Origin of the sequence: Streptococcus sp. 1453 (assembly GCF_013276955.1) — a bacterium.
Classification (GTDB): domain Bacteria; phylum Bacillota; class Bacilli; order Lactobacillales; family Streptococcaceae; genus Streptococcus.
The window spans coordinates 115344-173014 of sequence record NZ_VMLZ01000001.1 but is presented as its reverse complement, the minus strand read 5'-3'; the positions used below and the strand labels follow the sequence as shown (position 1 = coordinate 173014).

Sequence of the window (57671 nt, the reverse complement as noted above, 5' to 3'; positions counted from 1 at the left end):
TTGGATGAAATTGAAAAAGTGAAATTCCACTCAGAATGGGGTAAAGTTCGTCTTTACAATATGATTCGTGACCGTGGCGATTGGGTTATCTCTCGTCAACGTGCTTGGGGTGTTCCGCTTCCTATCTTCTATGCTGAAGACGGTACAGCTATCATGACTGCTGAAACGATTGAACATGTGGCTCAACTCTTTGAAGTACATGGTTCAAGCATTTGGTGGGAACGTGATGCTAAGGACCTCTTGCCAGAAGGATTTAGCCACCCAGGCTCACCAAATGGCGAGTTCAAGAAAGAAACAGATATCATGGACGTTTGGTTTGACTCAGGTTCATCATGGAATGGAGTCGTAGTAAATCGTCCTGAGTTGACTTACCCAGCAGACCTTTACATAGAAGGCTCTGACCAATACCGTGGTTGGTTCAACTCTTCACTCATCACATCTGTTGCCAACCATGGTGTAGCACCTTACAAACAAATTCTGTCACAAGGATTTGCCCTTGACGGTAAAGGTGAGAAGATGTCTAAATCTCTTGGAAATACCATTGCTCCAAGCGATGTTGAAAAACAATTCGGTGCTGAAATCTTGCGTCTTTGGGTAACAAGTGTTGACTCAAGCAACGACGTGCGTATCTCTATGGATATCTTGAGCCAAGTCTCTGAAACTTACCGTAAGATTCGTAACACCCTTCGTTTCTTGATTGCCAATACATCTGACTTTTACCCAAGTCAAGATTCAGTAGCTTACGATGAGCTTCGCTCAGTTGATAAGTACATGACTATTCGCTTTAACCAGCTTGTCAAGACCATTCGTGATGCTTATGCAAACTTTGAATTCTTGACAATCTACAAGGCCTTGGTGAACTTTATCAACGTTGATTTGTCAGCCTTCTACCTTGATTTTGCTAAAGATGTTGTCTACATCGAAGGTACTAAATCATTGGAACGCCGTCAGATGCAGACTGTTTTCTATGACATTCTTGTGAAAATCACCAAACTCTTGACTCCAATCCTTCCTCACACAGCAGAGGAAATCTGGTCATACCTTGAGTTTGAAGCAGAAGATTTTGTTCAATTGTCAGAATTGCCAGAAGCAGAGACATTTGCTAATCAAGAAGAAATCTTGGACACATGGGCTGCCTTCATGGACTTCCGTGGACAAGCTCAAAAAGCTTTGGAAGAAGCTCGTAATGCAAAAGTTATCGGGAAATCGCTTGAAGCACACTTGACAGTTTATCCAAACGAAGTTGTGAAAACTCTACTCGAAGCAGTAAACAGCAATGTAGCTCAACTTTTGATCGTGTCAGACTTGACCATCGCAGAAGGACCAGCTCCAGAAACTGCCGTTAGCTTCGAAGATGTAGCCTTCACTGTTGAACGAGCTGCAGGCCAAGTATGTGACCGTTGCCGTCGTATTGCCCCAACAACAGCAGAACGCAGCTACCACGCAGTTATCTGTGACCACTGTGCAAGCATCGTAGAAGAAAACTTCGCGGACGCAGTCGCAGAAGGATTTGAAGAGAAATAAGATTGAAAAGTCTCTATGCGTCTAGTATATAAAAATCAGTTATTCCAAGTTTATAATCTCTCTTGTGAGATGCTAAAGTTTAATGAGAATTGGTTTTGCTAATACTAGGAGAAAGTAAGTATGCTAAAATCGCAAGATTGTTTTTCTTGCGATTTCTTAAACTAGTGAGGAAAAATAAACATTATGAGACAAACAAATGTTAGAGGAAGCTTGTCCCTCCGTGGCTTTAGAAAATTGAGAACTGGTGCAATTGTTGCGACAGGTGTCATTTTGCTAGGTCTGGGCTTTTTAGCTCCAACTGTGTCAGCCAGTGAACAAGATGGTGTCTGGGTAGCCAGAACAGTTGAGGAAGTGAAAGCTGACCTTCAAAAAGAAGGTGATTTATTTAAGTATGTCATTAAGTGGGGAGATACATTAAGTGTTATCAGCGAAGCAAGCAATATCCCGGTAGATGTACTCCAAGAAATGAATCAAGCTTCAGGTAAGAATTTATTCTTACCACACAATGAATTGTACTTTACTGAAGCTGAAACGGTTTCAGATACAGTCACAAAACACAAGATTGTCATCAAAGAAAGTGGTGCAAGTGGCGAAGTTCGCACTTACGAAGTCTTGCTCAAGAAAGATCAGGAAACAAAAGCTGTTACCTTTGAATTAACAGATGTCACTGAGAAAGTTGAAAAAATGACTGTGAACTATAGCCTAGTTTATCAGCCTGTATCAGCACCAGTAGTGGAAAGAGCGGAAGAATCGGGTGAAGAACCTGCTTCAGAAGCACCAGCAGAGACAAGCCCAGAAGTTAAAGAAGAAACAGAAGCTCCAGTAGCACCAAAAGCAGAAGAGCCAACTGTAACAACGCCAAAAGCAGAAAAACCAGTGTCTCCAGCACCAACAGAATCAGCGCCAGAGGTAGAAAAACCAGCTGAGCCTAAAGAAGCAGAATCAACACCTGAAGGAACATTTACAGGAACAGCAGAATCAGCACCAGATTCAACAGAATTAGTGGCAAATGGAGCTTCAGGAAGAACAGAAGGGGCTTCAGAAGTAACTCCAGGAGTAACAGGAAAAGAAACTGAAGAATCAGGAACAGAAGCACCTACAACTCCAAAAGAAGATACACCTGAAGGAACAGTTTCAGAAGGAGAAACAGGAACAGAGTCAGCAGAATTGGCTGAACCAAAAACAGAAGCACCTACAACTCCAGAAAATAAAGAAGAACAACCAGGTGCAACAGAAGCACCGGAACCAAAAGTAACAGAGTCCGAGGCAGCGAAACCAGCTCCAAAAGAAGCAGGAACAACAGCAGGAAATGAAGTAAAAGAAACTGAAGAAGCAGGAACAGGTTCAGAAGTAGCTACAACAGGTGCACCAGCAGCGGAAGGAAGTTCAGAAGCGACTCTAGGTTCAACAGAAGAAGCTTCAGGAACAACACCAAAAGCAGAAGTTTCAGAAGCACCAGTGGTAGAGGCTACAACTTCAGGAGAACAAAGCCAACCAGCAGAAGAAACTCCAGCACCATCAAAACCAGAAACCCCAGCTTCAACAGAAGCAGCTACAGAGGCTACAACTTCAAGTGAAGTAGGCAATGCAGAAGAAACCTCTGTTGAGGAGACAGGAAAACAAGATAGCGCAACAAATACACCGTCAGCTGAGTCTAAAGAAGAAGCGGTAACAACACCAGAAGCAACAGAAAAAGAAGCAAAAGCAGAAGAGTCAGCAGAACCAGGAACATCTGCAGCTGTGGAATCAACACCAGCAGGAGAAGAAGGTAAAGCCGAAGCAACGGAAGAAGCTGAAGAACCAGGAATAATAGCAGAAGCAACCCCAGCACCAAAAGAATCAGGAGAAGAAGGTAAAGCGGAGGATTCAGTTTCTTCAACTGAATCTTCATCAACTGCTTCTGAAGGGGAGTCAACAGCTACGCAGCCAGCTGTAGAAGAAGAAACAGATTCAACATCGGAAGCTGAAGAACTTGCAACTACGGAAACAGCAACAGCACCAAAAGCGGAAGAGCCAGAGGCGGCAACCCCAGCTTCAGAAGTACCATCAGAATCAGAGTCGAAAGAAGAAGATTCATCTGCAGGGGATACAACAGTTACAGAAGAACAGCCGGCTTCAGAAACTGTCTCTGAAGGTGGGTTACCAGCTACACAACCAGCTGGAGAAGAAAATAAATCCGAACCAACGTCAGAAACTTCAACTATTCCATCTGTAGATGCTACAAATGATTCAGGTAATTCAGAGTCATCACCTTCAGTAACAGAAGGCAATAAAGAAGAAACAAATTCACAAAATACTGAAGCTTCGACTGTGAACGAAAACTCAGAATCATCTAATTCAGATTCAGAAAAACCACAGGGTGATGAACCAGCTGTACAAGTAGGATCAGACCCAACAGCGTCAACAGAAGGAACATTTACAGGAAAAGAAGAATCAGCACCAAAAGCAGAAGAAAAACAAGTCGACAAGAAACTAGAGCTTAGGAATATTTCAAATGTGGAATTATTTACAGTAGAAAATAATAAATATCGTCATGTAACTTCACTTGCTACCTTACCAAGTAATCCAGATACTTACTTTATGAAAGTCAAATCAGAGAACTTTAAAGATGTGATGTTACCTGTTTCAAGTATTACAAGTGTTACAAGAGATAGTCAAGAAGTATACAAAATTGTAGGACAAGCTAATGATTTAATTCAACATGAAAATGATAGTACTGTAGAAAATTATACTTATTATTTACCAAAAACTATTAATAGTGAAAACGAAGTTTATACATCATTTAAAAATCTAGTAGAAGCAATGAATAGAAATTTACATGGTACGTTTCGTTTAGGAGCAACTATGGATGCTCGTGAAGTAGAACTTTCGGATGGTCAAGAAAGTTATATAAATCAAGAATTTAGTGGTACATTAATAGGTACAAACAATGATAAGAACTATGCTATATATAACTTGAAAAAACCGTTATTTAAAGTTTTAAATCATGCTGCTATTCAAGATCTTTCAATAAAAGAAGCTAATGTTTCTTTGAAAGAAGATGCTACTACAATAGCGAAAGAGGCGAATAATGGTACTACAATTACAAATGTTCATTCATCAGGTGTAATTGCTGGTGAGCGTAGCATTGGTGGTTTGGTTTCAAAAGTAACTGACTCTACAATTTCTAATAGTAGTTTTACAGGTAGAATAACAAATACTTATAATACAAATGCTACTTATCAAATAGGTGGTTTAGTTGGCAAACTTTCAGGTGTTGGTGCTTTAATAGAAAACTCAATTTCATCTATCGATATGGCGACAAACGCTAATCAAGGGGACCAAACAGTTGGTGGTATAGCTGGGGTTGTTGATAGAAGTGCTAGAATTAGTAATAGTTACGTTGAAGGAAATCTTAACAATGTGAAGCCTTTTGGTAAAGTAGGAGGAGTTGTAGGTAATCTTTGGGATAATTCAGGTGAAGTTGAAAATTCAGGTCGACTATCTGATGTATTAAGCGATGTCAATGTTACTAACGGTAATGCTATTGCTGGTTATGATTTTAATGGTATAAAAGCAACTAACACTTATAGTAATAAAAATAATAAGGTGGTAAAAGTAGTTCAAGTAGATGACGAAGTACTTAGTAAAGATTCTGAAGAGCAAAGAGGAACTGTGCTAGAAGCGGATGAGATTAATGTGAAAAAATCTCAACTTGTTCCTAAAAATAATATTAAAACTGAGGACTTTAATTTCTCTTCTAAATATGGAACGGATTATAGTAAATTAAAAGATGTTGATGTTTCTAGGTTAAGGGTGTATAAAAATATAGAAAAATTACTGCCATTTTATAACAGAGAGACTATTGTTAAGTATGGTAATTTAGTGGATACTAATAATGCTTTATATACTAAGGATCTTGTGTCTGTAGTTTCAATGCATGACAAAGAAGTAATTTCTGATATTAATAAACATAAAGCTAGTATTAATAAGTTGTTACTACATTATTCAGATAATACTTCTCAAACATTAGATATAAAATATCTACAAGATTTCTCTAAAGTAGCAGAATACGAAATAACTAATACAAAATTAATATACACACCTAATACGTTATTACATAATTACAATAATATTGTAAAATCTGTTTTAAATGATCTGAAATCTGTTCAATATAATTCAGCTGATGTTAGAAAAGTATTAGATATTTCTAATGATATAAAATTAACAGAATTATATCTAGATGAACAGTTCGATAAAACAAAAGCAAATATTGAAGATACTTTATCAAAACTTCTTTCTGCAGATGCGGCAATAGCTGAAAATAATAATTCGATAATAGATAATTATGTAGTAGAAAAAATTAAGAATAATAAAGAGGCGTTGCTTTTAGGTTTAACATATCTTGAACGTTGGTATAATTTTAAATATGATAATGCAAGTACAAAAGATTTAGTATTATATCATTTAGATTTCTTTGGTAAATCTAATAGTTCTGCATTAGATAATGTTATTGAGCTAGGTAAATCAGGATTTAACAATTTATTAGCTAAAAATAATGTAATTACTTATAATGTATTATTATCAAAAAATTATGGAACTAAGAGTTTATTTGAGGCATTGGAAAAATATAGAAAAGTTTTAGTGCCGAATAAAACAAATAACGAATGGTTTAAAGAACAATCTAAAGCTTATATAGTAGAAGAAAAATCTACAATTCCTGAAGTAAGCGAAAAACAATCTAAGGAAGGGACGAAGTATTCTATTGGAGTATATGATAGATTAACTAGCCCTTCTTGGAAATATCAAAGTATGGTGTTACCGTTATTAACACTACCTGAAAAATCAGTGTTTATGATAGCGAATATTTCAACTATAGGATTTGGAGCCTATGACAGATATAGAAGTTCAGAATATCCTAAGGGAGAAAAGTTAAACAAATTTGTAGAAGATAATGCACAAGAAGCGGCTAAACGATTTAGAGATCATTATGATTATTGGTACAAAATACTAGATACGAAAGAAAAAGATAAATTGTTTAGAAGTATTTTGGTATATGATTCTTTTAGATTTGGTAATGATAAAGATAAAAATACTAGTCAAGCAGATTTTGAAACTGATCATCCAGCAATAAAACATTTCTTCGGTCCTGCGGGGAATAATGTTGTTCATAATGGACACGGAGCATATGCTACGGGAGATGCGTTCTACTATATGGCTTATCGTATGCTTGATAAGGCTGGCGCAGTAACATATACTCATGAAATGACACACAACTCAGATAGAGAAATTTATCTTGGAGGATATGGAAGAAGAAATGGGCTTGGACCAGAGTTTTATGCAAAAGGATTATTACAAGCTCCCGATCATCCAGATGATGCAACAATCACGATAAACTCTGTATTGAAATATGATGAAGCGGAAAATGCTAATAGACTACAAGTGAAAAATCCAACTCAACGATTTAATAATGCAGAAGACTTGCGTAAATATATGCATAACTTATTCGATTTAGTTTATACACTTGAAAAATTAGAAGGAGAAGCAGTAGTTAACTTAGGTGCCAATGAGAAAGGTGAGCTATTAAGGAAAATAGAGAATGAGTATAAACCTGATCCTGATGGAAATGATGTTTATGCAACGAATGTAGTCCGTAGATTAAAACCTGATGAGCTTAATAAGTTAACCTCTTTCAATAGTTTAATAGAAAACGATATAATCACAAGAAGAGGGTATATTGATGAAGGTGAGTATAAACGAAATGGATACTACACAATCAATCTTTTCTCGCCAATATATTCTGCCTTAAGTAGTGATAAAGGGACTCCGGGTGATTTAATGGCTCGTCGTATGGCATTTGAACTATTAGCTGCAAAAGGATATAAAGAAGGTATGGTACCATATATTTCTAACCAATATGAAAATGAAGCGAAAGCTAATGGAAGTAAAATTAATTCATACGGTAAAGAAGTAGGATTGGTAACTGATAAATTAGTGCTTAATAAGATATTTAATAACCAGTATTCATCTTGGGCTGATTTTAAAAAAGCTATGTATAAAGAACGAGAAAATAAATTTAATAACTTAACAAATATTAGCTTTATAAATCCTAATAATTGGGGACGTCAAGAGACGATAACTATTGATAGTATTGCTAAGTTAAGAAATATAATTAAAGAAGCGGTTCAGGCGGATGCTACTAATTATGCTTCAATATTATATCCAAAAGAAAGTAGTAAAGTTTACAAACTTAAAAAAGCTATTTTCAAAGCTTATCTAGATAAAACTGATGATTTTAGAAGTTCAATTTTTGATGAGGAAAATAAATTTACTAATTAGGGTAGCACATGAAGATAGGTTTCGTTTCTTCATGTGTGAAACTCTTTCCTTTTTGGTTTTGACTAGCTTTTTTGTGAAAAATTGTGTAAAATAGAATAGATAAACGAGGGGAAACCTCGGAAAATTTAAAGGAGAATCCATCTAATGGTAAAATTGGTTTTTGCTCGCCACGGTGAGTCTGAATGGAACAAAGCTAACCTTTTCACTGGTTGGGCTGATGTTGATTTGTCTGAAAAAGGTACACAACAAGCGATTGACGCTGGTAAATTGATCAAAGAAGCTGGTATCGAATTTGACCAAGCTTACACTTCAGTATTGAAACGTGCTATCAAAACAACGAACTTGGCTCTTGAAGCTTCTGACCAATTGTGGGTTCCAGTTGAAAAATCATGGCGCTTGAACGAACGTCACTACGGTGGTTTGACTGGTAAAAACAAAGCTGAAGCTGCTGAACAATTTGGTGATGAGCAAGTTCACATCTGGCGTCGTTCATACGATGTATTGCCTCCAAACATGGACCGTGATGATGAGCACTCAGCTCACACAGACCGTCGTTACGCTTCACTTGACGACTCAGTTATCCCAGATGCTGAAAACTTGAAAGTGACTTTGGAACGCGCCCTTCCATTCTGGGAAGATAAAATCGCTCCAGCTCTTAAAGATGGTAAAAACGTATTCGTAGGAGCTCACGGTAACTCAATCCGTGCCCTTGTAAAACACATCAAAGGTTTGTCAGATGACGAAATCATGGACGTGGAAATTCCTAACTTCCCACCATTGGTATTCGAATTTGACGAAAAATTGAACGTCGTTTCTGAATACTACCTTGGAAAATAAAAAATTGTAAGCCTAGGATTGATTTCTAGGCTTTTTATGTTAGTATGGTAGTATGATAAGGAATAAAAAACAAGATTATGTATTGGCCTACAAGCAACCAGCGTCGACAACATATAAGGGTTGGGAAGAAGAGGCCTTACCGATAGGTAATGGTTCTCTAGGGGCTAAAGTCTTTGGGCTTGTAGGGGCTGAACGGATTCAATTCAATGAAAAAAGTCTCTGGTCTGGAGGTCCACTTCCTGATAGTTCAGATTATCAAGGTGGAAATCTTCAGGACCAGTATGGTTTTTTAGCTGAGATTCGGCAGGCTTTGGAGAAGAGAGACTGCAATACTGCTAAGGAACTGGCTGAACATCATCTGGTCGGGCCAAAAACGAGTCAATATGGGACCTATCTGTCCTTTGGGGATATTCACATTGAGTTTAGTAATCAAGGCAAGACTTTGTCTCAGGTGACGGATTACCAGAGACAGCTGAATATCAGTAAGGCACTTGCGACGACTTCTTATGCCTATAAGGGAACGCGATTTGAACGTGAAGCTTTTGTGAGTTTTCCAGATAATCTCTTGGTTCAGCGTTTTATTAAGGAAGGGGCGGAAACTCTAGATTTTACTATAGAACTATCCTTGACCTGTGATTTGGCTTCTGATGGAAAGTATGAGCAGGAAAAATCTGATTACAAGGAGTGCCAGCTGGATATTACTGATTCTCATATCTTGATGAAGGGAAGAGTTAAGGATAATGATCAGCGGTTTGCTAGCTGTTTAGCTTGGGAAACGGATGGAGACATTAGAGTTTGGTCAGATAAGGTTCAGATATCAGGAGCCAGTTATGCCAATCTTTTCTTGGCAGCTAAGACGGATTTTGCCCAAAATCCTGCTAGCAATTATCGCAAGAAACTAGATTTAGAGCAACAGGTGATAGACTTGGTGGACACAGCTAAAGAAAAGGGCTATGCCCAATTGAAATCAAGGCATATTGAGGACTACCAAGCCTTATTCCAACGTGTTCAATTGGATTTGGGGTCTGATGTTGACGCATCCACTACAGATGAGTTGTTAAAAAATTATAAGCCACAAGAGGGGCAGGCTTTGGAGGAGCTGTTCTTCCAGTATGGACGGTATTTATTGATTAGTTCTTCCAGAGATTGTCCAGATGCTCTACCAGCTAACCTACAAGGGGTCTGGAATGCGGTCGATAATCCTCCTTGGAATTCGGACTATCACTTAAATGTCAATCTGCAGATGAATTATTGGCCAGCCTATGTTACCAATCTCCTAGAGACGGCCTTTCCGGTCATCAACTATGTAGATGATTTGCGTGTCTATGGTCGCATAGCGGCTGCAAGGTATGCAGGAATCGTCTCTCAGGAAGGGGAGGAAAATGGTTGGTTGGTTCATACTCAAGCGACTCCCTTTGGTTGGACAGCACCTGGTTGGGATTACTATTGGGGTTGGTCACCAGCTGCCAATGCGTGGATGATGCAAACCGTTTATGAAGCCTATTCATTTTACAGGGACCAAGACTATCTCAGGGAGAAAATTTATCCCATGTTGAGGGAAACGGTTCGTTTTTGGAATGATTTTTTACATGAGGATAGGCAGGCGCAGCGTTGGGTGTCTTCTCCGTCTTATTCCCCAGAACATGGGCCGATTTCGATTGGCAATACCTATGACCAATCTCTGATTTGGCAGTTATTTCATGATTTTATTCAGGCTGCTCAGGAATTGGAGCTGGATGAGGACTTGTTGATTGAAATTAAAGAAAAATTTGATTTACTAAATCCTCTTCAAATTACTCAATCTGGTCGAATCAGGGAGTGGTATGAGGAGGAAGAGCAGCATTTTCAAAATGAGAAAGTGGAGGCCCAGCATCGGCACGCTTCCCATCTGGTGGGACTCTATCCTGGCAATCTCTTTAGCTACAAGGGGCAGGAGTATCTTGAAGCGGCGAGTGCTAGTCTCAATGATCGTGGAGATGGCGGCACAGGCTGGTCCAAGGCTAATAAGATCAATCTTTGGGCGCGTCTAGGAGATGGCAATCGAGCCCATAAATTATTAGCAGAGCAGTTAAAGACATCTACCTTGCCCAACCTTTGGTGTAGCCATCCGCCTTTTCAGATAGATGGTAATTTTGGTGCTAGCAGTGGCATGGCGGAAATGTTGCTCCAGTCTCATACAGCTTATCTGGTACCTCTAGCTGCTCTACCCGATGCTTGGTCAACAGGTTCTGTTTCAGGCTTAATGGCACGTGGACACTTTGAAATTAGCATGATGTGGGCGGATAAAAAACTTTTACAGTTGACCATTTTATCAAGGAGTGGAGGAGATTTGCGAGTCTCTTATCCAGATATTGAGAAGAGTGCGGTTGAAGTGAATCAAGAAAAATCAAAAGTGAAATGCATAGAGAAAGATTGTATTTCGGTAGCAACAGTAGAAGGTGATCTTGTTCAATTTTATTTTTAAGAAGATGTTAGAAGGCAGTAATTTGAAACTACCTTTTAATAAGGATTTGAGAATGTAAGCAGTTTCCAACTAGTTGAAAAAGCGTTATAATGGTAATATGAAGTAATACTCAATGAAAATCAAAGAGCAAACTAGAAAGCTAACCGCAGGTTGCTCAAAACAGTGTTTTGAGGTTGCAGATGGAAGATGACGTGATTTGAAGAGATTTTCGAGGAGTATAATTTGTTTGAGAGAGGGTGGGTCTGATGGCTTATATTGAGATGAAACACTGTTACAAGCGTTATCAGGTTGGGGACACGGAGATTGTGGCCAATCGTGATGTGAATTTTGAGATTGAAAAGGGTGAATTGGTTATTATTCTAGGTGCATCTGGTGCAGGCAAGTCAACAGTTCTTAACCTTCTTGGGGGAATGGATACCAATGATGAAGGGGAAATCTGGATTGATGGTGCCAATATTGCAGATTATAGTTCCCACCAGAGGACTAATTACCGCCGCAATGATGTCGGTTTTGTTTTTCAGTTTTATAATCTAGTGTCCAATCTGACAGCTAAGGAAAATGTGGAATTGGCTTCGGAAATCGTGACAGATGCCTTGAATCCTGAGCAAGTCTTGACAGATGTAGGTCTGGTTCATCGTCTCAATAACTTTCCAGCCCAGCTGTCTGGAGGGGAGCAACAGCGAGTCTCCATTGCACGCGCGGTAGCCAAAAATCCTAAAATTCTCCTTTGTGACGAACCGACTGGAGCCTTGGATTATCAGACGGGCAAGCAGGTTTTGAAAATCCTCCAAGATATGTCTCGTCAAAAGGGAGCGACTGTTATCATCGTGACTCATAATGGAGCTTTGGCGCCCATTGCTGATCGCGTGATTCATATGCACGATGCCAGTGTCAAGGATGTGGTGATCAACCAGCATCCTCAGGATATCGACAGTTTGGAGTACTAGTATGATCAAGCGAAAAACCTATTGGAAGGACTTAATTCAGTCCTTCACAGGCTCCAAGGGGCGTTTTTTATCCATCTTGACCTTGATGATGTTAGGGTCTCTAGCCCTAGTAGGCCTCAAAGTGACTAGCCCAAACATGGAGGCGACAGCTAATGCTTATTTAACAACTGCTCAAACCCTGGATTTGGCAGTCATGTCTAACTATGGCTTGGATCAAGCAGATCAAGAAGAACTAGAACAGACGGAGGGCGCAGAGGTTGAGTTTGGCTATTTGACAGATGTGACTATGGAAAATGGGCAGGATGCCATTCGGCTGTACTCCAAACCAGAGCGAATTTCAACCTTTCAGCTAAGAGAGGGACGACTTCCTCAGTCAGACAAGGAAATCGCTTTGGCCAGTCATCTGCAGAGTCAATATAGCGTGGGACAGGAGATTAGCTTTAAAGAAAAAGAAGGCGGTCATTCCCCTTTAAAAGACCATACTTATACCATTACTGGTTTTGTGGATTCGGCTGAAATCCTCTCCCAGCGAGATATGGGCTACGCAGGAAGTGGAAGTGGGACTCTGACAGCTTATGGGGTGATTTTACCTAGTCAGTTTGATCAGAAAGTCTACAATATAGCTCGTTTGAAATATCAAGATTTAGCAGGCTTAAATGCTTTTTCATCAGCTTATGAAGAAAAATCCAAGCAACATCAGGAAAATCTAGAACAAGCTTTGACAGATAATGGCGAGGCACGTCTGCAACTCTTGAAAAAAGAAGGACAAGAGTCTTTAGACAAGGGCCAAGAGGCCCTTGACAAGGCTGAGACTAATTTGCAGGAAGGCAAGCGTCGTTTAGCAGCTGCTCAAGCTCGTATACTGGCTCAAGAAAGTCAACTAGCCTTGCTTCCTCAAGCCCAGAGAGAGCAGGCTAGTGCCCAACTTACTCAAGCCAAGCAGGAATTGAGCAAGGAAGAAGACAAACTAAAGCAGGCTGAACAAAATTTAGCCCAAGAAAAGGAAAAATTAGAAAAACATCAGCAAGTCTTGGATGATTTGGCGGAGCCCAAGTATCAAGTCTATAATCGTCAGACCATGCCTGGCGGTCAAGGCTACCTCATGTATAGTAATGCTTCATCCAGTATTCGGGCAGTGGGCAATATCTTTCCTGTGGTGCTTTATGCTGTAGCAGCTATGGTGACCTTTACAACCATGACTCGTTTTGTGGATGAAGAGCGAACACATGCAGGGATTTTTAAGGCCTTGGGCTATCGCAGTAAGGATATTATCGCCAAGTTTCTCCTTTATGGTCTAGTAGCTGGGACTGTCGGAACGGCTCTAGGTAGTATACTTGGCCATTATTTGCTAGCCAGTGTGATTTCAAGTGTCATTACAAAAGGCATGGTGGTGGGAGAAACCCAGATTCAGTTCTATTGGACCTATAGCTTACTGGCTCTTGTCTTGAGCTGGTTGGCTAGTGTTCTACCAGCCTACTTGGTAGCTCGTAGGGAACTTCATGATGAAGCAGCCCAGCTTTTACTGCCTAAACCGCCTGTCAAAGGAGCTAAAATCTTACTAGAGCGTATCGGTTTTATCTGGCGCCGTCTCAGTTTTACCTATAAGGTAACAGCCCGCAATATCTTTCGTTATAAGCAACGGATGTTGATGACGATTTTTGGTGTGGCAGGTTCAGTAGCTCTGCTCTTTGCAGGTTTAGGAATCCAATCCTCTGTAGCAGGAGTTCCGTCCAGACAGTTTCAACAAATCCAACAGTATCAGATGATTGTCTCTGAAAATCCTAGTGCGACCAATCAGGACAAGAAAGAGCTAGAAGGAGTGTTGAAAGGGCAGGATATCCAAGCCTATCAGAAAATCTATTCTAAAACGCTAGACAAGGATTTCAAAGGTAAGGCTGGTCTTCAAACCATTACGCTTATGATGACAGAGAAGGAGGATTTGACTCCCTTTATTCATCTGCAAGACCATCAGCAAGAGTTGACATTAAAAGATGGAGTTGTCATCACAGCTAAACTCGCCCAGTTGGCAGGTGTCAAGCTTGGACAAACTTTGGAAATTGAAGGTAAGGAACTAAAGGTCGCTGCTATTGCTGAGAATTACGTTGGTCACTTTATTTATATGAGTCAGGCTAGCTATGAGCAAATTTACGGACAGCTACCCCAAGCCAACACTTATCTGGTCTCGCTAAGGGATACCAGTGCTACTAGTATCGAAAGACAGGCTGGCTTACTTATGAATCAATCTGCGGTATCCAGCGTTGTCCAGAATGCTTCAGCCATTCGACTCTTTGACTCTGTTGCTAGCTCACTCAATCAGACCATGACTATCTTAGTTATCGTGTCGGTTCTATTGGCTATTGTTATCCTCTACAATTTGACCAATATCAACGTGGCTGAGAGAATCCGTGAACTCTCCACTATCAAGGTTCTCGGTTTTCATAATAATGAAGTTACTCTCTACATTTACCGTGAGACGATTGTGCTGTCCCTTGTGGGAATCGTACTTGGTCTGGTATCTGGTTTCTATTTACATCAATTTTTGATTCAAATGATTTCGCCTGCGACCATTCTCTTTTATCCGCAGGTAGGTTGGGAAGTCTATGTAATCCCAGTGGCAGCAGTAAGCATCATTTTGACCTTGCTTGGTTTCTTTGTCAATCGTCATCTGAGAAAGGTTGATATGCTTGAAGCCCTGAAATCTGTAGAGTAAGGTAGTTGGTTTTAGCTGATTGATCTTGTATTTACTCGTAAGCAAAAATCCTCCGTTTCAAAGAGCAGGGAACTCTTTGTGACAGAGGATTTTTTCTATAGGGCTTTAGCAGCTGCAATTGCGGCTTCGAAGTTTGGCTCAGAATTGATATTATCCACGTATTCAACGTAGCGAATCGTATTGTCAGTATCGAGGACAAAGACTGCGCGTGCTAATAGGTGCCATTCGTTGATCAAGAGGGCATAATCGTGCCCGAAAGAATGGTCAAAGTAGTCTGAAAGCATAATGGCATTGTCAAGGCCTTCAGCACCGCACCAACGTTTTTGAGCAAAAGGTAGGTCCATTGAAACAGTCAATACGACCGTGTTGTCCAGTCCAGCCAATTCTTCATTAAAACGACGTGTTTGAGTTGAGCAGATGCCTGTATCGATAGAAGGAACGACACTCAAGACTTTTTTCTTGCCATCAAAATCAGCCAGAGATTTTTTAGAAAGATCTGTTGTAGTAAGAGAAAAATCAAGCGCCTTGTCGCCGACTTGTAGTTGTTTACCTGTAAAGCTCACAGGATTTCCGAGAAAAGTTACCATAGGATACTCCAATCTTTTTTCTTCCATTGTAGCTGAAACAGTCGAAATTTTCCAATGATTTGACCGGAAATGTGGGCATAGAAAAAACGCCAGCTCATATGAGAATGACGTTTTTCAGAGGCTTATTTTGCCAATCCTTCAGCAATCTTGTCAAGGTTGTATTTCATCATGCTGTAGTAGCTGTCGCCTTCCTTACCTTGTTCTGCGATAGAGTCCGTAAAGATTTGAGCGTAGATTGGGATGTTTGTGTCTTGAGAAACAGTTTTCATTGGACGGTCATCCACACTTGATTCTACAAAGAGTGATGGAACTTTTGTTTGGCGAAGTTTTTCAACCAAGGTCTTGATTTGTTCAGGTGTTCCTTCTTCTTCAGTATTGATTTCCCAGATGTAAGCACTTGGGACACCATAGGCTTTAGAGAAGTATTTGAATGCTCCTTCGCTAGTTACAATGAGTTTCTTTTCAGCAGGGATGTTATTAAATTTATCCTTACTTTCTTTATCAAGTTTGTCTAACTTATCAGTATATTCTTTGAGATTTTTTTCATAGAATTCTTTGTTGTTAGGGTCTTTGGCGCTCAATTGTTTAGCGATATTTTTAGCAAAGATAATCCCATTTTCAAGATTGAGCCAAGCGTGTGGGTCTTCTTTACCTTTTTCATTTTTTCCTTCAAGGTAGATAACTTCAACCCCTTCGCTGACTGCAAAGTAGTCTTTGTTTTCAGTTTTCTTAGCATTTTCTACCAATTTGGTAAACCAAGCATTGCCACCTGTTTCAAGGTTGATACCGTTATAGAAAATGAGGTCTGCCTCAGAAGTTTTCTTAACATCTTCAGGAAGTGGTTCGTATTCGTGTGGGTCTTGCCCAATCGGAACGATACTATGAAGATCAATCTTGTCACCAGCAATATTTTTAGTAATATCAGCGATGATTGAGTTTGTAGCAACAACTTTTAGTTTTTGACCAGAAGCTGCATCTTTTTTTCCGCTAGCACATGCTACAAGAGCAATGACGGAAAGAAAGAGAACGAGTAATGTACCTAATTTTTTCATTAGATCCTCCAATTTATTAGGGCTTTGCCCCTTATTTTAACAAATGTTTATTTTTTAGTTTCAAATATCGTTGTTTTGGAGCGATAAAGAAGCTAATGAGAAAGAAACTAGCGGCTGTAAGCACGATACTAGAACCTGCCGCAACGTTAAAGCTATAGCCGATAAAGAGCCCCAAAACTGAAGCAGTAGCTCCAAAGGTTGAGGAAAGGAAAATCATGCTTTTCAGGCTATTAGCATACAGATAAGCAGTTGCAGCTGGGGTAATCAGCATGGCTACAATCAGGATAGTTCCGACACTTTGCATGGCTGTCACAGACACGAGAGTCAAGAGTACCATGAGAAGGTAGTGATAGAAATTGACAGGCATTCCCATGGCTTTAGCCAAGAGTTCATCAAAGGAAGTTATCAAGAGTTGCTTGAAGAAAATCCAGATTAACAAGAGAATGACTGCCCCCACACCCATAGTAATAAACATATCCGTATCTTGGACGGCTAGGATATTACCAAAAAGGATATGGAAAAGGTCAGTTGAACTTTTAGCGACACTAATCAAGATGATACCGAGGGCTAAGAAAGAAGAAAAGGTAATGCCGATGGCGGTATCGCTTTTGATAATCGAGTTTCCCTTGATGTAGGTAATGATGATGGCAGCTAGCAGTCCAAAGACAATGGCTCCGATAAAGAAGTCAAGGCCCAAGATGAAGGAGAGGGCTACACCTGGTAAGACAGCATGTGAAATGGCATCTCCCATGAGTGACATCCCGCGTAGAATGATGAAACATCCCACAGCTCCAGCTACGACCCCGACGACAATAGCTGTTATCAAGGCATTTTGTAAGAAATGGAATTTTTGCAATCCATCGATAAATTCTGCAATCATAGGTCACCTCCATTGAAAAAGAGTCGATTACCGTAAGCTTCTTTGAGATTGGCTTCGGTAAAGGTTTCTTTGGTTGGACCAAAGGCAATCACTTCTCGATTGACAAGCAAGACTTGATCAAAGTAGTGGGGAACCTTGCTGAGGTCGTGGTGGACGATGAGAACCGTCTTCCCAGCTTTTTTCAGATCTCTCAGCGTATTCATGATGATTTCCTCACTGACAGAGTCAATCCCAACAAAGGGTTCATCCAAGAGGATATAGTCGGCTTCCTGAACCAAACATCTGGCAATCAAGACCCGCTGGAATTGACCTCCAGACAGTTGACTGATTTGCCGTTCTGCGTAGTCAGCTAGGCCGACGATTTCAAGGGCTTCCTCTACTTTTTTCCAATGTTTAGCCTTTAAACTGCGAAAGAGAGGAATAGAGGGAAAGAGTCCTAACGAGACACATTCCTTGACCTTGATGGGAAAGTTGTAGTCGATATTGATTTTTTGTTCGACATAGGCGATTCGGTGTAAGGATTTTTTAACTTCCTTGTCATCGAGAAATGCCTGACCTTGATGTGGGATAATTCCCAGCATCCCTTTTAATAATGTTGATTTTCCAGCACCGTTAGGACCAATGATTCCGGTAATTGTTGGTCCTTGGAGCACTAGTGAAATATCCTTAAGTGCCAACGTTTCTTTGTAGGAGACACTGAGGTTTTCGATACGTATCATAAACTTGTATTCCTCCTAACTCTTAATATACCTTAAAAAAAAAATTAAGTCAAGTTAATTTTTAAAAAAATTAAAATAATAACTGAAAAATGATAGAAAAGGAAAGTTCATTTTTAATTGCATTCCTAGGTAATTTTTGTTAAGCTAAAAGCAAGTACAAATGAAAGCGAGAACAAGATGACACGTTATCAAGATGATTTTTATGATGCAATCAATGGAGAATGGCAACAGACAGCTGAAATTCCAGCAGATAAGTCTCAAACGGGAGGTTTTGTTGATTTAGACCAGGAAATTGAAGACCTGATGCTGGCGACAACAGACAAGTGGTTGGCAGGAGAAGAGGTACCTGAGGATGCTATCTTGGCAAACTTTGTCAAATACCACCGCCTAGTTCGTGATTTTGACAAGAGAGAAGCCGACGGTATCACACCTGTCTTACCACTCCTTAAAGAATTCCAAGAATTGGAGACTTTTGCGGATTTTACAGCTAAACTAGCAGAGTTTGAGCTTGCTGGTAAACCAAACTTCCTTCCTTTTGGTGTATCGCCAGACTTTATGGATGCTAGAATCAATGTTCTATGGGCTAGCGCTCCAAGCACGATCCTGCCAGATACGACCTACTATGCAGAAGACCATCCTCAGCGCGAAGAGCTCTTGACTCTTTGGAAAGAAAGCAGCGCAAATCTTCTCAAGGCTTATGATTTCTCTGATGAAGAAATTGAAGACTTGCTAGAGAAAAGACTAGAATTGGACCGTCGAGTTGCGGCAGTGGTGCTTTCTAATGAAGAAAGTTCAGAATATGCTAAACTCTATCATCCATATTCTTATGAAGATTTCAAAAAATTCGCGCCTGCCCTACCTTTGGATGACTTCTTCCAAGCCGTTCTTGGACAAGTGCCAGACAAGGTTATCGTAGACGAAGAACGTTTCTGGCAAGCAGCAGATCAATTCTATAGTGAAGAGGCATGGCCTCTCCTCAAGGCAACCTTAATTTTAAGTGTTGTCAATCTTTCAACAAGTTATTTAACAGAAGAAATCCGTGTCTTGTCAGGTGCTTACAGTCGTGCGCTTTCTGGAGTTCCAGAAGCCAAAGACAAGGTCAAGGCAGCCTACCAGCTAGCACAAGGTCCTTTCAAACAAGCCTTAGGTCTTTGGTATGCCCATGAAAAATTCTCTCCAGAAGCTAAGGCGGACGTGGAGAAAAAAGTGGCAACTATGATTGATGTCTATAAGGAACGCTTGGCTAAGAATGACTGGCTGACTCCTGAAACTCGTGACAAGGCCATCGTCAAACTCAATGTCATCAAGCCTTATATCGGTTATCCAGAAGAATTGCCAGCACGCTACAAGGACAAGGTAGTGGATGAAAATGCTAGTCTTTTTGACAATGCTCAAGCCTTTGCGCGTGTAGAAATCAAGCACAGTTGGAGCAAGTGGAACCAGCCTGTGGACTATAAGGAGTGGGGCATGCCTGCTCATATGGTCAATGCTTATTACAATCCACAGAAGAACCTGATTGTCTTCCCGGCGGCTATTTTACAGGCTCCTTTCTATGACTTGCATCAGTCATCTTCTGCTAACTACGGTGGTATTGGGGCAGTGATTGCCCATGAAATTTCTCACGCCTTTGATACCAACGGAGCGTCCTTTGATGAAAATGGTAGCCTCAAGGATTGGTGGACAGAGAGCGACTATGCTGCCTTCAAGGAGAAAACACAAAAAGTTATTGACCAGTTTGATGGACAGGATTCTTATGGTGCAACCATCAACGGTAAATTGACTGTATCAGAAAACGTGGCTGACTTGGGAGGAATCGCTGCGGCGCTTGAAGCAGCTAAGAGAGAACCAGACTTCTCGGCAGAAGAATTCTTCTACAACTTCGGTCGTATCTGGCGCATGAAAGGTCGTCCAGAATTTATGAAACTCTTGGCTAGCGTCGATGTGCACGCGCCAGCCAAACTCCGTGTCAATGTACAAGTACCAAACTTCGATGATTTCTTTACAACCTATGATGTCAAAGAAGGAGATGGTATGTGGCGTTCGCCAGAGGAGCGCGTGATTATTTGGTAATGCAAAAAATCTAGTCATCAGAAAAAAGGCATTCAATCAGGTGTGAAAACCTTGATAGGATGCCTTTTATAGTGGAAAGACTTGCTGGATAGTGTACTTAAAATGCGATAGATATTGTCATCATTTTACTAGAAAAAAGGATTGAAGGTCTTTTCGTGAGCGATAGTAGTAGCTGGACCATGTCCTGGATAGACATCGTAGTTTGGTAGGGTGAAGAGTTGAGTCTGGATACTATGGAGGAGTTGTTCCATGCTACCAGTTGGAAGATCCGTCCGTCCGATTGTTTCACGGAACAGAGCATCACCTGTCAAGACCAAATGAGCTTGCGGAAAGACGATAGAAACACCACCGATAGAATGCCCTGGTGTTGGCAAGACAGTGAAACGAAATTCCTCTAGTTGGTATTCTTCGTGAAAGACAAAGGTGTGTTCAGCTGGTTTTGCGACCACATCTGCCATATCATCGTGGCGAGGTAGTCCAGAGAGATTATCGACAGGAGTATAGAGCCAGCTGGCTTCGCTATCTGCGATATAGACAGGAGGATTGCCAAAAGTTTCACGAACCAAGTCCAAGCTCATGATATGGTCATAATGGGCATGGGTCAATAGAATGGCACAGATCGGTTTGTTGATCTTCTCGATTGTCTGACGAATGGCTTCCCAATGGCTGCCAGGATCGACGACGATGAGATGTTTTTCACCTTCCAGGTAATAGGTGTTTTCATAGGCAACAGGATTCACAGTTTTATGGATTTTCATATTAGCTCCAATTTCAAAGAATGTACTAAATTAAGTATAGCACAGTTAGGGAGAATAGGTAAGAATTTAGAATGAACTTAAAAACCAGCATGACTAGATGAAGACAGGCTGGTTATCAATTTATCAATATTGGAGAGGTGTCAATTGCCCTTCATAGGTTGCATAAACTCCGTCATTAGCTTGTTTGATAGATGTGATGTTTAGAGTGCCACCGTAGTTGGCTTCTCGTTTATCGCTATATTCACTATAAGTTATCCTATTGGGCAGGTTCTGGTCGTTAGCATAGTACTGAACGACTGTTTTTTTATAGCTTTGCTGGCTGAATAGAAACAGGCAGCTAACTCCTAACACTAGGAGAGCAAAGATAGAAATAGCAGTTTTTTTCATAGGCGTTCTCCTTCTAAACTAAAGGATAAAAGAAAGCATCTTGAGGATTTTAATTCCAAAATCCAGTCAAGGTACCAGTGTATGTGACACGAGTTCCACCGTTTATCTTTCGTATATTCAATGGAATTGGGGAAGTCAGAAAGTCTTTCGGTTACAATATGGTTTCCGTTCTTCTATCTCTCCTTCTATCACCTAAATAGAAAATCTAACTGTACAATGTATTATAAAAAAATATTTCAGAATTGTCAAGCAATTCTGAAATATTTTTTTCCTATTCTGTTCCAATCTAGTTTTCATATTCTTAAAAAAGTGATAAAATGGTAGGAAGAATTGGAGAGTAGAGATGCCAAAAGAAGTGAATTTAACAGGCGAAGAAGTTGTCGCTTTAACCAAAGAATATTTAACAGAAGAGGATGTCCATTTTGTCCATAAGGCCTTGGTCTATGCGGTGGAATGCCATAGTGGTCAATACCGCAAATCTGGCGAACCTTATATTATTCACCCTATCCAAGTGGCAGGTATTTTAGCCAAGCTCAAGCTGGATGCCGTAACGGTAGCTTGCGGTTTCTTGCATGATGTGGTGGAGGATACAGATGCGACCTTGGACGATTTGGAAAGAGAGTTTGGTCCTGATGTGCGGGTAATCGTAGATGGGGTTACCAAACTTGGGAAGGTCGAGTACAAATCTATCGAGGAGCAATTAGCGGAAAATCATCGCAAGATGCTCATGGCCATGTCTGAGGACATCCGTGTTATCTTGGTCAAACTGTCTGACCGCTTGCACAATATGCGGACCCTGAAACACCTTAGAAAAGACAAGCAGGAGCGTATTTCCAAAGAAACCATGGAAATCTATGCCCCACTTGCCCACCGTCTGGGGATTTCCAGTGTCAAATGGGAATTGGAAGACCTGTCTTTCCGTTACCTCAATCCAACGGAGTTTTACAAGATTACCCATATGATGAAGGAAAAGCGTAGGGAGCGTGAAGCCTTGGTGGATGAGGTAGTCACAAAATTAGAGGAATATACGACAGATCGTCACCTAAAAGGGAAGATTTACGGTCGCCCCAAGCATATTTACTCGATTTTCCGCAAAATGCAGGATAAGAGAAAACGGTTTGAGGAAATCTATGACCTGATTGCCATTCGCTGTATTTTGGATACCCAAAGTGATGTTTATGCTATGCTTGGTTACGTGCATGAACTTTGGAAACCAATGCCTGGTCGCTTTAAAGACTATATCGCTAATCGCAAGGCCAATGGTTACCAGTCTATCCATACGACTGTTTATGGGCCAAAAGGACCGATTGAATTCCAGATTCGAACTAAAGCCATGCACGAGGTGGCTGAGTACGGGGTTGCGGCTCACTGGGCTTATAAGAAAGGCGTTAAGGGGCAGGTCAACAGCAAGGAATCAGCTATTGGGATGAACTGGATTAAGGAGATGATGGAGCTCCAAGATCAGGCTGATGATGCCAAGGAATTTGTGGATTCAGTTAAGGAAAACTATCTGGCTGAGGAGATTTACGTCTTTACCCCAGATGGAGCTGTCCGCTCCCTTCCAAAAGATTCAGGACCGATTGACTTTGCCTATGAAATCCATACCAAAGTCGGTGAAAAAGCGACGGGTGCCAAGGTCAATGGCCGTATGGTTCCACTGACAACCAAGCTCAAGACAGGGGATCAGGTTGAAATTGTCACCAACCCGAACTCCTTTGGGCCGAGCCGTGACTGGCTCAATATGGTCAAGACCAGCAAGGCCCGCAACAAGATTCGTCAGTTCTTTAAAAATCAAGACAAGGAATTATCCGTTAATAAGGGTCGTGAAATGCTGATGGCTCAGTTCCAAGAAAATGGCTATGTGGCCAATAAATTCATGGACAAGCGCCACATGGACCAAGTTCTACAAAAGACCAGCTACAAGACAGAAGAATCCCTCTTTGCGGCCATTGGTTTTGGAGAAATTGGAGCTATTACCGTCTTTAACCGTCTGACTGAAAAGGAACGTCGTGAAGAAGAACGTGCCAAGGCCAAGGCTGAAGCAGAAGAGCTTGTCAAAGGTGGCGAAATCAAGGTTGAAAATAAAGAAACCATCAAGGTCAAGCATGAGGGTGGTGTAGTCATTGAAGGTGCTTCTGGACTCCTCGTGCGGATTGCCAAGTGTTGTAATCCAGTGCCTGGTGACGATATTGTCGGCTACATTACCAAGGGGCGTGGTGTGGCTATTCACCGTGTGGACTGTATGAACCTGCGTGCCCAAGAAAACTACGAGCAACGTCTCCTTGATGTGGAGTGGGAAGACCAGTACTCTAGCTCAAATAAGGAGTATATGGCCCATATCGATATTTACGGCCTCAACCGTACAGGACTGTTGAACGATGTACTGCAAGTTCTTTCAAACACAACCAAGAATATCTCAACAGTCAACGCTCAGCCAACCAAGGATATGAAATTTGCTAATATCCATGTATCCTTTGGTATTGCTAACCTCTCGACGTTAACCACGGTTGTGGACAAGATTAAGAGTGTGCCAGAAGTCTATTCTGTCAAACGGACCAATGGCTAATTGGCCTAGCTCTTACTAGAAAGGCTATTATGAAAATCATTATCCAACGGGTTAAAAAAGCCCAAGTGAGTATCGAAGGTCAGGTTCAGGGAAAAATCAATCAGGGACTCTTATTGCTGGTTGGAGTTGGACCAGAGGACCAAGAGGAAGATTTGGACTATGCCGTGAGAAAACTGGTCAACATGCGGATTTTTTCAGATGCAGAAGGCAAGATGAACCTGTCTGTCAAAGATATTGAAGGAGAAATCCTCTCTATTTCTCAGTTTACCCTCTTTGCGGATACCAAGAAAGGCAATCGTCCAGCCTTTACAGGGGCAGCCAAGCCTGATATTGCATCAGACTTCTATGATGCATTCAATCAAAAATTAGCGCAAGAAGTGCCCGTTCAGACAGGTATTTTTGGAGCGGATATGCAGGTTGAGCTGGTCAATGATGGGCCAGTTACCATTATCCTAGATACTAAAAATAGATAAGAAAGACCAAGCCCAGCCGGCTTGGTCTTTCTCATCTATCATAAAATACCCCAAAATGAAATCGGTTCCTGATAGGCTTTTGGGAAGTCTCTTTTCAGGCTTTGGCTTATGTGATAGGAAAGTATGAGATGTCCTAGGATGAGGAGAGTTCCCTGAAGGAAAAGTGGGATGCTACTTAAACATATCAAGGAGAGAATCATCAGGCTATCCCAGAGGAGGATTTGTAAGGCAAATCGCCAGAATCTCGGTCTAATCTGAGAATAGAGTTGACTAAAGTGGTCACAAAGCTGGTTGGAAAGATAGGTCAATAGCACAGGATGAAAGAAAATGAGCCAACCGCTATAAATCAAAATCCAATCCCAAGTAAGTCCCTCTTTAAATGTCAAAAATGCCAGCATGATTCCATCAATGACAAGAAGTTGAGTGCTTTTGATGAAGATGATTTTTTTCATGCTAAAACCTCCTTCTCCTTAGAGACACTCCCATAAAGAGATGTGTTTGCTGTAAAAGTCAGGATAGTTTTCTCTTAGGTAGTCCGCCGTCCTATAATATAAAGTAGAATGACAAGCAGTGACAATTGGCATAAGAGAGGGAAAACGCTGAGAACTAACGAAGGTTAAAAGGACAAAAAATAGAAAATCAATGGAGAGAACCCCTAAATAGTAGAAGCGAATCTTTTTATTGATTTGAGGATAAATCTCAGTGAAATGATGTTTGAGTCGGACAACCAAGCGAAATAGCAGGAGTCCTTGAACAAGGAGGAAAATAAAACCAGAGAGTAGGAGCCAGTCCAAAGATGTCTCATGTCTTTTGATAAAAAATGCGAATAGTAGCAAATCGATGACTGCAATTGCTGTAAAATGGATTCTAAAGAGTTTTTTCATAAGATGACCTCCCTCTTTTATCTATCTTCATTCTACTCCAAAAGAATGGAAGTTACAAGTAAAATAATAAAAAATTTTAGTAAGGAGATTCTATTAGATTTCTTTATTTGAGTTTCCTCCTATTGTTCCACTTCTTCATCATTCCAGACAAACAAAGCTCCGATTGCATTGAGGATATAAAAGATGTATTTTCCGATATTGGCAAAGTTTCCTTGAATGCCAGCCTTTGTCAGCTGGACGAAATTGTAAATCAACCAAAAGCCCCACTGAGTTGTTAATTTCAATGCGTTCAATGCATTGGCAATGAGGGACAGTGCAAAGGCAATAGTTGTTACGTAGGCAAGGAGATTCATCTTTCCTCCATAGCCGATATAGTTGGTCACAAAGGTAAAGAGGAAGGCGATGATGGAAATGATGATGGCCGCCAATTTTACCTGTTTTTGGCTCATTTGGTTGGGTCTGCCTTCTTGCGAAGCTTCCCATTTCTTAATAGCAAAGCTATAAATGAGGAAGGTGACAGGATAGGTGATAATGGCCGCCTTATTTCCAAGGATATAATCAATGGTACCAGATAAAATCGTATTGACAATACCAAAGTAATTTCCCCATTTGTTTAATTTCCCCGTGAAACGAGTGGACAACATGGAAATCCCAACATTGGTTACGGAAATCAATTCAAAAGGAACAAGAGCAGTCCATGGTCCCCAGTCTACAAATTTGTCGAGACGTGAGTTGAGGTAACCAGATGCAATCGCAATCCCAACGACCAAAGCAACCCCGAAGAGGTCAAACCATTTGGATGTCGCAAAAATTTTTAGTGATTTTTTCATAGGTTAAACTATCTTTCTTGTTTTTTACAAACATTCCACAACTAAATGAAAGTAAAATCAAATGATAGAAATAAAACCCTGAAAATCAAACTTTCAGGGTTAGTTGGGATACTTGAGAAATTAGCTGATTTTTTCGACATAGAGTTGTTTGGCAATGTCCATACTTACTTGTAAATCCTCGTCTTTACTAAGGATAGTGAAGGTATTGCTGAAGCCATCAAACTGCTGGACTTGGAGCGGATCACCGATGTGAAGTGAGTGCTTGTCCAGATAACTGAGAATGTCAAAACTATCGTGCACCCGAGTCAGGCGGTAGGCGCCAGCCTCCTTGATGTCAGCTAGTGGCAGGTTATTGATTTCAACTAGGAGTTCTCCCTTAGCAGGAATAGTTCCTCCGTGGGGGCAGGTTTTAGGGAAACCTAGCAATTTATCCAGTCTTTCCACGAATAAATCAGATACAGTATGTTCCAAGACTTCAGCTTCCTCGTGAATCTGGTCACTCGTATAGTCTAAATGATGGACTAGAAAAACTTCAATCAAGCGATGTTTACGATAGAGCTCAGAGACCAATTTGAGGCCGAGGTCAGTCAGTAGATAGCCACATTCCTTGTCCTTGAGGATGAGATTTTCACTTTTCATCCGTTTAATCATTTCAGTTACGGCAGGGGGAGAGACTTGCATGCGAGCCGCAATTTCCTTGTTGGTGATTTTATGCAGGTCTGTGCCAATTTCATAAATACATTTTAGATAATCTTCTTTATTTGGGGTCATTCGTTTCCTCTTGTCTAATATCTTTATCTAGTATATCAAAAAAAGCTAGATTTCTCTAGCTGTGACTTTTTATGTTATACTTATTGCAAGAGAAAAAACGAGGAGATGGATATGACGAAAATAGCTCTTCTTTCAGATATTCATGGAAATACCACTGCTTTAGAGGCTGTTCTGGCAGATGCTCGGCAGCTAGGAGTGGATGAATACTGGCTTTTGGGAGACATTCTCATGCCAGGGACAGGGCGTAGAAGGATTTTGGATCTGTTGGCTCAACTACCGATTACGGCTAGAGTTTTGGGAAACTGGGAAGACAGTCTGTGGCATGGTGTCCGCAAGGAATTGGATAGTACTCGTCCCAGCCAACGCTATCTCTTGCGCCAGTGCCAGTATGTTTTAGGGGAAATATCCCTAGAAGAAATCGAATTGCTCCACAATCAACCTCTCCAGCTTCATCGTCAGTTTGGGGCTTTGACGGTGGGAATTAGCCATCATCTGCCTGATAAGAACTGGGGGCGAGAGTTGATTCATACTGGAGTGCAAGAGGATTTTGACCGCTTGGTGACCAATCCCCCTTGTGATATTGCTGTTTATGGTCATATTCACCAGCAGTTGCTTCGTTACGGGACTGGTGGGCAATTGATTGTCAATCCAGGTTCGATTGGGCAGCCTTTCTTTCTAGATGCCCAGTTGCGGAAGGACTTGCGAGCTCAGTATATGATTTTAGAATTTGATGACAAAGGCTTGGTAGATATGGACTTCCGACGGGTAGACTACGATGTGGCAGCTGAATTGCAGTTGGCTAAAGACCTCAAACTACCCTATTTTGAGGTTTACTATGAAAGTCTGGTCAATGGGATCCACCATACTCATCATCAGGAATTTCTGAGAGAATTAGCCCAGAAAGAAGGCTATGATAGGGAATTAGATGCCTGGTTAAAAGGTGGTAACGATTGACATTACAACTAAAAAGGGTATAATAAAAGAAAAAGAAGAGTAGAGGCAGGATAGCCTTGTAAAAAGGAGAAGAGGATGCAAATTCCAAGTAGATTTACCATTGCGACTCATATGATGATTATTATCGCTCTCGAGGGGAAGGAAAGCAAGGTGACCAGTGATTTTCTGGCTGCTAGTGTCGGGGTCAATCCTGTCATTATCAGAAAAACCTTGTCCCAGTTGAAGAAGGCAGAGCTGATTTCAGTCGCGCGCGGAACAGGGGGAACAGAGATTGTTAAGGATCTCAAAGACATTAGTCTTTTAGATGTTTATCAGGCGGTAGAGTGTCTTGGTAAGACAGGTCAGCTCTTTAGTTTCCATGACAATCCAAATCCAAATTGCCCAGTTGGAGCTCATATTCATGATGTTTTGGATCAAAAATTGGAGAGAATCCAGCTGGCTATGGAGGCTGAACTTGGTCAGACTAGCTTAGAACAAGTCGTGGCTGATGCAGAGAGTCAGATGAAGGAGTAATTTTTTCTTTAAAACAAGAAAAGCTTATGAGAAAGTTTTTATACTCAATGAAAATCAAAAAGCAAACTAGGAAGCTAGCCGCAAGCTGTACTTGAGTACGGTAAGGCGACGCTGACGTAGTTTGAAGAGATTTTCGAAGAGTATTACCTTATCATAAGCTTTTTATCTATTTTTCCAGGCTTGGTAACGGGTATCAATCAATAACTGGGTAAGGCGTCCTATGGTTTCCCTTTCTTCTTGGGTGAGGGATTGAGTTTGGACAAAGAGATGATGAATGTGTTCAAGCGCCTTTAAGGAAGACAGGTCATTGATGGAGCTAATCCCAGCATCAAGAATGGTGCCAAAGAAGAGGTCGAAATAGAGCTGGAGTTCTTCATCAGGGACTGTGGCTACCCATTCTTTGAAGGTAGTGTCGACTTGTTGGCTATCACTGTTGGTCTTATCCAGCTGGACGAAGTGCTTGTCCTCAATCTGCCAACTAAAGGTATCGTGCTGGGCAATACCACCTAAGGCAGTACTGTGCACGATGATTTGGTGGGCAGGAATTTCCAACATCATACCGATGATGGAACCTTGTGGAATGAAGACCTTGGTTCTATCCATTATCCTTTGATAGCCCTCGCTTTGTGACAGTTCTTTGTGGAGACCAGGCGCATCAAAGGTATAAACAGCTGTGATTTGATTTTGCAAGTTTTTCCCAATTTGACTAGCAGCATAGATGGCTAGATTTCCTCCCTTGGAATGCCCAGCCAGAATGACCTTCTGCTTAGGATGGTGGGCAAAAAAGTTCTTTAAATAGCGAAGGGCGTGCTTTTGAGCAGGAATTTCCTTCATATAGGCTAGGTGGAAATCTTCCTTCCAGCCAATGATACTGTCATCTGTCCCACGAAAGACAATCAGATAGGTATCGAGAGTGAGGCGGTAGGTCATAGCCGCAAACTGCTTTTGCAGCTCAGGGTCGATGTCGTTGATAAAATGGGAGAGTTTGCAATTTTTGAAACGTTTGTGTTGAGCTAGTTCATCTAATAGCTGGAGGCGATTTTTGCTGGTCAACATGTTAGATTCTCTTGGAACCTGAGGAGCCAGTTCTAAAAGTCGCTGAGGAGCTGTGGAGACCAGATTATCAAAGGGGAGGTAGGTGGTTTCTGTTAAGGCTAAAATATCTAATTCATTTAAAGGAAGGTCGTAAAAGGAATCGTGTGCGACATCTTTCAGATAATCAAAAATATTGGCCATAAGAGCTCCTTTCTTTTTATTTATCTTATCAAATTTTCCTCAAATTAGCTAGTAGGATTGGCTCACTTTGTTGGCTAAAAACAAGCTCTTTCAAATTCAGTTTCAGACCTTCGAGCATGGAAAAATCTGTTATAATAATAGAAAAGGAGAATCAGATGCACAAGATTTTATTAGTAGAAGATGATCAGGTCATTCGTCAACAGGTCGGGAAAATGCTCTCTGAATGGGGATTTGAAGTGGTTCTGGTAGAAGACTTTATGGAAGTTTTGAGTCTATTTGTTCAGTCGGAGCCTCATCTGGTCCTCATGGATATTGGCTTGCCCTTGTTTAATGGTTATCACTGGTGTCAGGAGATTCGCAAGATTTCCAAGGTCCCCATCATGTTTCTGTCTTCGAGAGACCAGGCTATGGATATTGTCATGGCAATCAATATGGGGGCGGATGACTTTGTGACCAAGCCTTTTGACCAGCAGGTTCTTTTAGCCAAGGTTCAGGGCTTGTTACGCCGTTCCTATGAGTTTGGGCGTGACGAGAGTTTACTGGAATACGCCGGTGTGATTCTCAATACCAAATCCATGGATGTACATTATCAAGGGCAAGTCTTGAATTTGACTAAGAATGAATTCCAGATTTTACGCGTTTTGTTTGAGCATGCGGGCAATATCGTAGCGCGTGATGACCTGATGCGGGAACTTTGGAACAGTGACTTTTTCATTGATGATAATACCCTCTCTGTCAATGTGGCTCGATTGCGTAAAAAGTTGGAAGAGCAGGGCTTGGTAGGATTTATCGAGACCAAGAAAGGGATAGGGTACGGACTGAAGCATGCTTGATTGGAAACAATTTTTTCTAGCCTATCTGCGCTCCCGTAGTCGTCTTTTGGTTTATCTGCTTTCTTTGACGTTTCTGGTTTTGCTCTTTCAGTTTTTATTTGCAAGTTTAGGAACTTACTTTCTCTACTTTTTCCTCTTGTGTTGCTTTGTGACCATCTTATTTTTTACTTGGGACATATTGGTGGAAATGCAGGTCTATCGTCAGGAACTTTTCTATGGTGAGAGGGAAGCCAAATCTCCATTGGAAAGAGTTTTGGCTGAGAAACTAGAATCGCGTGAGATGGAACTTTATCAGCAGAGGTCAGATTCAGAAAGAAAACTGACGGATTTGCTGGATTACTATACCTTGTGGGTCCATCAGATTAAGACCCCCATTGCAGCCAGTCAACTCTTAGTCGCAGAAGTAGCTGACCGCCAATTAAAGCAGCAATTAGAACAGGAAATTTTTAAGATTGACTCCTATACCAATCTAGTTTTACAGTATCTGCGTTTAGAAAGTTTTCATGATGATTTGGTTTTAAAGCAGGTTCAAATCGAGGACGTGGTTAAGGAGATAATTCGTAAATATGCTCTTTTCTTTATTCAAAAAGGCTTAAATGTCAATCTACATGACCTTGATAAAGAAATCGTGACGGATAAAAAGTGGCTGCTAGTGGTCATTGAGCAAATTATCTCAAACAGTCTCAAGTACACCAAGGAAGGTGGGCTAGAGATTTATATGGAAGCGCAAGAGCTTTGTATCAAGGATACGGGAATCGGGATAAAAAACAGTGATGTCCTCCGAGTCTTTGAACGTGGATTTTCAGGGTATAATGGACGCCTAACCCAGCAGTCATCTGGACTTGGACTTTACCTATCTAAGAAAATTTCTGAAGAACTGGGGCACCAGATTCGCATCGAGTCTGAGGTCGGAAAAGGAACGACAGTGCGGATTCAGTTTGCTCAAGTGAACTTAGTCCTTGAGTGAGAAGAGACAATGAGTTTTTACCCAATCTCTTTTTGCTATATTTCAGGATATTTGAAGACTGTTTTTTACAAAACTAATAATAGAATTTTTAATACGGAATATAGTATAAATACTGGTTCAAAGTGAAGTTTTGTATGCTTCATACTTTTGTTGAGTATAAAATCTATAAACTAAGGGTGAATTACAAAAATTAATTTGAGATGAAGTGAATTGTAGACTTGGGAAATGTCTCCTATTCGATTTCAGAATGAATCGTTGATACAGGATTAAAAGAACTGCAGCTTTCTTTTTATTTTGAATGAGATAGGTGTATATAGATTTGTGTAACTGGTGTAGAATTGTTTCCAAGAATTTATTGAATGTATCGAATACACACATTCTATTGATTTTGAACCAGTTTTTAATTTCTAAATGTTATAATAGTTTTATCAAGTAAAAGGAGACTGCCATGATTGGAGACAATATAAAATTCTTACGAAAATCACATAATCTGATATAACCAGAATTTTCACGGATTGTGGGTGTGTCACGAAATAGCCTAAATCGTTAGAAAAACTGAAAAAGCTTACTTTCAATAGAAGTATGGGAAATATTCATTTTACATCTATCAAAGAAACATGGGATAGACCTATATTTTACAAAATAGCAAATTATATTTTGAATGATAGTAAAAACGGCAGTACTTGTGTGATTTACAATTATTGCACTCAATGTCCGAGTATCGCACTATCTGAAATAGGGAATAGTAGAGATTGTTCTGCGATATGTAAAAAACGCATTAGCAAGGAGTATCGTATATGCTACCATATCTTAAAACTATTAGATGGTATCTCTTCTTTAATTTTCTTTTTGGTGTAGTATCGAATATCTGCACAGCTTTGTTACCGTATTTCACGCAGGCATTAATCAAAGGGGATTATCAAGTAGCTCTATATGGTTACTCTATGTCAGTGGCAGGCTATTTGAGTTGTAACTATATCCAAATGATACTTGATTGGAAGCAGGGGATTATCTTTTCGACTACTTTGAAAAATGAGTGGTTTCGTTCACTTCTGGGACTCAGTCACCACGATTTCAAGCAGAAAACAGTAGCAGAGTATATTTCCTATCAATCTAATGACCTAGATTCGTTGGAAAAGGATTACCTTCCTCCATTGATGAGTTTTATCAAACAAATTTTACGTATTATCATTTATGCTTTCATTATTAGCAGAACAATTAATCCTATTGTATCACTGATTTTAATCTTTTCCACTGGAATTAGTATTCAAATTCCTAAAATCGTTGGGAAGTTGACCGCTAATCGTAGACAGGTTTACTTGAAAAAACAAGGAGATTACTATCGAACTTTGGAGGATTTGCTCATGGGACATCATTTGGTAAATAAACTAACTATGTCGCATTTTTTGAATCAACAAAAGAGTTCTCTAAAGAATTTGCAGGATAAGTATTTTAAGTATGGTTTGACAAAAATTACAGGCATCTTATTGACAGGTGTTTCGTTTGAATTCATTAGTCTTGTTCTGTTTATTTATTTAGCCTACTCTCTATCTCACCAGCAACTCGGTATTCCTGAGGTGGTGGCAAGTTTCGGATATATTAATGCTTTTTCTGAACCAATACAGGAAATCCTTTATGATTTACAAATGTTAGAGTCCGTAAAGCCTGTAATCAAGAGTTTTCAAAACATTGTTGGGAGACCCGTTTCAGTTCAAGCACCTCAACATTCTTTTGATACGATTACTTTGAAAAACATTTCCAAACAACTGGGAGAATCAAAATTGATAATTACTTCCGCTACGATTCAAAAAGGGGATAAAATTGCGCTTATTGGTAAGAATGGGTCTGGAAAAAGTAGTCTTCTCAACATTTTAAATGGAACAGATGAAGATTTTGAAGGACAAATTGTGCTAGATGGGCTTGTTTTGGACCATCTTTGGGGAAGATTCGGTATGATTCTGCAACAAGAACATACATTTATTTCGAGTTATGAAAATAATGTAACGCTATTCAATAGTTTCAATGAAAAATTCAGAGAAGAAGATTTTGAAAAAATTCCACCACAATCCCTGTCAGGTGGTCAGCAACAACGAATGTATTTAAATCGTGAGAAAAATCGTAAAAATCCATTGCTTATCCTAGACGAACCTTTCTCTGCCTTGGATACTAATCAGTTTAAAATGGAATTGGAAAGAGTTCTGGAACTACCAAGTGCCGTCATTGTTACTTTACATCGCCAAAACGAATTATTAAGTAAGTTTGACCAAGTTTGGGAAATTAAGAATGGAGAACTTGTAATTTTGAAATAGCTAAATTATAAAGAATAAAACGCATAGTAACAAGGTCATTCAACACCTGATATTATGCGTTTTTCTGATTTTAAGGACTTTTTACTAGGCTCTTATTTCTCAACGCGTGATTTGTTGGCGATATCAGCTAGGATAGCTTGAACAAAGTCATCTACTGAGACAGTTTGTGTTTCTTTTTGGCCATAGCGACGAACGTTAACAGTTCCGTCTTCCATTTCCTTGTCCCCAACGATCAATTGGTAAGGAATCTTGCTTGTTTGTGAAGCACGGATCTTGAACTGCATTTTTTCATTGCGCTCATCGACATCAGCACGGACACCACGGTCGCGGAGTTTCTTAGCTACTTCCCATGCGTAGTCCACGTGTTTTTCGTTAGATACTGGGATGAGGGTTACTTGGTGTGGTGCAAGCCATGTTGGGAAGGCACCCTTGTAGTTCTCAATCAAGATAGCTGTGAAGCGTTCCATAGTTGAGATAACTCCACGGTGGATCATAACTGGACGGTGCTCTTCACCATCAGCTCCGATGTATTTAAGGTCGAAGCGTTCTGGAAGCAAGAAGTCGAGTTGGATAGTAGAAAGAGTTTCTTCTTTTCCAAGGGCGGTCTTAACTTGAATATCCAATTTTGGTCCGTAGAAGGCTGCTTCACCTTCGGCTTCAAAGTAGTCCACACCCATTTCATCAAGAGCTGCACGAAGCATAGTTTGTGCATTTTCCCACATTTCATCGTTATCAAAGTACTTGTGAGTATCTTGAGGATCACGAAGAGATAGGCGGAAGCGGTATTCAGTCAAGTTGAAATCTTCATAAACATCGATAATCAACTGAAGAGCACGTTGGAATTCTTCTTGGATTTGTTCTGGAGTGACAAAGAGGTGACCATCGTTGAGTGACATTTCACGTACACGTTGAAGACCAGTGAGGGCACCAGATTTTTCATAACGGTGCATCATACCGATTTCAGCGATACGGATTGGCAACTCACGGTATGAGTGAACATGATGTTTGAAGACTTGGATGTGGTGCGGGCAGTTCATTGGACGAAGGACAAATTCTTCCCCGTCACCCATGTCCATAGTTGGGAACATGTCTTCTTGGTAATGATCCCAGTGACCAGAAGTCTTGTAAAGCTCAACTGAAGCAAGTGGTGGAGTGTAGACGTGTTGGTAGCCAGAAGCCAACTCTTTGTCTACGATGTAGCGTTCCAACTCACGACGAATAGTCGCACCATTTGGCAACCAGAATGGAAGTCCTTGACCAACCTCTTGTGAAATCATAAAGAGGTCAAGCTCTTTACCAAGTTTACGGTGGTCACGTTCCTTAGCTTCTTCACGCATTTGAAGGTAGTTTTTCAAGTCTTTTTTGTCAAACCAAGCTGTACCATAGATACGTTGCATCATAGCGTTGTCGCTATTTCCACGCCAGTAAGCACCTGCTACATGGAGAAGGTGGAAGATTTGGATGCGGCCTGTTGATGGGACGTGAGGGCCACGGCAAAGGTCTACATATTCACCCTGACGATAGATAGTCAAACCGCCTTCGTCTTCTGAGTGCTCTTCAATCAATTCCAACTTGTAAGGGTCATTTTTGAAGATTTCACGTGCCTCGTCTTTAGTCACTTCTTCACGAATTGATGGGAAGTTTTCTTTGACGATTTTTTGCATTTCTTCTTCGATACGAGGAAGGTCTTCGTTAGAGATTTGACCAGCAGTGTTATCAGTATCGTAGTAGAAGCCGTCTTCGATTGCTGGACCAACTCCCAAGTGAATGTCTGGGAAAAGACGACGAGCTGCTTGGGCGAACAAGTGAGCGGCTGAGTGACGCAAGATTGGAAGGGCATCTTCGTGATCAGGTGTCACGATTTCGATGCTTCCATCTTCAGTGATAGCACGAGTAGTGTCGATGAGTTTGCCGTTGAATTTACCAGCCAAGGCCTTTTTAGCTAGGGAATTGCTGATAGATTGGGCAATTTCAAAAGTTGTAACGCCAGATTCGAATTCACGAACAGCGCCATCTGGGAAAGTAATGTTAATCATGATGTTCTCCTTTTTATTATTTCATAGTTTTTAAGCATTGACTTTTTTGCAGACTACTTCCTAGTCTTAATGTTCAATTGCTTTTCTTTATCAGAGAGGAAGTTTTCCATTTCCGTCAGAATGTCTATATCCAGACGTTGAGAAAGTTCTACTAGCCACCAGATATTTTCTGAAAGTTTTTGTTCCAGTGTGTAGGGTGTTTCATCATAGTAGCGTCCTTGCTTTGTCATCACCAATCGTTGGAAATTTCCAATATCATTAGACAAAGCCAAGAGGTCTTCTTTACCGTCCACTTGGAATCATGATGCTTAACTTCCAGTTCGTGATAAGCTTGTCGGATTGCCCCACAGCGCTCCACTAATTTTTGCAACTCCATAGTTAGCCTCCTCATAAAAAATTGCGACATCCTCGAAAGGACGTCGCAACGTGGTTCCACCTTCATTTATGTTCCTCAAAAAAGAGGGACACCTCTGATTGGCTCTAACGTGGCCACCGTTTTATGTTTTCATAAAAAATTCAAGAGTAGTGTCAGTTTAGGCTTTCTATGCGTTTCCAGCAACCACGCACTCTCTAGTAGAAAGGGACTAAGTGACTTGTCTCTATGGATTATTATAGCATGATTGTGAGATTTTTCAAGGATTTTGTGAAAGTTTTTTGTTTTTCATTTTTGTAGAATATGCTTGATGCCAATACCGGAAGCCATGCCCACCAGAGCCAAGGTTTCATAGATTAGCAAGTAAATTAGTATAAACTCACCAAAGGTTATGATAGTAAAGCAAAAGAGCAGTCCGTTACCAATTAACCACCAAAGTGAGAAACGGAAACGGTAGCTATAAAGTAGCGATACAATCAAGATTACCAGAGGTGTAAAGAAGAGAATATTATTTACGTAGAGACTCTTGAGAAAAAGGGGGTCAGAAATGATTAGTGATAACAACTCATAAAGTGGCCAATAAAAGAAGAATATGACCAAATAGTAGGGGAGATGGGAATAGAATCTAGGCATGATAATCACCTCGTTTAAAAACAGATAACTTAGATTTCTTGCTATGATTATTATAGCATATTTAAAACAAGAAAGTAAATCTGTTGACAAAGAAGTTAGTTATTGGTAGAATAGGGATTGTCGTAAAGACAAATAACTTCTTCTTGGTTACAGGCATGCCAACCTGTCACTCGGATGAAGCCAAATAAAAAGGAGAAATATCATGGCAATCTCAAAAGAGAAAAAAAATGAAATCATCGCACAATATGCACGTCACGAAGGTGATACAGGTTCAGTAGAGGTTCAAGTTGCTGTCCTTACTTGGGAAATCAACCACCTTAACGAACACATCAAACAACACAAAAAAGACCACGCTACTTACCGTGGATTGATGAAAAAAATCGGTCGCCGTCGTAACTTGCTTGCATACTTGCGTAAAAACGACGTTAACCGTTACCGTGAGTTGATCAACTCTCTAGGACTTCGTCGCTAATCTGCTTTATTTTCCACTTACATTGCGTTGCCACCTTACCTCGATATACTCAAGTATAATCTTCGGTTACGGTTCCTAGCACTATAAGGTAAAATAAACCAGATCTTCTCCCTTCGGGGAGATTTTTTTGTTCACTAAAATTTTTGTACAATCTTCGGCTTGTCGCCTAGTTTATAAACGTTTTATCCAGCAAGAATCATGATGCTAAGGGCGCCAAAAATCCGTATGAAAATAGGGAAACGACACCGTGTTCGATGAGTGCAAGGAGGTTCATCTTTTTCACTAGGATTTTAGCCTGGGTTCAAATCAGCTCACTGACTTCAGAGGGCTTTTTTATTGAGGTTTTATCGGTCACAATTTTGGAGACTACAAAAACCTCAAATGGTATCAGCTAATTACACCATAAAGGTGCGTAGCTAATCGGAGAGCCCACACTTTACGAAGTAAAGTATAGTATGTTATACTTTACATAGAAGTAGTCACCTAATTCCAGTTAGAAATTACTTTGTAACTACGTTTTGAGGAGGAGTAAAATGCTTTCCTATGTTCGACATTACCCACTAGCGATAGCTAAATTAATGTGTCTGTGCTCTCCTAAAATCTGCTGATTTATTACTGACCAATACAGGAGGTTTTTTATGGGACAGACAATCATATCTGCTATTGGTGTTTATATTTCCACCAGTATCGATTATTTAATTATTTTATTTATTTTATTTGCACAGCTATCACAGAATAAACAAAAATGGCATATTTATGCGGGGCAATATCTAGGCACAGGCTTACTTGTAGGGGCGAGTTTAGTTGCTGCTTATGTCGTTAATTTCGTGCCTGAAGAATGGATGGTTGGATTGCTTGGTTTAATCCCTATCTATTTAGGGATTCGCTTTGCAATTGTTGGAGAAGGTGAGGAAGAAGAGGAAGAAGAGGAAGAAATTATTGAAAGATTAGAACAAAGCAAGGCAAATCAACTGTTTTGGACAGTTACATTGCTGACAATTGCGTCTGGCGGAGATAATTTAGGTATCTATATACCTTATTTTGCTTCATTAGATTGGTCACAGACCCTCGTGGCCTTGCTTGTGTTTGTAATCGGCATAATTATCTTATGCGAGCTTAGTCGGGTGTTATCCTCTATTCCGTTAATATTCGAGACAATTGAAAAATACGAGCGAATCATTGTGCCCTTAGTATTCATTCTACTTGGACTATACATCATGTATGAAAATGGCACGATAGAGACTTTTCTGACCGTGTAGATTTTTTTGTTTCACTAGGATTTTAGCCCTCTGAAAATCAGCTCTCTGATTTTCAGAGGGCTTTTTCATTGAGTATAAATGGACAATCTTAAAGTTACTCTATTGTAGAGTGTCTTTTGATTTGATTGGAAGATTCTTATAAATATAGTAAAATGAAATAAGAACAGGACAAATCGATCAGGACAGTCAAATCGATTTCTAAAAATGTTTTAGAAGTAGAGGTGTACTATTCTAGTTTCAATCTACTATATAAATGAAAACCTTAGCTGTTTGGCCAAGGTTCATTTCTTCTATGCAAGGTTTTCTCTCTTTTTATCTGGATTCCATACGAAGCTTGCGATAAAGCTAAAGATGATAGTTAGGATAGCGAGGATAATGGCAAGGATGAGAGCAGGGATGCGAATAAACCACCAGAGTGGATTTGGTTTTTTATTATTGTGCCATTGTTTCGTTTCTTGGTCCAAACGTTGAAATTCTGCTTGGATGCGATTGGCGACTGTTTCAATGCCTTCATCATTCATTTTCTTGATATCTGAGATATCGATTGGATTTCCAAAGTTCATATCGACACGTTCACGGCTAACCAAGCCTTTCAAGGTCATAGGACCTGTATAGGTAACAGGCATGATACGGACCTTGGCCATTTTGGCAATCAGAGCTACGCCACCCTTGACATCGTTTGAGTGACGGCTCCCACTTGGAAACATGATGAGAGAGCGATTACTTTTTTTAAGAACATTTATAGGGTATTTGATGGCAGAAGCACTAGGATTTTCACGATCAATAGGAAAAGCACCACACATACGAATCCACCAACCAAAGATACGGTTGGTAAAGAGTTCTTTTTTGGCCATAAAGATAAATTGTTTTGGCTTGGTCGCAAAAGCCATGTAAACTGGATCCCACCAAGTGCGGTGAGGCGCAACCAAAATATAATTTTCATCTTGATTAGGAATTTTATCAGTATTATGATAGTGGGCATTGCCATTGATGGACCATAAGAGCAAGACAACCAATCCACGTAAATAAGTATAAAACATGCGATCTCCTTCGATTATTTTCTTGTTATTATTATACCTTATCAAAGGAGGGCTGGCAAACTTTTCCCTTGACTAGGTGCATATTTGGGGTGAGATTAGAATTCTGTTAAAAAAAATGATATGATAGAATTTATGGATAAAAATAAGATTATGGGATTAACCCAAAGAGAAGTCAAGGAAAGACAGGCTAAAGGCTTGGTCAATGATTTTACTGCTTCGGCCAGTACTAGCACTTGGCAAATCATCAAACGAAATGTCTTTACCCTTTTTAACGCTTTGAATTTTGCCATTGCTTTGGCACTTGCCTTTGTGCAGGCTTGGAGCAATCTGGTCTTCTTTGCTGTTATCTGCTTTAACGCTTTTTCTGGAATTGTGACCGAGCTACGGGCCAAACACATGGTGGACAAGCTTAATCTCATGACCAAGGAAAAAGTCAAAACCATTCGTGATGGCCAAGAAGTGGCTCTGAATCCTGAAGAATTGGTGTTAGGAGATGTCATTCGTTTGTCTGCAGGAGAGCAGATTCCCAGTGATGCCTTGGTTTTGGAAGGTTTTGCGGAAGTCAATGAAGCCATGCTAACGGGAGAGAGTGATTTGGTGCAAAAGGAAGTTGACGCCTTGCTTTTGTCTGGAAGTTTCCTAGCCAGTGGGTCAGTTTTAGCTCAAGTTCACCATGTCGGTGCAGACAACTATGCTGCCAAACTCATGCTGGAAGCCAAGACCGTTAAACCAATCAACTCTCGTATCATGAAATCGCTGGACAGGTTAGCTGGTTTTACTGGGAAGATTATCATTCCTTTTGGTCTGGCTCTCTTGCTAGAAGCCTTGCTTTTAAAAGGCCTGCCTCTCAAGTCATCCGTTGTAAACTCGTCGACAGCCCTTTTGGGGATGTTACCTAAGGGAATTGCCCTTTTGACCATCACTTCGCTCTTGACAGCGGTGATTAAGTTGGGCTTGAAAAAGGTCTTGGTGCAGGAGATGTATTCTGTTGAGACCTTGGCGCGCGTGGATATGCTCTGTTTGGACAAGACGGGCACCATCACCCAAGGAAAGATGCAGGTGGAGGCCGTACTTCCTTTGACCGAAGAGTATGGAGAGTCAGCGCTTGCTAGCATCTTGGCCAGCTATATGGCCCATAGTGAGGATAAAAATCCAACTGCCCAAGCTATTCGCCAGCGATTCCAAGGCCAAGTAGTCTATCCTATGCTCTCTAATCTTCCCTTCTCCAGCGACCGCAAGTGGGGAGCCATGGAATTGGAAGGTTTGGGAACAGTTTTCTTAGGTGCACCTGAGATGTTGCTGGAAAATGAAGTCCCAGAAGCCAGAGAGGCCTTGGAGAGAGGCTCACGTGTCTTGGTCTTAGCTCTCAGTAAGGAGAAATTAGACCATCACAAGCCACAGAAACCATCTGATATTCAGGCTCTAGCCTTGCTGGAAATCTTGGACCCGATACGAGAGGGAGCAGCTGAGACGCTGGACTATCTCCGTTCTCAGGAAGTGGGCCTCAAGATTATCTCTGGTGACAATCCAGTTACGGTATCCAGCATTGCCCAGAAGGCTGGTTTTGCAGACTATGACAGTTATGTAGATTGCTCGAAAATTACGGATGAGGAATTGATTGCTATGGCTGAAGAGACAGCTATTTTCGGACGGGTTTCCCCTCATCAAAAGAAACTCATCATCCAAACTCTGAAAAAAGCGGGTCATACAACAGCTATGACAGGGGATGGGGTCAATGATATTCTGGCCCTTCGTGAGGCGGATTGTTCTATCGTGATGGCTGAGGGAGATCCTGCGACTCGTCAGATTGCCAATCTGGTTCTCTTGAATTCTGACTTTAATGATGTTCCTGAGATTCTCTTTGAAGGTCGTCGTGTGGTCAATAACATTGCCCACATCGCCCCGATTTTCTTGATAAAGACCATCTATTCCTTCCTGTTAGCAGTTATCTGTATCGCCAGTGCTTTATTAGGTCGGTCTGAGTGGATCTTGATTTTCCCTTTCATTCCAATCCAGATTACCATGATTGACCAATTTGTGGAAGGTTTCCCACCATTCGTTCTGACTTTTGAGCGAAATATCAAACCTGTCGAGCCAAACTTCCTCAGAAGATCCATGCTTCGTGCTCTACCAAGCGCTCTCATGGTTGTCTTCAGCGTTCTTTTTGTGAAAATATTTGGAGCGAGTCAAGGTTGGTCTGAGTTAGAAATCTCAACTCTCCTCTATTATCTCTTGGGGTCAATTGGTTTCTTATCCGTATTTAGAGCCTGCATGCCATTCACTCTCTGGCGCGTCCTCTTGATTGTTTGGTCAGTTGGAGGCTTCCTAGCCACAGCTCTCTTCCCAAGAATTCAAAAACTGCTTGAAATTTCAACCTTAACAGGACAAACATTACCTGTTTATGGTGTCATGATGTTGGTCTTTACCGTGATTTTCATCCTGACTAGTCGCTATCAAGCCAGAAAATAAAGAAAGGCTGCAATCTGTGGATTGCGGTCTTTTTAGGTGCAAGATTGCCAGCTGAAATGTGGTATAATAAGAGGTAATAGAGTTTTGGAAAGTGAGAGAAGATGATTTCAAAGAGATTAGAATTAGTGGCTTCCTTTGTGCCACAGGGAGCTATTTTGCTAGATGTGGGAAGTGACCATGCTTATCTGCCTATCGAGTTGGTTGAGAGAGGCCAAATCAGAAGCGCCATTGCAGGTGAAGTGGTGGAAGGTCCCTATCAGTCTGCGGTCAAAAATGTTGAGGCTCACGGCCTAAAGGAGAAAATCCAGGTTCGTTTAGCCAATGGCTTGGCAGCTTTTGAAGAGGCAGACCAAGTGTCTGTCATTACCATTGCTGGTATGGGTGGTCGTTTGATTGCTAGGATTTTAGAAGAAGGCTTGGACAAGCTAGCTAATGTAGAGCGTTTGATTCTCCAGCCCAATAATCGTGAAGACGACTTGCGTATCTGGTTGCAAGAGAACGGATTCCAGATTGTAGCAGAAAACATCCTAGAAGAAGCTGGCAAGTTTTATGAAATTCTAATTGTGGAAACAGGACAAATGAAGCTATCAGCCAGTGATGTTCGCTTTGGTCCTTTCTTGTCCAAAGAAGTCAGTCCAGTATTTGTCCAAAAATGGCAAAAAGAAGCTGCTAAGCTAGAATTTGCCCTCGGACAAATTCCAGAAAAAAATCTGGAAGAACGTCAAGTTCTAGTAGATAAGATTCAAGCTATCAAGGAGGTGCTCCATGTTAGCAAGTGAAGTGATTAACGCGTATGAAGCCTTTTGCCCTCAGGAATTTTCAATGGAGGGAGACAGTCGTGGCCTGCAAATTGGAACTTTGGACAAGGATATCCAAAGTGTCATGGTGGCTCTGGATATTCGTGAAGAAACGGTGGCTGAAGCTATTGAAAAGGGTGTGAACTTGATTATCGTCAAGCACGCGCCAATTTTCCGTCCCATCAAGGATTTGGTAGCTAGCCGTCCACAAAATCAGATTTACATTGATCTCATCAAGCATGACATCGCAGTTTATGTCAGCCATACCAATATTGACATCGTTGAAAATGGCCTCAATGACTGGTTCTGCCAGATGCTGGGAATTGAGGATACGACTTATCTACAGGAGACAGGTCCTGGACGTGGAATTGGACGTATTGGGAATGTTCAGCCTCAGACATTTGGGGAATTGGCTCAACATGTCAAGCAAGTATTCGGCCTAGATAGTCTTCGAATGGTGCATTATCAAGAGAGCGATTTGCAGAAGCCTATTTCAAAAGTGGCCATCTGTGGTGGGAGCGGGCAGTCTTTCTATAAGGATGCTTTAGCTAAAGGAGCGGATGTCTATATCACTGGTGATATTTACTACCACACTGCCCAGGATATGTTGTCTGATGGCTTGCTAGCATTGGACCCAGGTCACTATATTGAAGTGCTTTTTGTGGAAAAAATCGCAGAGCTTCTTAATCAATGGAAAGAGGAAAAAGGCTGGGAACTAGAGATTTTACCTAGTCAAGCATCGACCAATCCTTTCCACCATATCTAGTTAGAAAGTGAAACCAATGAAAAAAGTTGCCATTATCGGAGCAGGAATTGTGGGGGCAACAGCTGCCTACTACCTCTCGAAAGAAAGTGACCTAGAGGTGACCGTTTTTGACCATGGACAAGGTCAGGCTACCAAGGCCGCAGCAGGAATTATCAGTCCTTGGTTTTCCAAACGTCGCAATAAAGCCTGGTACAAGATGGCGCGCCTGGGGGCTGATTTTTATATGGATTTGTTGGCTGATTTAGAGAAGTCAGGGCAAGAAATCGACTTTTACCAGCGTTCGGGAGTCTTTCTCTTGAAAAAGAATGAATCCAAGTTGGAAGAACTCTATCAACTGGCCCTCCAGCGTAGAGAAGAGTCTCCCTTGATAGGGCAATTAGCCATTCTGGACCAAGCATCAGCCAATGAATTATTCCCTGGCTTGCAGGGATTTGATCGCTTGCTCTATGCTTCTGGTGGAGCGAGAGTAGATGGTCAACTCTTAGTGACTCGTTTGCTCGAAGCTAGTCAAGTCAAGCTGGTCAAAGAAAAAGTGAGTCTGACACCTTTAGCATCAGGTTACCAGATTGGTGAAGAGGTCTTTGATCAGGTTATTTTGTCGACGGGAGCTTGGTTGGGACACCTGTTAGAGCCTTTAGGTTATGAAGTGGATGTTCGTCCCCAAAAAGGACAACTCCTAGATTATCAGCTTGCCCAAGATATGGAATCATACCCTGTTGTTATGCCAGAAGGGGAGTGGGATTTGATTCCTTTTTCTGGTGGGAAATTGTCCTTAGGTGCTACTCATGAAAATGACATGGGATTTGATTTGACGGTAGATGAAACCTTACTCCAACAAATGGAGGAGGCCGCCTTGCCTCACTATCCGATCTTGGCCGAAGCTACTTCAAGAGCTGAGCGTGTGGGAATCCGTGCCTACACTAGTGATTTCTCACCTTTCTTTGGGCAGGTGCCAGAATTGGCAGGTGTCTATGCTGCTAGTGGACTAGGTTCATCAGGCCTCACAACTGGTCCTATCATTGGTTACCACCTAGCTCAACTGGTCCAAAGCAGGGAAATGACCTTAGATCCAGCAAACTACCCAATTGAAAACTATGTCAAACGACTAAAAAGCGAATAAATATTTTACTGAAATTTTAGCTTAGCTTCTAGGATGGCAAATGACATTCCCTATCAAAAATGGTAAAATAAGAAAAAATCCGAGAATCGAGGAAAAAAGATGCAAGAAAAGATTTTGGTAACGGGTGGAGCGGGTTTTATCGGAACCCACACAGTTATTGAGTTAATCCAAGCAGGTCATCAGGTTGTTGTGGTGGATAACCTTGTTAATAGTAACCGTAAAAGTTTAGAAGTTGTTGAAAGAATCACAGGAGTTGAAGTGCCTTTCTATGAGGCAGATATTCGTGATACAGATACCCTTAGAGATATTTTCAAACAAGAAGAACCAACAGGGGTCATTCACTTTGCTGGTTTGAAGGCTGTCGGTGAATCTACCCGTATCCCTCTTGCTTATTATGACAACAATATCGCAGGAACTGTTAGTCTTTTGAAGGTCATGGAAGAAAACAACTGTAAAAACATCATTTTCAGTTCTTCTGCGACAGTTTACGGAGATCCGCATACAGTGCCCATCTTGGAAGATTTCCCACTTTCAGCGACCAATCCATATGGCCGCACCAAGCTTATGCTTGAGGAAATTTTGACAGATATCTACAAGGCAGACTCAGAATGGAATGTGGTCTTGCTTCGTTACTTTAACCCAATCGGAGCCCATGAGAGTGGAGATTTGGGAGAAAATCCAAACGGTATTCCAAACAATCTCTTGCCATATGTGACTCAAGTAGCCGTTGGAAAATTAGAGCAAGTGCAAGTGTTTGGAGACGATTACGATACGGAAGATGGAACTGGTGTTCGTGACTATATCCACGTTGTCGATTTGGCTAAAGGTCACGTCGCAGCTCTGAAAAAAATCCAAAAAGATTCAGGCCTAAACATTTATAACCTTGGAACAGGGAAAGGCTATTCAGTTCTTGAAATTATCCAAAATATGGAAAAAGCAGTGGGACGTACAATTCCTTATCGCATTGTAGACCGTCGCCCAGGGGATATCGCAGCCTGTTATTCAGATCCTGCAAAAGCCAAAGCAGAACTGGGCTGGGAAGCAGAATTAGGCATCACCCAAATGTGTGAAGACGCATGGCGTTGGCAAAGCAAGCATCCAAATGGATTTGAAGACTAAGATGGTGATGTCAATCATTGTCCCCTGTTTAAACGAAGAGGAAGTACTTCCTCTTTTTTATCAGGCTTTGGAAGCTTTACTTCCAGATTTGGAAATAGAAATCGAGTATGTCTTTGTCGATGATGGATCGAGCGATGGGACCTTGGAACTTTTAAAGGCCTATCGGGAACAAAATCCGGCAGTGCATTATCTTTCTTTCTCACGAAATTTTGGCAAAGAAGCAGCCCTCTACGCAGGCTTGCAATATGCGACAGGAGATTTGGTGGTGGTGATGGATGCAGACCTCCAAGATCCTCCGAGTATGTTGCTTGAGATGAAAAATTTACTAGACCAGAATGCAGACTTGGACTGTGTTGGAACACGCAGGACCAGTCGGGAGGGAGAACCCTTCTTTCGTAGTTTCTGTGCTGATATCTTTTACCGCCTCATGCAAAAAATTAGCCCAGTAGCCCTGCCCTCAGGTGTTCGTGATTTTCGTATGATGAGAAGGTCTGTAGTCGATGCCATTTTAAGTTTGACTGAGTCCAATCGTTTTTCAAAGGGACTCTTTGCCTGGGTCGGCTTTAAAACCCACTATCTGGACTATCCAAATGTCGAAAGGCAGGCTGGCAAGACCAGTTGGAGTTTTAGGCAACTTTTTTTCTACTCCATTGAAGGGATTGTTAATTTTTCAGATTTTCCCTTGATTATCGCCTTTGTTGCAGGTCTCTTATCTTGCTTTGTTTCTCTAATAATGACCTTTTTTGTTGTGGTTCGGACTCTCATTTTGGGCAATCCGACATCAGGTTGGACCTCTTTGATGGCAGTCATTCTCTTTCTTGGAGGCATTCAACTCTTGACCATTGGGATTCTCGGCAAGTATATCAGTAAGATTTATCTGGAGACTAAAAAAAGACCACTTTATCTGATTAAAGAAAAAAGTGACCTTCCTGATTTTACAGAAAAAAATAAAGAGAAAAGACTATAATTTTACATGGAAATATGCTAAACTAGAGGGAGTGGATTATCGCCATTGATTTAGGCTTCCTGGTTTCCAATTAGGGCGCGAGTTGGGCAATTTTTAACAGCCTCTAAGACATCCTGACTAGGAGAAATTTCTTTTTCCAGCTGGTCAGGATCATCGTAAAAACGCACGATTCCATTATCGTGGTAATCAAATAAATCAGAATAAGTTTGGCAAAGCCCACAGGCGATACATCGTTCAGGTATAAGTGTGATTTTCATGTTCATATTTATATTGTAATAAGAAAAGTAAAAAAAAACAAGGAGTAGGGTATGGAAAAAGAACCGTGGCAAGAAGATATTTATGATCAAGAAGAATCAAGAGCAGAGCGTCGTAAGAGAACTCAAGGCAGAGATGTAGTGGCCAATCGTGTTTTGACGATTTTAGCTAGTATTTTCTTCGTGATTGTAGTCGTGATGATTATTGTTCTTATCTATCTATCATCGGGTGGGAGTAATCGCACAGCAGCCTTGAAAGATTTTCACGATTCTGATGCAAGTGTAGCACAAGTCTCATCTTCAAGCAGTTCCCATCCTGAGCAGAGTTCAGAGCCAGAATCTACTTCTGAACACTCGGAGGAAGCCACAGATCCAGAAGGGACGACAAAAGTCTTGGCTGGAGAAGGGGAAGCAGCCATTGCCGCTCGTGCTGGGATTTCCATTGCTCAGTTAGAGGCCTTGAATCCTGGGCATATGGCTACAGGATCTTGGTTTGCTAATCCAGGTGATGTTATAAAAATAAAATAGGAGCCGATATGAAAACAATTCAAATTGCTATTGATGGTCCTGCTTCCAGCGGTAAGAGTACGGTCGCAAAGATTATTGCCAAGGACTTTGGATACACCTACCTAGATACAGGTGCCATGTATCGTGCAGCGACCTATATGGCTCTCCAAAACCAGTTAGGAGTAGAAGAAGTCGAAGACCTTCTAGCCTTGTTGGACCAGCATCCAATCAGTTTTGGACGCTCAGAAATTGGAGAGCAGCTTGTCTTTGTAGGAGATGTGGATATTACACATCCTATTCGTGAAAATGAAGTGACCAATCATGTTTCTGCTATTGCAGCAATTCCTCAAGTGCGTGAGAAACTAGTTTCTCTCCAACAAGAAATTGCCCAACAAGGCGGGATTGTCATGGACGGTCGCGATATTGGGACTGTTGTATTGCCACAAGCAGAATTAAAAATTTTCCTAGTAGCTTCTGTTGATGAGAGAGCAGAGCGTCGTTACAAGGAAAATATTGCCAAGGGAATTGAAACAGACCTTGAAACCCTAAAAGAGGAAATTGCTGCGCGTGACTACAAGGATAGTCATCGTGAGACTTCGCCTCTCAAACAAGCAGAGGATGCTGTCTACCTTGATACAACTGGTTTGAACATTCAAGAAGTAGTTGAAAAAATCAAAGCAGAAGCTGAAAAAAGAATGTAAATGTAGAAAAGCCGATAGATGGATATCGGTTTTTTTCTAAATTTGTCAAAATGCTGATTTTAGGGTATAATAGTTGCTGTTCGAGAAATTTTGATTTTCAAAGAATAGTGAATGATGATAAGGAGAAACCATGAACAACCTACCAAATTGCCCACAATGTAATTCAGAGTATGTCTACGAAGACGGTGCCCTACTGGTTTGCCCAGAATGTGCTTATGAGTGGAATCCTGCTGAAGTTGCAGAAGTAGAAGAAGGTCTTGTCGCTATCGATGCCAACGGAAATAAATTGGCTGACGGTGATACTGTAACCCTCATCAAGGACTTGAAAGTAAAAGGTGCGCCGAAAGATTTGAAACAAGGGACGCGCGTGAAAAATATTCGCATTGTAGAAGGCGACCACAATATCGACTGTAAGATTGATGGCTTTGGTGCCATGAAACTCAAATCAGAGTTTGTGAAGAAAATTTAAGTATGTCAAAACACTATAAACTTGTATTTTATAGCCGTATCTTCTTGTTTCTAGCGGCTTTTACGGGAGTTTATCTTGAAATTACCAAGCATGGTGGTTTTGGGATGCTTCTCTATTACACGGTTCTGTCAAATCTGTTAGTAACTATTTTTACGCTCTATCTCTTAAAGGTTATGAGCCGTGTAGGTGAAAACTGGCAAAGACCAAGTCTCTTGCGCTTAAAAGGTGGAGTCACCATGAGTATCATGATTACCTGTGTGATTTACCATTTCCTCTTAGCGCCTATTGCGACTAATTTCTATACCCTAGAAAATTTCCTTTGCCACTATATCGTTCCCCTCTGGTTTTTCGCAGATACCCTCTTTTTTGACAAACAGGGTCAATACAAGATTTGGGATCCAATTGTGTGGACGATTTTACCCTTGCTGTATATGATGTTTGCTCTTTTTAATGGTTTGGTTTTAAAACTCAATATTCCAAATGCCAAGGATAATCCTTTCCCTTACTTCTTTTTGAATGTGAACAAGGGTTGGGATGTCGTATTCAAGTGGTGTCTGATTATCTTTGTTGCCTATATGGTGGCAGGATTTATCTTCTACTTTATCAAGCAAATCAAGAGAAAGTCATCCTAAGATACAAGGGATTCATTTTCTAGTTTAAGAAGGAGTCTACAAACCAATGGGACTTCTTCTTTTCTTGCTTTATAATTCTCAAAAGAGTAGAAGATTAAGAGAAAATATAGAAAGAGATTTCATGAAACAATTTTTAGAACGGGCCAGTATTTTGGCTCTCTCCCTCGTTTTGATTACGTCCTTTTCCATCTCGAGTGCCCTTCCAGCCATGTTTGACTATTATCAAGGCTATCCTAAGGAACAAATTGAGCTCTTGGCGAGCTTGCCTTCCTTTGGAATCATGATGATGTTACTACTAAATGGTTTCTTAGAAAAAATATTTCCTGAGCGCTTACAGATTAGTTTGGGCTTGCTGATTTTATCACTGAGCGGAACGGCTCCATTTTGGTATCAAGCCTATCCCTTTGTCTTTGGAACACGGATTCTTTTTGGTTTGGGTGTTGGGATGATCAATGCTAAGGCCATTTCCATTATCAGTGAACGCTATCAAGGAAAAACGCGAATTCAGATGTTAGGGCTACGCGGTTCTGCAGAGGTTGTTGGGGCTTCTCTCATTACCTTGGCAGTCGGCCAATTGTTGGCCTTCGGTTGGACAGCTACCTTCCTAGCTTATAGTGCTGGATTTTTGGTGCTGATCCTTTATTTGCTATTTGTCCCTTATGGAAAAGAAAAGAAAGAAGTCAAGAAAAAAACGAAGGAAGCAAGTTGCTTAACTCGGGAAATGAAGGGCTTGATTTTTACCTTAGCTATTGAAGCGGCAGTTGTAGTTTGTACCAATACGGCTATTACTATTCGTATTCCAAGTTTGATGGTGGAAAGAGGGCTTGGAGATGCCCAGTTATCTAGTTTTGTTCTTAGTGTCATGCAGTTAATCGGGATTGTGGCTGGTGTGAGTTTCTCTTTCTTGATTTCTATCTTTAAAGAGAAACTGCTCCTCTGGTCTGGTATTACCTTTGGCTTAGGGCAAATTGTGATTGCCTTGTCTCCATCCTTGTGGGTGGTAGTGGCAGGGAGTATTCTGGCTGGTTTTGCCTATAGTGTAGCCTTGACGACGGTCTTTCAACTTGTCTCTGAACGAATTCCAGCTAAACTCCTCAATCAAGCAACTTCATTTGCGGTTTTAGGCTGTAGTTTCGGAGCCTTTACGACCCCATTTGTTCTAGGTGCAATTGGCTTACTAACTCACAATGGCATGTTGGTCTTTGCCATTTTAGGCTCATGGTTGATTGTAACCTCTATCTTTGTCATGTACCTACTTCAAAAGAGAGCTTAGGATTGGTTTCCTAAGTTTTTCTTTCGGGATTTTTGTACCCATACAGTCTTTATTTTAGGACCTTGTCTACAGATTATTTTCTTGATAAAATAGAAGTTATGACGAGATATAAAGCAACTATTTCCTATGATGGTTACACCTTTGCTGGTTTTCAGCGCCAGCCTCATGCGCGTAGTGTTCAGGAAGAAATTGAAAAAACCTTGACCAGGTTAAATAAAGGGGAAGCCATTACTGTTCACGGTGCTGGTAGGACAGATAGTGGGGTTCATGCCCTGGGACAGGTCATTCATTTTGACCTTCCCTATCAGATGGATGAGGAAAAACTTCGCTTTGCCTTGGACACCCAGTCCCCTGAAGATATTGATGTGATTTCGATTGAGCTGGTAGCGGATGATTTTCATTGCCGTTATGCCAAGCATAGCAAGACCTATGAGTTTATTGTGGATAGGGGACGTCCCAAGAATCCTATGCGCCGTCACTATGCCACTCACTTTCCCTACCCACTCGATGTGGAACGCATGCAGATGGCAATCAAAAAGCTAGAAGGAACCCATGATTTCACTGGCTTTACAGCCTCTGGGACTAGTGTAGAAGATAAGGTTCGCACTATTACAGAAGCTAGCCTTAGGGTGGATGAGACAGGCCAGTTTTTGACCTTTACCTTTTCAGGAAATGGTTTCTTGTATAAGCAGATTCGCAATATGGTGGGGACGCTACTCAAAATTGGCAATAACCGCATGCCAGTAGAGCAGATTGACCTCATCTTGGAGAAAAAGGACAGGCAGCTTGCAGGTCCCACTGCAGCACCAAATGGTTTATATTTAAAGGAGATTCGTTATGAAGAATAATCGTATTTTAGCACTTTCTGGAAATGATATTTTTAGTGGTGGTGGTTTGTCAGCTGATTTGGCTACTTATACCTTGAACGGCTTGCATGGCTTTGTAGCAGTGACTTGTTTGACAGCCTTGACGGAAAAGGGCTTTGAAGTCTTTCCAACTGACGATACCATTTTTCAACATGAATTAGATAGCTTGCATGATGTGGAATTTGGGGGGATTAAGATTGGTCTTTTACCAACTGTCAGCGTAGCTGAGAAGGCTTTGGACTTTGTCAAGCAACGCCCAGGAGTTCCTGTAGTATTGGACCCTGTCTTGGTCTGCAAGGAAACGCACGACGTGGCTGTAAGTGAACTTTGCCAAGAGTTGATTCGCTTTTTCCCTTATGTCAGTGTGATTACACCTAATCTTCCTGAAGCAGAATTATTGGCAGATCAGGAAATTAAAACCTTGGAAGATATGAAGGCTGCAGCGCAGAAATTGCATGATTTAGGAGCGCCAGCAGTCATTATCAAGGGAGGCAATCGCCTTAGTCAGGACAAGGCTGTGGATGTCTTTTATGACGGACAGACCTTTACAGTCCTAGAAAATCCTGTCATTCAAGGGCAAAATGCTGGTGCAGGTTGTACCTTTGCCTCAAGTATTGCCAGTCACCTAGTCAAAGGTGATGAACTTTTACCAGCAGTAGAAAGCTCTAAGGCTTTCGTTTATCGTGCCATTGCACAAGCAGATCAGTATGGAGTAAGACAATATGAAGCAAACCAAAACAACTAAAATCGCCCTTGTATCCTTATTAACCGCCCTTTCTGTGGTTCTAGGTTATTTCTTAAAAATCCCAACACCGACAGGAATTCTAACTCTTTTAGATGCGGGTGTTTTCTTTACGGCATTCTACTTTGGTAGTCGTGAAGGGGCTGTAGTCGGAGGACTAGCAGGTTTCTTGATTGACCTCTTATCAGGCTATCCTCAGTGGATGTTCTTTAGCTTGGTCAACCATGGCTTGCAGGGATTTTTTGCAGGATTTAAAGGAAAAACTCAGTGGTTAGGCCTTATCTTAGCAACGATTGCCATGGTAGGGGGTTACGCCTTGGGTTCTACATTGATGAATGGCTGGGCTGCAGCTCTACCAGAAATTTTACCAAATTTCATGCAAAATATGGTAGGGATGATTGTAGGATTTATTCTTAGTCAAAGTATCAAGAAGATTAAGTAAAGAGGCTGTGGAGAAAGTCCTAAGAATTAGAAAAAATGCATAGTATCAGGTGTTGAAAAAACTTGATACTATGCGTTTTATTGTGGGAAGATTTTCCTCATTTTCTAGTGAAATTGAACTTTTTCTAACATCTTTTTATAGATTACTTCTTAATCAATTATCATTTCCATTGTTGTTTCTTGGGGTTTCATCCCTTGTCTTTGATAAAAGCGGAGAGCACCCTCGTTATCATTCCAGACACTTAGGGTTAGATTATGGCAGCCAATTTCTTTAGCATAATTGAGAGCGAATTGATAGAGTTGTTCACCAATTTTTTGACCACGAGCATTTTGATCTACACATAAATCTTCGATAAAAAGGGTTTTGATTTCCTGGAGAACAGGATTATCTGTTTTATCTTTTATGGTACAAAATAGGTGTCCGAGAACTTGTCCCTTCTCATCTTCAAAAACAAAAATAGGGGTATGTTCTTGAGAGAGAATGGTTTGCAACTCAGAGGAACTATATTTAGTCCCAGTTTGCTTAAAAATATCTGGTCTAGCTTGGTGGTGAACCGTAAGGATTTGTTGTAATAAATCGAGTAATTTAGGAATATCTTCTTGTTTAGCTTTTCGAATAGTCATGAAATGTATCCTTAATTAAAAATATTTTTATTAGTTTAGCATAATAGCAGAAAAATGATAATAAAATAGCCCCTAGATATTTTGAAAGGAAAGCATAGGGGCTATATAGTTTAATCAAAATAAAGCAAGTCTTTGCTGGTGCTTGTAAAGAGGTCAAATCCATTCTTAGTGACAACACCGCAGTCTTCGATACGGACACCGACTTTACCCGGGATATAGATACCTGGTTCAACAGAGAAGCACATGCCTTCTTCGATGACCATATCGTTTCCTTCCATGATAGATGGGAATTCGTGGACATCCATACCGATACCGTGACCGAGACGGTGGTTGAAGTACTCGCCGTAACCAGCTTTTTCGATGACCTCACGGGCAGCGCGGTCCACTTCATGGGCAGTCACACCTGGTTTGATAAAGTCAAGAGCAGCTTGTTGGGCTTCAAGAGTCAAGTTGTAAATGTCTTTCTTGAATTGGTCAGGTTTACCAACAGCGACCGTACGAGTCATATCTGACGCATAGCCGTTGACTAGAACACCAAGGTCAAAGAGGAGAAGAGCGTTATTTTCAACTTTGTTTGCTGCTGGAATACCGTGTGGATTTGCAGCATTATCACCAGTCAAGACCATGGTATCAAAACTCATTTCATAACCTTCACGTTTCATAGCAAAGTCAATTTGGGCGATGATATCTGTCTCAGTCTTATCAAGAGAAATATTGTCAAAACCAACCTTAACAGCCTTGTCCGCATAGAGACCTGCAACCATCATTTTTTGCACTTCGTCAGCTGATTTGATGAGGCGCATGCGTTGGATACGAGGAGTGAGGTTGTCAAACTCAGCAGTTTCAAAAACTGTTTTCAAGCCATGGTATTTGGTCAAGATGAGATTGTCAAACTCAACAGCGACACGTTTGAAGTTAAGTTGTGGAAGAGCATGTTTCATTTTTTGCCATGGATTTTCAGAATCCACATAGCCCACAACTGGGAAGGAAACAGTGCTGCTTGCACGCTCAACCTCAAGGGCTGGGACAAAGAGGAGAGGTTCCTGATCTGCTAGGACAAAAAGGAACATTTGGCGTTCATGGGGATCACTGTAAAAGCCAGTGAGGTAATTGATTGTGACGGGGTCAGATACGACAGCGACGTCTAGTTTTTCTGATTCAAGATATGTTACGATTTGTTGTAATTTAGACATAAGCTACCTTCTTTCTATCCCTCTATTTTGGCAAAAAAAGAGAGAAAATGCAAGGGAGAAGGGTAAAAGAAAAGACAAAAAGAACTCCGACAAGATAACGGAGTTCTTTGATATAGTTTCACTTTGTTTAAGAAAAGTCAGCCTTGCTTTTGACGTCGCTGTATTCCTCAGCGATTTCTTGGCTGAGAATGTCCTCATAGGCAGGGAGTTGGATGTCCTGACCATATTTCTTCTTGAGGGCAGTAGTGACTAGGCGATAAGCCAGATTGGCATTACGAGAGAGGATAGGTCCGTGGAAGTAGGAACCAAAGACATTCTTATAATGAACCCCTTCGCCGACTTTTTCTTCGTTATTTCCATTTCCATAGACAACCTGTCCCAGTGGTTTTTGGTCATCTGAGAGGAAGGTACGGCCCTGATGATTTTCAAAACCATAGTAGGTTTCATCGAAATCTTCATTGTGAATCTTGATGTCACCGATAAAACGGTTATTGGTCTGGTTGAGGGTGTAGTGACCCATGACTCCTAGCCCTTCGATGCGTTTGCCTGAAGCTTCAACATAATACTGACCCAATAGTTGGAAACCACCGCAGATAGCGAGAACCACACCGTCGTTTTGGATGTAGTTGTCAATGCTCTCTTTTTTAGCAGGTAGGTCGTCTGCAATAATACTTTGTTCAAAGTCTTGACCGCCACCGAAAAAGGCGATGTCGTAGTGATTTTCATCAAAATCATCATGAAGTGAAACGATGTCAACCGTCACATGGGCTCCCAGTTTTTCAGCCACATACTTGAGCATGAGGATGTTTCCATTGTCCCCGTAGGTATTCATGAGGTTTCCGTAGAGGTGGGCAATGTTGAGCTGATAGGGGTAATTGCCAGCTTTTGAGGAAAGTGAAGTATAAACCATTAGTTCATCTCCTTTCTAACAATCTGACGACTAGCCAGCAGTTCGCGGAATTCGAGCATAGCAGTATAGGTAGCCAGAATATAAGCATGCTTGCAGTCTTGGTTCTCAATGGTCTTAAGAACTTGTTCCAGACTACTTGTTTCAGTGATTTTATCAGCTGGATAGCCAGTTACTCGTAGACGACGTGCGATTTCAGAATGGCGAACACCGCCAGCATTGATTTCGGGAATGTCCATGTCAGTGATTTGTTCAAAATCAGCATCCCAGATCCAGCTGGTATCAATACCGTCTGCGTAGTTGGCATTGAGGAGGACAGATAGGCTAAATGGATAAGGAGCTAGTTTAATCATCTCGATAGCTTGAGTTGCACCGACTGGATTTTTAATCAAGACGAGGGTACATTCCTTGTCCCCGATATGGAAAGTTTCTTGGCGTCCAAAGACAGCACGACTTTTATCAAATCCCTGCTTGATTAGTTGTGAATCTGCACCAAGGAAACGGGCGATGGCAACCGCAGCTAGGGCGTTGTAGATATTGTAGAGACCACCGATTTGAATACCGTATTCTTGGCCGTCAATGACAAAGCGAGAGCGATTGTTGGTTAACTCAACCAAGTTTGTCAAACGATAGTCGAGTTCAGGACGTTTACATCCGCAGCCTTCACAGATATAGGCACCCAAGTTTGCATAGGTATTATGCTCGTACTTAAGGATGCTGTGGCAATCAGGGCAGAGAATCCCTTCGGTATTATAGTGAGCCAGCTGGGCTGGCCCTTTCTCCAAGTCAAAACCAAAATACTCTACAGGATTTGGAATAGCTGGCTTGTAGAAAAGTGGACTGTCTCCATTAAGGAGAACAGTGGCAGTAGGCACCTTACGAATAGCATCCAAAATCATGTTATAGGTAGTATAGATTTCACCGAAACGGTCCATCTGGTCACGGAAGATATTGGTGATGACGAAGAGACTTGGCTGGATGTAGTCACAGATATGAGATAGACTGGCTTCATCAATTTCTAAGACGGCAATATTTTTTCCAGTTTTAGAAGGCTTGGCTGTTAAGAAGGTTGTCGCAATCCCTGTGATCATGTTGGCACCGCTTGGGTTGGTCAGAACTTGACCATAAACCTCTTTTAAAATGCCGACAGTGAGGGCAGTTGTCAGGGTTTTTCCATTGGTTCCAGTGACCACGACAATCTCGTAGTTCTTAGCTAGGTTTTGTAAAATATCTTTATCAAATTGAAGGGCAAGTTTTCCTGGTAGCGTACTTCCACGTCCAAGACGGCTTAAAATGAAGTGGGAAGAACGCCCAGCAAGAAGGCCCAAAGTAGTTTTTAAGTTCATGTTTCTATTATATCACAAAAGAGGGAAAAGACAGATTTGGTGTTTCGCAGAAGCAAAAACAGCCCAAAGAGGGCTGTCAGTTAAGATGAGATTTCAACTTAAATCGCAAACAAGTCATTCAAGTTCTCAGCCAAGGTTGGGTGAGTGAAGATTTGTTTTGTGAAGTAAGTGTAAGGAATCTTGTTGTCCATAGCAACAGTGATGATGTTGATGATTTCTTGAGAACCTTCTGAGAAGATGCTTGCTCCAAGAATTTCTTTTGTTTCAGTATTGACAACAGCTTTGAAGGCACCGCGAAGGTCTCCATTTACGTGACCACGAGGCATTGCTGCAACAGGGATTTCCTTCACAGCGTATGGAAGTTTCAAATCAGCTGCTTGGCTTTCAGTCAAACCAACTTGTGAAAGGGCAGGTGTGATGAACATAGTATTTGGTACATTGAGACGGTCTTCAAGTGTGTAGCTGCCATCTCCAGCAAGGTAGCTGTAAACAACACGGAAGTCATCAAGTGAAATGTAAGTAAATTGAAGTCCACCGTTGACATCTCCCACTGCAAAGACACCAGGAACGTTTGTTTGACAGTGTTTGTCTACTTTAATAGCACCACGTTCAGTTAGTTCAATATCTGTATTTTCAAGTTGAAGTGGTTCTACATTTGGTTTGCGTCCAGTTGCATAGAGAAGGGCATCGAAACGGTAAGTTTCGTTTTCAGTCACGACAAGGACTTGGTCACCGTCATTTTTGATTTCAGTAGTATGGATATTTTGAAGCAATTCAATGCCATCTTCTTCCATGTATTGTTTAGCAAGAGCTGCGATGGAAGGTTCTGCACGAGGAAGGAAAGTATCCAAGGCATCTAGGACTGTGACCTTACTTCCAAGTTTGTTGTAAAGGCCAGCAAATTCAAGACCGATATTTCCACCTCCAAGGACTCCAAGTTTTTCAGGCAATTTGTCCAAGTTTTGGATACCTGTTGAGTCAAAGACATTCTTGCTTGTAGCAAGTCCAGGGATTGGCAAGACGTTTGAAACAGCACCAGTGTTGATGACGATTGTTTCAGCAGTCAGTTCTTTCTT

The 57671-nt window shown here is 41.1% G+C and carries 50 protein-coding genes and 2 pseudogenes (2 of these 52 cut by a window edge); 30 read left to right on the top strand and 22 right to left on the bottom strand.

Translation table 11 applies throughout. From position 1 onward, the window contains the following. From ileS to HW098_RS00755, 6 genes are all read left to right on the top strand, one after another. Positions 1-1524, top strand: the 3' portion of a protein-coding gene (gene ileS / locus HW098_RS00780; RefSeq protein ID WP_176138970.1) for an isoleucine--tRNA ligase. Its footprint begins 1269 nt before the window's first position; the window shows 1524 of its 2793 coding nt (coding positions 1270-2793); the start codon falls outside the window, past its left edge; the stop codon is at positions 1522-1524. A 183-nt stretch (positions 1525-1707) separates the two neighbouring features. Next, complete coding sequence (locus HW098_RS00775) at positions 1708-7842, top strand: ZmpA/ZmpB/ZmpC family metallo-endopeptidase (protein WP_176138969.1); 6135 nt, start codon at positions 1708-1710, stop codon at positions 7840-7842. 144 nt (positions 7843-7986) lie between these two features. Next, the gene (locus HW098_RS00770) at positions 7987-8679 is read left to right on the top strand and encodes a phosphoglycerate mutase (protein WP_000240129.1); all 693 of its coding nucleotides are present in this window, start codon (positions 7987-7989) and stop codon (positions 8677-8679) included. 52 nt (positions 8680-8731) lie between these two features. After that, entirely contained in the window at positions 8732-11143 is a 2412-nt protein-coding gene (locus HW098_RS00765) for a glycoside hydrolase family 95 protein (protein WP_176138968.1), read from the top strand. A gap of 245 nt (positions 11144-11388) precedes the next feature. After that, the gene (locus HW098_RS00760; RefSeq protein WP_176138967.1) at positions 11389-12090 is read left to right on the top strand and encodes an ABC transporter ATP-binding protein; all 702 of its coding nucleotides are present in this window, start codon (positions 11389-11391) and stop codon (positions 12088-12090) included. A 1-nt stretch (position 12091) separates the two neighbouring features. Next, the gene (locus HW098_RS00755) at positions 12092-14800 is read left to right on the top strand and encodes an FtsX-like permease family protein (RefSeq protein WP_176138966.1); all 2709 of its coding nucleotides are present in this window, start codon (positions 12092-12094) and stop codon (positions 14798-14800) included. A 95-nt stretch (positions 14801-14895) separates the two neighbouring features. Here HW098_RS00755 and tpx read toward each other — a convergent pair whose 3' ends face one another. The 4 genes from tpx to HW098_RS00735 all read right to left on the bottom strand — a co-directional run bounded on the left by tpx (position 14896) and on the right by HW098_RS00735 (position 18038). After that, entirely contained in the window at positions 14896-15387 is a 492-nt protein-coding gene (tpx, locus tag HW098_RS00750; RefSeq protein WP_001810118.1) for a thiol peroxidase, read from the bottom strand. Positions 15388-15509: 122 nt separating this feature from the next. Further along, positions 15510-16439, bottom strand: coding sequence for a metal ABC transporter substrate-binding lipoprotein/adhesin PsaA (psaA, locus tag HW098_RS00745; RefSeq protein WP_023933209.1), 930 nt, complete (start codon positions 16437-16439; stop codon positions 15510-15512). A gap of 31 nt (positions 16440-16470) precedes the next feature. Continuing rightward, the gene (locus HW098_RS00740) at positions 16471-17319 is read right to left on the bottom strand and encodes a metal ABC transporter permease (RefSeq protein ID WP_000559787.1); all 849 of its coding nucleotides are present in this window, start codon (positions 17317-17319) and stop codon (positions 16471-16473) included. After that, a complete protein-coding gene (locus tag HW098_RS00735) occupies positions 17316-18038 on the bottom strand; it encodes a metal ABC transporter ATP-binding protein (RefSeq protein WP_049530962.1) in 723 nt (240 codons plus the stop codon). Before HW098_RS00735 ends, HW098_RS00740 begins: the two co-directional genes overlap by 4 nt. 177 nt (positions 18039-18215) lie before the next feature. Here HW098_RS00735 and pepO point away from each other — a divergent pair, with 177 nt between their 5' ends. Continuing rightward, on the top strand, positions 18216-20108 hold the full coding sequence (pepO, locus tag HW098_RS00730) for an endopeptidase PepO (protein ID WP_176138965.1): 1893 nt from the start codon (positions 18216-18218) through the stop codon (positions 20106-20108). Positions 20109-20236: 128 nt separating this feature from the next. Here pepO and HW098_RS00725 read toward each other — a convergent pair whose 3' ends face one another. Next, the gene (locus HW098_RS00725) at positions 20237-20866 is read right to left on the bottom strand and encodes an MBL fold metallo-hydrolase (RefSeq protein WP_176138964.1); all 630 of its coding nucleotides are present in this window, start codon (positions 20864-20866) and stop codon (positions 20237-20239) included. A gap of 123 nt (positions 20867-20989) precedes the next feature. After that, complete coding sequence (locus tag HW098_RS00720; RefSeq protein ID WP_313970275.1) at positions 20990-21217, bottom strand: hypothetical protein; 228 nt, start codon at positions 21215-21217, stop codon at positions 20990-20992. 379 nt (positions 21218-21596) lie between these two features. On the opposite strand from HW098_RS00720, the gene HW098_RS00715 reads away from it, so the two are divergent. Next, positions 21597-23819: a bifunctional (p)ppGpp synthetase/guanosine-3',5'-bis(diphosphate) 3'-pyrophosphohydrolase gene (locus HW098_RS00715; protein WP_176138963.1), complete on the top strand. Its 2223-nt coding sequence runs from the start codon at positions 21597-21599 to the stop codon at positions 23817-23819. Positions 23820-23848: 29 nt separating this feature from the next. Next, positions 23849-24292: a D-aminoacyl-tRNA deacylase gene (gene dtd / locus HW098_RS00710; protein WP_068843991.1), complete on the top strand. Its 444-nt coding sequence runs from the start codon at positions 23849-23851 to the stop codon at positions 24290-24292. Positions 24293-24330: 38 nt separating this feature from the next. Here the strand turns inward: dtd and HW098_RS00705 are convergent, their stop codons facing one another. From HW098_RS00705 to HW098_RS00690, 5 genes and pseudogenes are all read right to left on the bottom strand, one after another. Continuing rightward, positions 24331-24744, bottom strand: coding sequence for a hypothetical protein (locus HW098_RS00705; protein ID WP_079120199.1), 414 nt, complete (start codon positions 24742-24744; stop codon positions 24331-24333). 18 nt (positions 24745-24762) lie between these two features. After that, a complete protein-coding gene (locus HW098_RS00700; RefSeq protein WP_068843989.1) occupies positions 24763-25176 on the bottom strand; it encodes a hypothetical protein in 414 nt (137 codons plus the stop codon). Between the two features lie 119 nt (positions 25177-25295). After that, positions 25296-26006, bottom strand: coding sequence for a nicotinamide mononucleotide transporter (locus HW098_RS00695; RefSeq protein WP_176138962.1), 711 nt, complete (start codon positions 26004-26006; stop codon positions 25296-25298). After that, a pseudogene (locus HW098_RS10800) lies at positions 25963-26146 on the bottom strand (hypothetical protein). Before HW098_RS10800 ends, HW098_RS00695 begins: the two are co-directional and overlap by 44 nt. Further along, complete coding sequence (locus HW098_RS00690) at positions 26127-26777, bottom strand: metal-dependent transcriptional regulator (protein ID WP_176138961.1); 651 nt, start codon at positions 26775-26777, stop codon at positions 26127-26129. The pseudogene HW098_RS10800 and the gene HW098_RS00690 overlap by 20 nt, the downstream one beginning before the upstream one ends. Before the next feature lie 111 nt (positions 26778-26888). On the opposite strand from HW098_RS00690, the gene HW098_RS00685 reads away from it, so the two are divergent. Both HW098_RS00685 and HW098_RS00680 read left to right on the top strand, forming a co-directional pair. Continuing rightward, positions 26889-27731: a metallophosphoesterase family protein gene (locus HW098_RS00685; protein ID WP_176138960.1), complete on the top strand. Its 843-nt coding sequence runs from the start codon at positions 26889-26891 to the stop codon at positions 27729-27731. 75 nt (positions 27732-27806) lie between these two features. Next, complete coding sequence (locus tag HW098_RS00680) at positions 27807-28244, top strand: Rrf2 family transcriptional regulator (RefSeq protein WP_176138959.1); 438 nt, start codon at positions 27807-27809, stop codon at positions 28242-28244. A 162-nt stretch (positions 28245-28406) separates the two neighbouring features. Here the strand turns inward: HW098_RS00680 and HW098_RS00675 are convergent, their stop codons facing one another. After that, the gene (locus tag HW098_RS00675; RefSeq protein ID WP_176138958.1) at positions 28407-29480 is read right to left on the bottom strand and encodes a DUF2974 domain-containing protein; all 1074 of its coding nucleotides are present in this window, start codon (positions 29478-29480) and stop codon (positions 28407-28409) included. Between the two features lie 155 nt (positions 29481-29635). Between HW098_RS00675 and HW098_RS00670 the strand changes: the two genes are divergently transcribed. The 3 genes from HW098_RS00670 to HW098_RS00660 all read left to right on the top strand — a co-directional run bounded on the left by HW098_RS00670 (position 29636) and on the right by HW098_RS00660 (position 33589). Next, complete coding sequence (locus HW098_RS00670; RefSeq protein ID WP_000548993.1) at positions 29636-30313, top strand: response regulator transcription factor; 678 nt, start codon at positions 29636-29638, stop codon at positions 30311-30313. After that, complete coding sequence (locus HW098_RS00665) at positions 30306-31280, top strand: HAMP domain-containing histidine kinase (RefSeq protein ID WP_176138957.1); 975 nt, start codon at positions 30306-30308, stop codon at positions 31278-31280. The genes HW098_RS00670 and HW098_RS00665 overlap by 8 nt, the downstream gene beginning before the upstream one ends. Before the next feature lie 797 nt (positions 31281-32077). Beyond that, entirely contained in the window at positions 32078-33589 is a 1512-nt protein-coding gene (locus tag HW098_RS00660) for an ABC transporter ATP-binding protein (RefSeq protein WP_004242726.1), read from the top strand. Between the two features lie 92 nt (positions 33590-33681). Here HW098_RS00660 and thrS read toward each other — a convergent pair whose 3' ends face one another. The 3 genes and pseudogenes from thrS to HW098_RS10350 all read right to left on the bottom strand — a co-directional run bounded on the left by thrS (position 33682) and on the right by HW098_RS10350 (position 36631). Continuing rightward, positions 33682-35625 carry a threonine--tRNA ligase gene (thrS, locus tag HW098_RS00655; RefSeq protein ID WP_000608345.1) on the bottom strand — a complete coding sequence of 648 codons (1944 nt, stop codon included), beginning with the start codon at positions 35623-35625 and terminating at the stop codon, positions 33682-33684. Between the two features lie 53 nt (positions 35626-35678). Beyond that, positions 35679-36001: pseudogene (locus HW098_RS10795) on the bottom strand (MazG-like protein). Between the two features lie 285 nt (positions 36002-36286). Next, complete coding sequence (locus HW098_RS10350) at positions 36287-36631, bottom strand: hypothetical protein (protein WP_004255634.1); 345 nt, start codon at positions 36629-36631, stop codon at positions 36287-36289. A 202-nt stretch (positions 36632-36833) separates the two neighbouring features. Here HW098_RS10350 and rpsO point away from each other — a divergent pair, with 202 nt between their 5' ends. Together rpsO and HW098_RS00640 are read left to right on the top strand one after the other, a co-directional pair. Next, complete coding sequence (gene rpsO / locus HW098_RS00645) at positions 36834-37103, top strand: 30S ribosomal protein S15 (RefSeq protein ID WP_001018251.1); 270 nt, start codon at positions 36834-36836, stop codon at positions 37101-37103. Between the two features lie 638 nt (positions 37104-37741). Continuing rightward, the gene (locus HW098_RS00640; protein WP_020903630.1) at positions 37742-38362 is read left to right on the top strand and encodes a CadD family cadmium resistance transporter; all 621 of its coding nucleotides are present in this window, start codon (positions 37742-37744) and stop codon (positions 38360-38362) included. 290 nt (positions 38363-38652) lie between these two features. Here the strand turns inward: HW098_RS00640 and HW098_RS00635 are convergent, their stop codons facing one another. Next, positions 38653-39402, bottom strand: a complete 750-nt coding sequence (locus tag HW098_RS00635) for a 1-acyl-sn-glycerol-3-phosphate acyltransferase (RefSeq protein WP_050074205.1) — start codon at positions 39400-39402, stop codon at positions 38653-38655. A 132-nt stretch (positions 39403-39534) separates the two neighbouring features. On the opposite strand from HW098_RS00635, the gene HW098_RS00630 reads away from it, so the two are divergent. The 6 genes from HW098_RS00630 to HW098_RS00605 all read left to right on the top strand — a co-directional run bounded on the left by HW098_RS00630 (position 39535) and on the right by HW098_RS00605 (position 46640). After that, positions 39535-41871, top strand: coding sequence for a cation-translocating P-type ATPase (locus tag HW098_RS00630; RefSeq protein WP_176138956.1), 2337 nt, complete (start codon positions 39535-39537; stop codon positions 41869-41871). Positions 41872-41972: 101 nt separating this feature from the next. Then, positions 41973-42650, top strand: a complete 678-nt coding sequence (locus HW098_RS00625) for a tRNA (adenine(22)-N(1))-methyltransferase TrmK (RefSeq protein ID WP_176138955.1) — start codon at positions 41973-41975, stop codon at positions 42648-42650. Beyond that, a complete protein-coding gene (locus HW098_RS00620; protein WP_176138954.1) occupies positions 42637-43434 on the top strand; it encodes a Nif3-like dinuclear metal center hexameric protein in 798 nt (265 codons plus the stop codon). The genes HW098_RS00625 and HW098_RS00620 overlap by 14 nt, the downstream gene beginning before the upstream one ends. Positions 43435-43450: 16 nt before the next feature. After that, positions 43451-44554 carry an FAD-dependent oxidoreductase gene (locus HW098_RS00615; protein ID WP_176138953.1) on the top strand — a complete coding sequence of 368 codons (1104 nt, stop codon included), beginning with the start codon at positions 43451-43453 and terminating at the stop codon, positions 44552-44554. Between the two features lie 99 nt (positions 44555-44653). Then, a complete protein-coding gene (gene galE, locus HW098_RS00610) occupies positions 44654-45673 on the top strand; it encodes a UDP-glucose 4-epimerase GalE (protein ID WP_176138952.1) in 1020 nt (339 codons plus the stop codon). A gap of 1 nt (position 45674) precedes the next feature. Then, complete coding sequence (locus HW098_RS00605) at positions 45675-46640, top strand: glycosyltransferase family 2 protein (protein ID WP_176138987.1); 966 nt, start codon at positions 45675-45677, stop codon at positions 46638-46640. 50 nt (positions 46641-46690) lie between these two features. Here HW098_RS00605 and HW098_RS00600 read toward each other — a convergent pair whose 3' ends face one another. Beyond that, complete coding sequence (locus tag HW098_RS00600; protein ID WP_000705155.1) at positions 46691-46897, bottom strand: ferredoxin; 207 nt, start codon at positions 46895-46897, stop codon at positions 46691-46693. Positions 46898-46948: 51 nt separating this feature from the next. Here HW098_RS00600 and HW098_RS00595 point away from each other — a divergent pair, with 51 nt between their 5' ends. The 8 genes from HW098_RS00595 (at position 46949) to HW098_RS00560 (ending at position 52526) form a co-directional block, all read left to right on the top strand. After that, the gene (locus HW098_RS00595) at positions 46949-47422 is read left to right on the top strand and encodes an SAG1386/EF1546 family surface-associated protein (protein WP_050311568.1); all 474 of its coding nucleotides are present in this window, start codon (positions 46949-46951) and stop codon (positions 47420-47422) included. 8 nt (positions 47423-47430) lie between these two features. Next, positions 47431-48102 carry a (d)CMP kinase gene (gene cmk, locus HW098_RS00590; RefSeq protein ID WP_050311567.1) on the top strand — a complete coding sequence of 224 codons (672 nt, stop codon included), beginning with the start codon at positions 47431-47433 and terminating at the stop codon, positions 48100-48102. A 130-nt stretch (positions 48103-48232) separates the two neighbouring features. After that, on the top strand, positions 48233-48571 hold the full coding sequence (locus HW098_RS00585; RefSeq protein ID WP_176138951.1) for a zinc ribbon domain-containing protein YjdM: 339 nt from the start codon (positions 48233-48235) through the stop codon (positions 48569-48571). Between the two features lie 2 nt (positions 48572-48573). Further along, positions 48574-49203 (top strand): Pr6Pr family membrane protein, encoded by a 630-nt coding sequence (locus HW098_RS00580; RefSeq protein ID WP_173226970.1) that lies wholly within the window; start codon positions 48574-48576, stop codon positions 49201-49203. A 121-nt stretch (positions 49204-49324) separates the two neighbouring features. Next, positions 49325-50476 carry an MFS transporter gene (locus HW098_RS00575; protein WP_176138950.1) on the top strand — a complete coding sequence of 384 codons (1152 nt, stop codon included), beginning with the start codon at positions 49325-49327 and terminating at the stop codon, positions 50474-50476. A gap of 98 nt (positions 50477-50574) precedes the next feature. Continuing rightward, on the top strand, positions 50575-51324 hold the full coding sequence (gene truA / locus HW098_RS00570; protein ID WP_176138949.1) for a tRNA pseudouridine(38-40) synthase TruA: 750 nt from the start codon (positions 50575-50577) through the stop codon (positions 51322-51324). After that, positions 51314-52087: a bifunctional hydroxymethylpyrimidine kinase/phosphomethylpyrimidine kinase gene (locus HW098_RS00565; RefSeq protein ID WP_176138948.1), complete on the top strand. Its 774-nt coding sequence runs from the start codon at positions 51314-51316 to the stop codon at positions 52085-52087. The genes truA and HW098_RS00565 overlap by 11 nt, the downstream gene beginning before the upstream one ends. Beyond that, positions 52065-52526: an ECF transporter S component gene (locus tag HW098_RS00560; protein ID WP_000814989.1), complete on the top strand. Its 462-nt coding sequence runs from the start codon at positions 52065-52067 to the stop codon at positions 52524-52526. Before HW098_RS00565 ends, HW098_RS00560 begins: the two co-directional genes overlap by 23 nt. Positions 52527-52675: 149 nt before the next feature. Here HW098_RS00560 and HW098_RS00555 read toward each other — a convergent pair whose 3' ends face one another. From HW098_RS00555 to HW098_RS00530, 5 genes are all read right to left on the bottom strand, one after another. Next, positions 52676-53149, bottom strand: coding sequence for a GNAT family N-acetyltransferase (locus HW098_RS00555; RefSeq protein WP_176138947.1), 474 nt, complete (start codon positions 53147-53149; stop codon positions 52676-52678). A 110-nt stretch (positions 53150-53259) separates the two neighbouring features. Next, a complete protein-coding gene (locus HW098_RS00545) occupies positions 53260-54342 on the bottom strand; it encodes a Xaa-Pro peptidase family protein (protein WP_176138946.1) in 1083 nt (360 codons plus the stop codon). Positions 54343-54469: 127 nt separating this feature from the next. After that, positions 54470-55252: a lipid II isoglutaminyl synthase subunit GatD gene (gene gatD / locus HW098_RS00540; protein WP_000263163.1), complete on the bottom strand. Its 783-nt coding sequence runs from the start codon at positions 55250-55252 to the stop codon at positions 54470-54472. Beyond that, on the bottom strand, positions 55252-56595 hold the full coding sequence (murT, locus tag HW098_RS00535; protein ID WP_173306917.1) for a lipid II isoglutaminyl synthase subunit MurT: 1344 nt from the start codon (positions 56593-56595) through the stop codon (positions 55252-55254). The genes gatD and murT overlap by 1 nt, the downstream gene beginning before the upstream one ends. Before the next feature lie 98 nt (positions 56596-56693). Then, positions 56694-57671 carry the 3' portion of an FAD-containing oxidoreductase gene (locus tag HW098_RS00530; protein ID WP_000958960.1) on the bottom strand. 339 nt of this gene lie beyond the right edge of the window, so 978 of the gene's 1317 nt are visible here — the last part of the coding sequence; its start codon lies off the right edge, out of view — the gene reads right to left on this strand; its stop codon occupies positions 56694-56696.

Coding starts and splice junctions, on each gene's coding strand:
- HW098_RS00565 (WP_176138948.1), top strand. CDS start 51,314: ATGAAGAATAATCGTATTTTAGCACTTTCTGGAAATGATATTTTTAGT.
- HW098_RS00675 (WP_176138958.1), bottom strand. CDS start 29,480: ATGGCCAATATTTTTGATTATCTGAAAGATGTCGCACACGATTCCTTT.
- HW098_RS00580 (WP_173226970.1), top strand. CDS start 48,574: ATGTCAAAACACTATAAACTTGTATTTTATAGCCGTATCTTCTTGTTT.
- HW098_RS00605 (WP_176138987.1), top strand. CDS start 45,675: ATGGTGATGTCAATCATTGTCCCCTGTTTAAACGAAGAGGAAGTACTT.
- HW098_RS00635 (WP_050074205.1), bottom strand. CDS start 39,402: ATGTTTTATACTTATTTACGTGGATTGGTTGTCTTGCTCTTATGGTCC.
- HW098_RS00640 (WP_020903630.1), top strand. CDS start 37,742: ATGGGACAGACAATCATATCTGCTATTGGTGTTTATATTTCCACCAGT.
- HW098_RS00615 (WP_176138953.1), top strand. CDS start 43,451: ATGAAAAAAGTTGCCATTATCGGAGCAGGAATTGTGGGGGCAACAGCT.
- HW098_RS00760 (WP_176138967.1), top strand. CDS start 11,389: ATGGCTTATATTGAGATGAAACACTGTTACAAGCGTTATCAGGTTGGG.
- HW098_RS00735 (WP_049530962.1), bottom strand. CDS start 18,038: ATGATACGTATCGAAAACCTCAGTGTCTCCTACAAAGAAACGTTGGCA.
- HW098_RS00660 (WP_004242726.1), top strand. CDS start 32,078: ATGCTACCATATCTTAAAACTATTAGATGGTATCTCTTCTTTAATTTT.
- HW098_RS00545 (WP_176138946.1), bottom strand. CDS start 54,342: ATGTCTAAATTACAACAAATCGTAACATATCTTGAATCAGAAAAACTA.
- HW098_RS00555 (WP_176138947.1), bottom strand. CDS start 53,149: ATGACTATTCGAAAAGCTAAACAAGAAGATATTCCTAAATTACTCGAT.
- HW098_RS00775 (WP_176138969.1), top strand. CDS start 1,708: ATGAGACAAACAAATGTTAGAGGAAGCTTGTCCCTCCGTGGCTTTAGA.
- HW098_RS00595 (WP_050311568.1), top strand. CDS start 46,949: ATGGAAAAAGAACCGTGGCAAGAAGATATTTATGATCAAGAAGAATCA.
- HW098_RS00770 (WP_000240129.1), top strand. CDS start 7,987: ATGGTAAAATTGGTTTTTGCTCGCCACGGTGAGTCTGAATGGAACAAA.
- rpsO (WP_001018251.1), top strand. CDS start 36,834: ATGGCAATCTCAAAAGAGAAAAAAAATGAAATCATCGCACAATATGCA.
- psaA (WP_023933209.1), bottom strand. CDS start 16,439: ATGAAAAAATTAGGTACATTACTCGTTCTCTTTCTTTCCGTCATTGCT.
- truA (WP_176138949.1), top strand. CDS start 50,575: ATGACGAGATATAAAGCAACTATTTCCTATGATGGTTACACCTTTGCT.
- HW098_RS00575 (WP_176138950.1), top strand. CDS start 49,325: ATGAAACAATTTTTAGAACGGGCCAGTATTTTGGCTCTCTCCCTCGTT.
- HW098_RS00600 (WP_000705155.1), bottom strand. CDS start 46,897: ATGAAAATCACACTTATACCTGAACGATGTATCGCCTGTGGGCTTTGC.
- dtd (WP_068843991.1), top strand. CDS start 23,849: ATGAAAATCATTATCCAACGGGTTAAAAAAGCCCAAGTGAGTATCGAA.
- HW098_RS00665 (WP_176138957.1), top strand. CDS start 30,306: ATGCTTGATTGGAAACAATTTTTTCTAGCCTATCTGCGCTCCCGTAGT.
- HW098_RS00670 (WP_000548993.1), top strand. CDS start 29,636: ATGCACAAGATTTTATTAGTAGAAGATGATCAGGTCATTCGTCAACAG.
- HW098_RS00685 (WP_176138960.1), top strand. CDS start 26,889: ATGACGAAAATAGCTCTTCTTTCAGATATTCATGGAAATACCACTGCT.
- HW098_RS00725 (WP_176138964.1), bottom strand. CDS start 20,866: ATGAAAATCCATAAAACTGTGAATCCTGTTGCCTATGAAAACACCTAT.
- HW098_RS00705 (WP_079120199.1), bottom strand. CDS start 24,744: ATGAAAAAAATCATCTTCATCAAAAGCACTCAACTTCTTGTCATTGAT.
- tpx (WP_001810118.1), bottom strand. CDS start 15,387: ATGGTAACTTTTCTCGGAAATCCTGTGAGCTTTACAGGTAAACAACTA.
- thrS (WP_000608345.1), bottom strand. CDS start 35,625: ATGATTAACATTACTTTCCCAGATGGCGCTGTTCGTGAATTCGAATCT.
- pepO (WP_176138965.1), top strand. CDS start 18,216: ATGACACGTTATCAAGATGATTTTTATGATGCAATCAATGGAGAATGG.
- HW098_RS00625 (WP_176138955.1), top strand. CDS start 41,973: ATGATTTCAAAGAGATTAGAATTAGTGGCTTCCTTTGTGCCACAGGGA.
- HW098_RS00690 (WP_176138961.1), bottom strand. CDS start 26,777: ATGACCCCAAATAAAGAAGATTATCTAAAATGTATTTATGAAATTGGC.
- HW098_RS10350 (WP_004255634.1), bottom strand. CDS start 36,631: ATGCCTAGATTCTATTCCCATCTCCCCTACTATTTGGTCATATTCTTC.
- HW098_RS00680 (WP_176138959.1), top strand. CDS start 27,807: ATGCAAATTCCAAGTAGATTTACCATTGCGACTCATATGATGATTATT.
- HW098_RS00560 (WP_000814989.1), top strand. CDS start 52,065: ATGAAGCAAACCAAAACAACTAAAATCGCCCTTGTATCCTTATTAACC.
- HW098_RS00695 (WP_176138962.1), bottom strand. CDS start 26,006: ATGAAAAAATCACTAAAAATTTTTGCGACATCCAAATGGTTTGACCTC.
- murT (WP_173306917.1), bottom strand. CDS start 56,595: ATGAACTTAAAAACTACTTTGGGCCTTCTTGCTGGGCGTTCTTCCCAC.
- cmk (WP_050311567.1), top strand. CDS start 47,431: ATGAAAACAATTCAAATTGCTATTGATGGTCCTGCTTCCAGCGGTAAG.
- HW098_RS00700 (WP_068843989.1), bottom strand. CDS start 25,176: ATGAAAAAACTCTTTAGAATCCATTTTACAGCAATTGCAGTCATCGAT.
- HW098_RS00620 (WP_176138954.1), top strand. CDS start 42,637: ATGTTAGCAAGTGAAGTGATTAACGCGTATGAAGCCTTTTGCCCTCAG.
- HW098_RS00755 (WP_176138966.1), top strand. CDS start 12,092: ATGATCAAGCGAAAAACCTATTGGAAGGACTTAATTCAGTCCTTCACA.
- HW098_RS00765 (WP_176138968.1), top strand. CDS start 8,732: ATGATAAGGAATAAAAAACAAGATTATGTATTGGCCTACAAGCAACCA.
- HW098_RS00715 (WP_176138963.1), top strand. CDS start 21,597: ATGCCAAAAGAAGTGAATTTAACAGGCGAAGAAGTTGTCGCTTTAACC.
- HW098_RS00585 (WP_176138951.1), top strand. CDS start 48,233: ATGAACAACCTACCAAATTGCCCACAATGTAATTCAGAGTATGTCTAC.
- galE (WP_176138952.1), top strand. CDS start 44,654: ATGCAAGAAAAGATTTTGGTAACGGGTGGAGCGGGTTTTATCGGAACC.
- HW098_RS00630 (WP_176138956.1), top strand. CDS start 39,535: ATGGATAAAAATAAGATTATGGGATTAACCCAAAGAGAAGTCAAGGAA.
- gatD (WP_000263163.1), bottom strand. CDS start 55,252: ATGGTTTATACTTCACTTTCCTCAAAAGCTGGCAATTACCCCTATCAG.
- HW098_RS00740 (WP_000559787.1), bottom strand. CDS start 17,319: ATGATTGCAGAATTTATCGATGGATTGCAAAAATTCCATTTCTTACAA.